This window comes from Candidatus Thermoplasmatota archaeon (assembly GCA_038884455.1).
Lineage (GTDB): Archaea > Thermoplasmatota > E2 > DHVEG-1 > DHVEG-1 > JAWABU01.
In genome coordinates this window covers 1-47309 of the sequence record JAWABU010000010.1, presented here as the reverse complement: position 1 = coordinate 47309, position 47309 = coordinate 1, and the positions used below count along the sequence as shown (strand labels likewise).

Sequence of the window (47309 nt, the reverse complement as noted above, 5' to 3'; positions counted from 1 at the left end):
CTGCGGCGTATGGGTATACTGATCCGGCGTATATCGGTCATGATTGGTATTACACGTCGGAGAGTTCTGTGATGATTGAGTTTGGGGAGCAATGTCAGCATGATCTGTACTATTGGGCCAAGGATAACGTCTGTAATGCTGGTATCATTAGGATGCACACGTTCTTTGTTGATGCAGTGATGCCGACCACAGATATCCAGTTCCCAGGTCATGGATACTACCCGATTGCTGGTGCAGCCGCTGGTTATTTGAAATGTAACACGCCGTTTGTGATTTCTGCTGCTGATACTGGTCCCTGTCAGGCAGGACTTGAATATCTCCTCTGGAGATATGAGTACAATGGTGTTGAGTATCCAACAGGATCTGGTCCTGATGTGATCACTGGTGCAGAACTTGCTGCAACGTATGGGTATACTGATCCGGCGTATATCGGTCATGATTGGTACTACGCGGTAGCATCTTCAGTGCAGGTTCAATTCGCTGAGGAATGTATGCACACGCTCTACTACTGGGCGAAGGATAATGTGTGCCATCCAAGTGTGATTACGTCGCATGTTTTCTATGTTGATAATTCAGCTCCTGCTGTTGTGTTCATCCCGCCGTCTCATGGATACTACCGGATTGATGATGCTACTGGGTATTTGAAATGCAACACTGGTTTTACTCTTTCTGCAGTTGATCTTCCATCGAATAATTGTCATGCAGGTATTGAGTATGTTCTCTGGCGGTATGTGTATAATGGAAGTGAGTATCCGTCTGGCCCAGGAGCTGGTGTGATTACAGGTGTCGAGCTTGCTGCGGCGTATGGGTATACTGATCCGGCGTATATCGGTCATGATTGGTATTACACGTCGGAGAGTTCTGTGATGATTGAGTTTGGGGAGCAATGTCAGCATGATCTGTACTATTGGGCCAAGGATAATATCTGCCATCCAAGTCAACTATACCACCACACATTTATGGTGGATAACACGCCACCAGCCACTGATCTCACCCTACCAGCCGCAGGATACTGTGAAATCAACAACACTGACGGATTCATCAGATGCGGTGTTCCCTTCACACTCTCTGCAGCTGATACTGGTCCCTGCCAAGCAGGACTCGAATACCTCCTCTGGAGATATGACTACCAAGGATACAGTTACCCGCTTGGTTCAGGTCCTGGTGTGATCACCGGTGCAGAACTTGCAGCAAAGTATGGGTATACGGATCAGAACATCATTGGTTATAACTGGTATTACACTCCAGAAACCTCACAACAAATCTTCTTCACCGAAGAATGTGTGCATACGTTGTACTACTGGGCAAAGGATAACGTGTGCAACCCCAGTGACATCAAATCACAAGTCTTCCATGTTGACAACACGCCACCCATCATCAATAAAACTGTGAGTCAGCCTCGAGTCTACGCAGGAGTCGATGAATATGGTCATGATATCTGGTGGGTAACCACCGATACACAGATCTGCGTCAGTGCAGACGATTGTCCAGAAATCCCCTGTCCCTGTTCTTCAGACATGATTACGTTTAAATATCGTATCTGGTACCGAGGAAACTGGACTGACTGGATGACAACACCTGGTTGCTTCCGTTTCAGTGAACATTGCACCCATTACGTTGAGATTATCACCTCTGACTGCGTTGGCAACTACATCCTTGATAATGAGACGTTTATTGTCCATGGTGAAATCGGTGAACATCCAACACTTGTGAGCCCACCATGTGGATCAATAATTACCGATGATACACCAACCCTTGTCTGGCATCCAGTACCATCACAGCAGAACTACCGCGTAGAATGGAGTACTGATATCTTCTTTGGAACCTTCGAGTACGTTAATGTTACCGGGACTGAGTATACCTTACCTTCACTTGCAGATGGTCTCTACTACTGGCGTGTCGCGGTTATTTACACCGCAGGAAGTCTAGGTCAATGGTCAGATGTCTGCTCATTTACCATTAATGCTGGATTGCCCTGTTTCGATGTGGTGACCCAATCTGGCTGGTACAAAGGTATCATGACGATTACAACATTGAATCCGTCAGATGATACTCAAAAGATGGTGTTTGAATTCAGTCCGGATGAAGGGGACAGCTGGTATCCGATTGCTACTGACTGGTCCGCCCCATTTGAAACTGTGTGGAATACCAGAATGGTTTCTGATGGGACCGGGTATCAAATCAAGATCACAGCGTATGATTACGGTGGAAACACCTGCAGTCAAATTCTTGAGGACATCTACATCGATAATACTGCTCCATCAATGATGTTTATATCTCCAGAATACTTTGCTACAGTCAGCGGTATCGTTGACATTGTCTTCACAGTTGATGATGGAAACGGATGTGGTGTTGATTTCATCGAGATGCGGATCGATGGTGGTCCATGGTTCAACGTCGTAAGTCCCTATACGTGGGATACAACACTGGTTGATGATGGGTTACATAGTGTTATGTTGAAATCTGCTGATGTACTTGGAAATATGCAAACTACGCTTGTTCCGCTCTTTGTCTTGGTGAAAAACCATAATATCAGCGTTCCACAGGCACCACAGGTACGCATCATACACCCGGTTGATACGATGAGTTATAGTGGAACCATATCGGTAAAAATTGATGCGCAGGATGATGTTACCATACAACCAGATCTCGTAGTAAACCTTCTGGTCTACCGTGCTGGTGATCCAACGTTTACCTACAACGTCCCCTATGATTCCAGCTCTGGATATTTCATCATTCCTCTTGACCTTTCAGAATATCAACATGGAGCACAACTCACGTTATTTGCCTATGCAACCGATGAAGCATTCAACACAGGATGTTCTCTGCCGGTGACGATTTTTGTGGACAGCACTATCGGCTATGATCAATGGATGGTTCTTGGATGGAACAGTTTGGTTATCCCACCTGGTGAAATCGGATGTGGTACCTCAGTTGAACACGTCCTTGCATCACTTGATGGAAACTTCGACTGGGTGTACTATTATGATCCAGATATCGGCGATTGGTTGAGCTGGTACAAATACTGGGATCCCGTGTTCAACGATCTTACCGAGATGCAGACCGGTGTCCAATACTGGGTCCATATGGAGGTTGCTGATCGATTCTTTACGGATACCCATCCACCGATAGTTACCATCACTTCTCCGCTCAATGGAGAATATGTCAATGAGCTCCTTCAGATATCTGGTATCGCCTCTGATCTTGAGACCGGCATCGAGAGCGTCACCCTCATGATCTATGACACAATCACAAATACATATTGGGATGGTGACAGCTGGGAGGATACATCTTCATCTCTTATCTGCGCTGGAGCAGAGAACTGGTATTATGATTCAAGTATGATCCCATGGGAGAACGAACACATCTACTCGCTCTTTGCACAAGCACGAGATCTCGCAGGATGTGGAGGAACCACGACAGTATACTTCATCTATGATGATGTACGACCAGCCGCATATATCGACCCGATCAATCCGTATGTAAACGCAGCACCTGATATCACAGGTGGATCAGACGACAATCTGATGCTTGCGTATGTTAACGTGATGATAACCTACAACGATGGTGTTGATCAGTACTGGGATTTCGATGCTCATACCTGGACAACCATGGAAACCTGGAAGCAGGTTCCTCAGACAGGGATTCATGATACCTGGGATCTCACCGCAGATCAACCAAGTATCGGAGACTACACAAATAATCAGTTGTATTATATCTACGCGAAAGCAACCGATGCTGCTGGGAACCATGAATCAACCGCAGTGACAGCATTTCTCTTTGATGATCCGGTTCTTGGAAAACCCTGGGTAGAGATCGATGATCCTGATGATGGCGAAGTAAAAATCAGTATGGATGATGCTAATATCTTTGCCTATGATGATGAATCACCGATTGCTTCAGTATGGATCCAGTTAGTCGATGAGACTACGGGTCAATACTATACTGGTGATTCATGGCAAACCGGTGATCCTCAGTGGCTACCATGTACCTTTGTTGATGGCGATGAATGGAGCTACAACACGAACGAGCTTCTCACCAATGGACATGAGTATACTATCAGCGCACTGGCGTATGATTCTGCGACGAACCCCTCTGAGATCGTCACCCATGTCTTCAGCATCTACAACCAACAACCAGGTATGACCTTTACAAAATACGTTCAAAACCAGATATACTCCAATGATGTTGAAAGCGAACAAGAAGACTGGACTGCTGATGGCCTCTGGCATATCACCAGCAACCGGAGCAGTAGCCCAGATCATAGCTGGGCGTATAACGATGAGGATACGCATACCTACAACACTGGAGATATAGCGAACTCTGGTAGTCTTATCTCACCCCTTATTGATCTCAGTACTTCAACCTCTCCGCTCCTCACCTTCATGAGCTGGGAGCAGACAGAATGCAATGGTTTCTGCGGCTGGGATGCACGACAAGTCTATATCAGCAGTGATGATGGTCAAACATGGAATAAGATATGGGAGTCAACTGGTCCTGAGAACCAATGGTATGAAGTCTTCGTAGATCTCTCAGACTATGCCGGGCAGATGATACGGATTAAGTTCTTCTTTGATACTGGAGATTCAATAGCAAATAACTTTGAAGGATGGTATGTTGACGATATCAGCATTCGCTGGGATGATGAGGCAACACAGGCACAAGTTGGAGACATCGTACGGTTCAGACTCAGTCTTCACAATACTGGCGACTGCAACCTCGAAGATGCAACATTGGTTGACACCCTCCCTGCAGGTCTATCCTATGTTGAGGGTAGTACGAGTATAACTGTGATTACACCGGATAATATTTTCATATATAGTGGTCCTGAGGTGCAACCAGTTGTCATACTCAACCCTGACGAAACAACAACACTCCAATGGATTGAAAACACTGGGGTATATTACCTTCCACCGGGTAGCTCAGTGCATCTCGACTATGATACTACAGTTACTGCCTGTCAAGAACTCTTGACCAATACCGCAGAGATAACCGTGTATCCTGCATGTGGTGATCTGTTGTATGCTACCGATTCTGCATCGGTACTCATGTCCTGTGAGCCATCACTTGCTTTTGCCAAGCAAGTCTGGTGTGATGGGGAAGTTGGATACTGGGCTGATTCTACTGAGGCTGAACTAGGAGACACCGTTGTTTTCAGAATCAGCCTTCTTAATGATGGCGGCTGCATTTATGAAAATGGATACCTTATTGATTACCTCCCCGATGAGCTCGAATATGTTGAAGGAAACTCAGTGGTAACTGTTGAATACATGGGTGAAGTCTATGTCTACGATGGTGAGGAAGCACAACCACTCGTTACCCCCCGAGAAGTCGGTACGACTCTTGAATGGGAGGATATCTATGAGGAATTCTTTGTACCAGTTGGTGCAGTTGCCTACGTGGAGTTTGAAGCAACCGTTACAGGCTGCGGTGAGCCAGTTATCAATCTTGCAGATGTCACGGTTTGGCCAGTGTGCGGTGGCGTTATAAACCTGCAAGATACCGCATCTATATATGTCACCTGTGAAGCACCAGCCTGTATCGAACTCATCGCGGAGCATGTTGATGGCAGCGACTGGATAACTATTGAAGATGGGAAGCTCTCTATGGTTCACCGCAACTATGAGCCAATCACGAGCATCAGTATCAACGGCATCTCCTATACCTTAACGCTACCAGATGGGGTTCACTACCTTATCGATGGTGCCCCCTATATTTCAGTCCCTATCAGCTATCTTGAATCATTCAAAAAGCTCTATGGACGCGGATCTGTCGAATGGGATACCACGTATGGTCCACATACTATTCTTCTCGATGATGATGGACCTATGGGCGCGGATACGTATTGTATACAGCTCTGTGTTGCGGAAAATAACCCTCCCTATGAACCATATAATCCTTACCCATCTAATGGAGCAACTGAAATTCCGTTAGGGGATGAAACTGTCCTATGGCATGGGGGTGATCCTGATAGTGGCGATACGGTAACCTATGATGTGTACTTTGGTACAGATCCCTCTCCTCCGTATCGTACTACGGTTGGACCATTTGGGTATAATACGAATCCTATTTCCGTCAACTTCGGAGTCCCGATGACACCTGATACAACCTATTACTGGAAGATTATCGCATGGGATACTCATGGCGCATCAACAGAAAGCCCTCTCTGGAGTTTCACAACAATGGGGGAATCCACCGTATTTCATCCTCCTGTTGTTGAGATTACCTACCCTGAGGATGGTGGTAGCTTCAACTATCAACAAGCTGGATACTTGCACATAACAGGGTTTGCCTATGACCTAGACACCTATGTTGATAGTGTACAAGTACAACTCACCTATGAGTATGATGGTGTAACCTACTATTACACTGGCGCGGAATGGTCTACTGATCCGTTCTTCTGGGATGCTTATGGCACAGGTGCAGGCACACTAGCTGAACCGTTCCAATGGGGACTCATGATTGAACCAGGATTCCCATTAGCTTATCATCAATACTATGTGTATGCTCAAGCTTTTGATCATGACCTGGTACCATTGATGGGTTATGATACAAACATGTTCTGGTATCCAGAACCGCCACTGGTAAATCAACCTCCTGATATGCCTCATGATCCTTCTCCAGCTGATGGAGCTGTAAATGTACCTATTTATGGTACCATTCTTCAATGGTATGGTGGTGATCCTGACGGAGCTTCAGATACTGTTTACAATACGATTTATTTTGGAACCGAGTCAGACCCTCCGTTCTATAATGAAGAAGCACCCATGTCAGGATCAATCCAGTGGCATGGGTGGACTGTTGGGATTTTAGAGGAAGGCACAACCTACTATTGGAAGATCGTTGCCAGGGATGCAGGTGGATTGGTCACGGAAGGCCCCATCTGGAGTTTTACTACCGAAGAATTACCACCTACGGGGCTAGTTCATAACCTCAATACCGATGAATATTTTGACACGATTCAAGATGCTATTGATGATGAGGATACTTTAGAGGGTCATACTATTGAAGTAAGTACAGGAACGTTTTACGAAAATGTTGATGTGTACAAACAACTCACCCTCCGTGCAGCATCAACACCTGTAATTGATGCCATGGATGGAACAGGAATCACAATTCATGCTGAAAACGTGGTCATTGACGGGTTTACCATCACGAATGCACTGTGGGGCATCGAATGTTATGCTCTGGGTTTTACCATACAACACAACACCATCACCTCCACGTATGATGGGATTGTTGTTGACGTTGACAATATAGGTACTAATCTAGATGGGTCATCCGTCTTTACGGTCGGTGAATCAATCATCACCGACAACTCTATCACCGTGCTCGCCTGGGAGTACAGTGGTATTGTGGTTGATTGCAGTGAGTGGGGATATGGTCTTTATGATAGTGCTCTCTGTGACATCGGAGCATTACGAATCACCAATAATGTGATAACTGCTGATTACGGGGTCGACGTCTCTTCCTTTGACAGCATTGGTAGGAACATGCATGGATCGTCTCAGTTCCACTTTGGAGGAATTCATCTTATCAACAATATCATCACCAGTACAGCTCAGGGGATTACTTTCTATGAAATCACCGATCTCGGTCGTGATCTGTGCGATACCTCTGTTTTCACCTGCGATGGCTTCTTTGTCAATGACAACACGATCACAAGTGAGGATGATGGTATCTACATTCATCTCATGGATAACCTTGGGTTTTCACTCAATAATTATGCAACATTCACCATGGGGAATATCGAATTTCAGCGGAATACTATAAACGCTGAGAGAGGAATTGCATTCGAACTCAGTAGCACGGTTGAAATTGGAAGCTACCTGTTCGGTCATGCAAGTGTCGCCGTGGGTGACTTCCTTATCTGTGAGAACACTATGACCTGCGTGGCATCTGGCGCTTGGTTCTACGACATGTACCTTGGCTCCTACATGTATGATCAAGCATGCTTCACGATGGGTGGCATCAAGATGAACAAGAACCAGATCATCACACCCGGGGATGGTTTGTACCTTCAAATCCATGAGAGCGCTTATAATCTCTACGGAAGCTCCACGTTCACCCTGGGTACTATCGAGATCAACGAAAACACTATCCAGGGTTCTCAATCAGCAATAGCCTTGAAAATGTATGGGTTCGGCGACTTCGTCTACGGGGACGCTGCGTTGATCGTTGGTGATATCCTCATCAACAGTAACCAGATCAGTGATGGGAGGTCACGGGCTATCGAGGTGAGTTATGCTGATAACGTTATCATCAGTCACAATACAATAATCACCCAAAATAATGGAGGAGGAATCATTTCTTTCCGCTCTACCGCGACCCGTATTGAGGAGAACACGCTTCAAGGAAATAGTCCTGGAGTTGAGCTGTATGAGTCAGATAATTGTATCGTTTATGGGAATACGATAACAGAAGGTGGAAGCGACAGCTGGGACTATGGCATCGCCGTTTATTCTAGCTATGGTAATCGTATCTATAACAATTACTTGGGGAATCCGTACAATGCTTTTGATGACAGCACGAATACGTGGAATATTGATCCACCAGTTATGGGAACCAACATTATTGGTGGAGACTGGATCGGGGGGAACTACTGGAGTGATTACACCGGTGGAGATACAAATGGTGATGGCCTTGGAGAAACACCATATTTGATTCCTGGGGGAAGTAATCAGGATACCTATCCGCTTATTACGCCAAATAATGCACCTTTGACGCCTTCAAATCCTGTTCCAGCTGATGGTGAAACCGATGTTGTGATGATGGATGACACTGTAATACTTCGATGGTATGGCGGTGATCAGGATTCCACCGACCAAGTCCGCTATCATATCTCTTTTGGAGTAGATCCAAACAATTGGCAGTATGCCGCTGCAACCAGCTGGTGGCCTGCAACCATGACCGGGCCGTTTGATGCAAATCTTGGAATACTTATCGATCCTTCGACAACGTACTACTGGAAGATTGTCGCAGAGGATAACCATGGAGCAACAACCGAAGGGCCACTGTGGAGTTTCACAACATCAGGGATGCCGACGCTTGATTTCGGTGATGCGCCAGCATCCTATGCAACATCACGAATGAATAACGGTGCACGGCACTCTGCAAGGGCACCGTATATGGGTACGGGTGTCGATAAGGAATGGAACGGGCAACCAACAACCAATGCTGATGGTGATGACAACGATGGAAACGATGATGAGGATGGGGTAACACCCAATGGATTGTGGGTTGTTGGAACAACAGCATCTGTCAACATCGATATGACTTGGTCTCCTCAGGATGGATACCTCAATGCATGGGTTGACTTCAACCAGGATGGAGACTGGGATGATCCCAATGAACAGATATTCCTTAACCAACCACTGTTCCGAGGTGGTGTACGAACGTTAGATTTCTCAGTTCCACCAGATGCAATCTCAGGATGGACGTACGCCCGGTTTAGAATCAACTCAAATGGCGGTTTAAGTTACACCGGCTACGCGTTTGATGGCGAGGTTGAAGACTACTATGTCGAGATTACCTCCCTGCCGCCTCTATAAAACCGCTGCTTGCATACATTTAAATACTACAAAGAGAGTATAAACCAATAAAAAAATGGGGAAGACAACCATGAAGAACAAAAAAACTGTACCGATTCAAGTATATGTCATAGTACTGATGGTTTTAATCGTACCTATGCAAATAACCTCAGCATTACCACCACCACCTGATTACACTGTCATTGGCTACATCTACCTCAACGGTGTCCCGGTCACACAAAACGGCGATGTCATTATTTCAAATAGTTATGGACAATACTACGTTCGCAGCATTACTCAACCAGGTGGTATTTATAAAAAAAGTTTTCCGCGAACATTCGCAACCTACGGGGAAACCATTTATTTTAACGTGAGACTTGGGTACAACTATTACACACCCGTAGTGAATCCTTCGTTTACCATTCCTGATCAACCACCAGTACTTACACCATATCAAATTGATCTGTATCTGAGTACCTCTACGAACCGTGCCCCGTACCAACCAACGAATCCTTCGCCAAGTAACGGTGCAACTGGAGTGGGTTTAAATCCGACCTTGAGTGTAACAGTCTCAGATCCTGACGGCGATCTACTTGATGTTTACTTTTACAATGCTGCTACCAATGAGCTCATCGGATTAGCAACCTATGTGGTAAGTGGGAGTACCGTATCGATCGTCTGGCCAGGACGTGCACCAAATACCCCCTACAGTTGGTATGCAGTTGCCAGCGATTCCCTACTTCAGAATACGTCATCAACGTGGAGTTTCACCACGATGAACGGAGGCAGTGGAAACAATCCACCGTACCAACCACAAACTCCAACACCGGTGAATCATGCACTCAATGTTCCAGTTACTGGCACCATATTAGGTTGGACTGGTGGTGATCCCGATGGCGATCCTGTGACTTACGATGTCTACTTTGGAACGAGCAACCCTCCGACAACCAAGGTCTCAGCGAATCAATCAGGAACCACCTGCAACCCCGGCGCTCTGGCCTATAGTACCTCATATTATTGGAAGATTATCGCATGGGATAACCATGGGTATTCTAATGTTGGTTCCGTGTGGGATTTCACCACGATATCTGCACCAAATAATCCCCCATATACTCCAGGAAATATTACTCCCGTGGATGGTGCAACCGGTCAAAGTATCAACACAGATTTGAGCTGGACCGGTGGTGATCCAGATGTTGGTGATACGGTTACCTATAGTATCTATTTCGGGGTAGCATCAAATCCCCCGTTGTACGATACCATCACAAGACCCGCAACAACACTTCAGCTTACCTATGATCTCCCCACCCTCTTGGTAGGGACTCAGTATTTCTGGAAAATCGTCGCAACTGATAATCATGGTGCTACCGTCACCAGTCCGATTTGGAGTTTTACTACTGTACCCCCTGGTGATAATGAGCCGCCATCAAATATCACTGGACTCACCGTAACCGATGCTCATGATGGAAAGTTAAACATTGCATGGAATCCTGCAACTGATAACGTTGCAGTAAGCCATTACCAAATCTATAGAGATGGCGTCTTCCTATTGAATCGTACGACAACGTCGTACCAAGATACTGGGTTAACCAATGAGCAATCCTATGCGTATCGAATCAGAGCAGTTGACACCAGTGGGAATCTTGGTCCTCTCTGCGCACCGGTAAGTGGTGTGCCAACCGCCTCAAATCCAGGAAGCGGAGGTGGTGGAAACGGTGGTGGCGGTGGCGGTTCTGGCGGAGGCTCTGGAGGCGGCGGAAGTATCAATAAACCACCTGTTGCTGATGCTGGCGGACCATATACCGGTTTTGTTGATGAACAGATAACGTTCAATGCGACTGGCAGTTATGATAACGACACAACCAATATTATTACTCGATATGACTGGAAATTCTTCGCTGATGATACATGGCATAGTAATATCGGACCAAAACCAACCTATACGTACACGCAACCAGGAACATACCTAGTAACCGTGCGTGTCACTGATGATGAAAATTCAACTGCAACTGATACTGCTCTTGTAACGATACTTACAGGAAACAATCCTCCGACACAACCAACAATAACTGGACCAGCATATGGAGAAAAAAATAAACAGTTAGAATATACTTTTGTGGCAACAGATGCAGACAATGATGCTCTTCAATATCATGTCTCTTGGGGTGATGGTGAAACAACAACGACAACGTTTTTCCCCAGTGGAACTGAGATAATCCAGATACATCAATGGGCAACTGCGGGACGATTTGTCATCACCGCAACAGCGTTTGATAATCAAACAGAGTCAGGATCATCAACATATGTTGTTCTCATCGATGCGCAGTATGTTGGAACCTATGGTTTCCTTATCGATACTGATGGTGATGGAATCTACGATCGTTTTTATAGTAATGCAACCAGTTCTGAAACAACACCTCAAAAACTTTCAAATGGTCATTATATACTAGATATTGATAACGATGGAATCTGGGATATTGACTACGACCCTCAAACCAAGACGATAACTACCTACACTGAGCAGCCGTCAGAAGCGTCAAATGCACTGCTTATCTTTGGGCTGTTACTTCTTGTTCTTGCGGTACTCGTTGGGATACTCATTCTGGTCGGTATGAAAAAAAGAACAGATCAACAACAACTGCAGCCTCAAACTGAGAAACAACCGTCAAATGAAAATAAACCAGAGACAAAAAAAGAAGACAAAACAGGAAAAAATCAAAAGAAAAAATAAACCATACGGAGAACTGAGAACAACAGGCAAAAATTATATAAACATCTAGTAAGCTTATCTATTGTGAGTCTATGGAAGAAACAATTATTGATACAACTGAAAGTAGTTGTATGTTTGTCGAAGGGAAAAAAACAGTTTCTGCTGATGAACAGTTAGCGTTATTCATGCATAAATTTAATCTTGATTGGGATACGGTTGAGGTTATGCCTGCTTTTGAACAGCATTGTAAAGCGCTTTTCTGTTCACCAAAACAAGAAAAACAATGAGCCTGTATATCATTAAAAGTTTATCAATTTTTTTACAGTTTTTCATAACGAAATCCATATAAAATATCAGAGTATACCAGGGTCAGACTCGGGGTTTTTTTTATGGATATTGACCGGTTGTATTCTGATCGAGCAGGGAAGATGAGGAAATCAGAGATTCGAGAATTGTTAAAAGTTGCTCAAGATCCTGAGGTTATTTCTTTTGCGGGGGGTCTTCCAAATCCCAAATCATTTCCCATTGATGATCTCCAGAGTATTATTCATTCTGTTCTCAAACATCATGGACATGCAGCATTGCAATATGGAACAACGAAAGGAGAAAAAATGATCCGACAGCAACTCGCGGAACGTGCGCAGAAAGATGGCATGAAAGATGTAACTGAGGAACATATTATTATCATGAGTGGCTCCCAACAAGGCTTAGATACTGTGGGAAAAATGTTTCTTAACCCTGGAGATGTTGCATTGGTCAGTCTTCCAACGTATCTTGGTGGTATAAACGCATTCCGATCGTATGAGGCAAATCTCCTAGGGATTCCTATTGATAAGGATGGAATGCGTCTTGATCTTTTGGAAGAAAAAATCAAAGAACTTCTAAAAAAGGATATTACACCAAAGTTTATTTACACGGTTCCGACGTTTCAAAATCCTGATGGAACCATTATGCCTGAACAGCATCGGAAAAAGATCCTTGATCTTGCCAATGAGCATGATCTTCTCATTGTTGAAGATGATCCTTATGGCAAACTCAGCTATGATGTTGCCCACATTAAACCAATCAAAGCATTCGATGACGAAGGACGTGTTATCTATATGTCAACGTTTTCAAAAATCCTTGCACCAGGATTCAGACTTGCATGGACCATTGCATCTGAAGAGATAACACGAAAACTTGAGATCTGCAAACAAGCATTAGATCTCTGTACGAGTACATTTAATCAATATATTGCAAGTGAATTTATCAAGAGCGGTTCTCTTGATCTTCACATCATGAAAATCTGCGAGATGTACAAACCAAAACGAGACATCATGATGAAAGCTATTAAAAAATACTTTCCTGAGGGGTGTAACTATGTGAAGCCAAAAGGTGGTATGTTTGCTTGGGTTACCCTTCCTGAAGGTATCGATACTGAACTTATGTTCCTTGATGCTATCAAAGAAAAAGTTGCCTACGTCCATGGAAAAGCATTTTGTGTTGATGGTGGTGGTGGTCGATCATTGCGACTCAACTTTTCCTATCCGACAAACGACAAAATTGAGGAAGGAATCAAACGTCTTGGAACGGTCATAGAAAAAAAACTTACAGCGGTATGTACGTGAAAAAAAACTTTTTCATCGTTGGATTCATACTCTGTTTTTTGTTTAGTATATTTTCTGGTTGTATGTTTTTTCAAACAACTGAGTTTCAGTTGCTTTCAACGCAAATGTTCGATGAAGATGGTTTTTGTTGTCTTGGGCTGTTCTTCAATACTAGTGATTTCATTGTTCTTCAACTTATGAACACTACTGGGAAACAGATTTTTTCTGAGACTTTTTACCAAGGAGAACATTACCGTTCGGTACCACTTGCAGAGTACCGACAGACGCCACAATCAGGAGTATACACACTTAACGTCTTTGATAAAAAAAATACACTCATTTTTAAAAACGAAATGAGTTTTTTCCAACGAAACGTGACGATAACACACATTGAAGATTATTGGTGGCAGCATGATACCACCTATGCGCTTGTCGGTTTCAACATCACTTTCTTTAACCCTGGTGATTTTCCGTTATATCCTTCAAAAGGAACTGTTACAATACATGAGAAAAGTACTTCATCATTACTTCTACCAGCTGTTTTAGAACCGATGCAGACAACACAGAGTTCATGGTTTGTCTTTGTTGACGTGCTTCCCTATCAGAATCTCCAAATTGATCTTGCTCTTTTCACCAATGATGATCAGCAACTCATCCATACAACGATCAACAGAATTCCTTCGAATTTTGTCCAGGATATTGCGTATTCATGGTACTACGAGGGAAACTTTGAGATACACATACCAAACATACCGTTTCTCTCTTTGTATTATCACACCAAAGATCGTATTATTCTTGAGGATTATGCAGTTTATGTTTTTGATCCGTATGATGATCCCTATATTTCACTTGTTACCAAGCAATTACAATCACTTCAAAAAACCATAGGGGAGATAGATACCATTAATTATATTGCATCATTTGTCCAACATCTTCGATATGCTGAGGATGATCCACATGATATAACTGTTGAATATCCTCGGTTTCCAATTGAGATGCTTTTTGATAAACAGGGAGATTGTGAAGACAAAGCGATTCTCACTGCTGCACTTCTTGACTCGCTTGGTTTTTCTGTTGCGTTACTCAGACTGCCAAATCATATGGCTGTTGGAGTTCAAACCATGCAACCCCTGGAGTCTCAGTCCTATTATGTTGAAAACTATTATTATCTTGAGACCACTCGGAGTCGTTGGACACTTGGTCGCATTCCAGAGGAGTATCAGAAATTAACTGACATTACTCTCTATCCAATTTCGAATCGTCCGATTCTTCTTCATCAGTGGAAAAACGCAACTCATATCACTGAAGGAAAAACTAAAGAATATGTCGTTCTTTGCATATATATTGTAAACTATGGTCGAACAACTGCAGATCAGGTCGTACTTCAAGCAGGTTTTGTCGACAATCGCAGTATCATGTATAATCCACGATCGATCGCTCTATATAAGGTGGTACCGTATTTGATACAACAAACCAAACTGATTATTGATGTTCCTCATGAGGTATCAACGGTGTTAAAAACCCGGCTCTTTTTTAATGATACTATGGTTCATGAAAAAGAATCAACAAGTCGTTTTTCATAACAACAAGAGATAGGGTGAACTTAAGACCGTTTCAACACAAACTATCTGGAGAGAAGACGTATGATTAAATCCGTAAGTTGACAGATTCACAACGAGAAGAGCAAACTATTTTATATATCTCATGTAATCTATTGTGTTTGCTGCTGGGTGTCGGTGGACGGCTGACGGTAAAACATACCTGTATGTTTTGCTGAGGAAAGTCCTCTCTCACTCTGAATCAGGAAACCATGTAAATGGTTAAAGCGAGAGCTTTAGCAGAGGTACAGAAACGACACAGTCCTTGAACTATGCGATGATTCATTGGATGATGAGGTCTTCAAGGAATTTGATGAAACGACCAATCTGCTCCTGGAGCAAGCCCAAACATCGGGATCAGTTATTCAGACTGCTCGTAGGTAGGGCGCATGAGACAAATGCCGTTAAAACAGAAAGAGGCTTACGGCCTACACCCAGCACCTTACATGTTTCCATAAATGTTTTTTCTATGACCGATGATAAAACAAGAATGACTAGTTTTTCTTTTTCAATTTCTAAAATAACTCTATAATCGCCCACGCGTAATTTATATCCAGGATCATCTACAAGTTTTGTTATATGTGCTTCTGGTCGTATTCTAATTCGTTGTAAAGATTTGATGATTCGTTCTTGATCGACTTTCTCAAGTTTTTCTAATTGTTTTTTTGCTTTATCAGTAAAAAAGATTTGGTAGGTCATAGCCCCAGCTCTTTCTTTACTTTAGCAAGAGAATGCACTTTACCAGCTTTCGCTTCAGCACGAGCAGCAGCAAGTTCCTTTTTTGTTTGTGTATTTAATTCTTCATTATCTTCAATTAAATCCCAAATGACCTCTTCGTAGGTCTCTTTATCAAAAAATTTCCTTTTTAAGAGCTCTTTCTGTAATCTTTTACTTATCTGAATTGAAGTTTCCATAGTATAATATAGTATGTTATAGAATATAAACATTTCGCTATTTTATTTTGTTACTTCGGTCACACGTATCTTCAAAAAAATTCAAATTTTTCTACTGTTGCAAAGAGGCTTACGGCTTACACCCAGCACCTTACATGTTTCCATAAATGTTTTTTCAGTGGTCACTCCGTAGAACACGAATGATTATTTTTTCTTTTTCAATTTCTAAGATCGCTCTATGATCTCTCATGTATAATTTATATTTCTTTCGAGTAATCAATTTTTCAAAACAATGAAATAGATTTTCTTGGGCGGAGTGAATTTTTTCAAAATTCTTTTTCCTCTTTAATCTTCCTGACTTTGTAAAGCAACATCACCATAAATGACTGAATGCATTCAATTAAAGCCCCGTCGATATTTTACTTCTCCTTCACTGACGAAATGAGTCCCTTTTATGTTAGTGTTTAATCTTCTAAAAAGGTTTGAATTTTCTTTGAGAGGAATACTTTTGCATTTTTTTTGGTTCGACGAACTGAAAGAATATGGTTTGAAATCAATTCACTGACAATTCGATATTTGGTCATATGGCTCAAGGTATTCTCGACCCCCATCTTTTTACATAATTGATCGGTCATTCGAATCACGCTTTCAATGCTGCGGCTTACGTTTTTGGAATGTTTGATAAATAAAATAGTAACAAGACTTGCATAGGTTGATGATTTCATCTGGTAGACCTCCCCAGAAAATCAATTATTTTTTATATCACAGGTGATACAAAGCATGATATATAAATGTATGTGAAAGATGCTTCTATGGGCAAAACATGTACGTTCGATACAATAAAAAAGCCCGGCGTAACTTATTCAAAATATGATAACGTTTTGTGGATCATTGTTCGTAATTCGTTTCCTTTCGGAGTCGTCACATAAACTTTATTTGGTTCACCGTGATGATTGATAACGACATTTTCACGAAGAATGTTTTTTTTAATCATGAAGTCAAGATACTGTTGAAGCTGTGTAAAACTCATATTACTTTGATAGAGAAGTTCGGTTTTTTTTACCCCATTTTTTGATATGTCAAGAATTTCTCCAATAATCTGTATCTCAGATCGTCGTTTCTGAACCATAACAAACACTCCTCGTAAAGCACTAACTTGGAGGTTATTCGATGAACATTATATAATATTTTTTATTAAATTAAAAAAAATATCTATGAATCGAACGACAATTACCTTTTAATACTCTGAAAACTATATTTATATGAGCGTTGTAATAAAATGTCACGGGAAAATTTCAAATCATATATACCATCAGAGGCGCTGCTTCCTGAATTAACGCTGAAAGCAATGATTGTTGGCATTTTTCTTGCAATCATTCTCGGTGCAGCAAATGCATACCTAGGACTTTATGCAGGCATGACTGTTTCAGCAATCATTCCTGGAGCAGTGATGGCACTAGCGCTTATGAAGCCATTCAAACCAAACATCCTTGAAGTTAATATTGCAACCATGGGTGCGTCTGCTGGTGAATGCATTGCAGCAGGTGTTATATTTACAATACCTGCCTTGCTCCTCCTCAACGTTTGGACTGAGGTTAACTACCTTCAAACAACTATGATTGCTCTTATCGGCGGATTCCTCGGTGTTCTTTGGATGGTACCATTGCGAAGGGCACTTGTTGTCACAACAGATCTACCATTTCCTGAAGGAATCGCAGTTGCAACAGTCCTCACCAGTACAGTTGGAGAAGAAAAACAAGATAAAGAAAAGATCAGTGGTATCTGGCTGCTCATCGGCGGTGGAACTGCAGCTTTATTCAAATTTGGACAACTCTCACTCAATATATTTAAAGATACCATCGATGGTATGATATCACTTGGAAAATATACGATAGCCGGGCGCCAGCATGATGCATGGTTTTATGGAGGTATTACTACTTCACCAGCGCTCCTTGGTGTTGGATGGATCATTGGACCAACCGTATCTTCGTATGTACTCGTCGGTGGGCTTATCGGCTGGGTTATCATTGCCCCATTGATCATTTTTGCACAGGGTTTACCGATTCCGATAGATGGATACGAAAGCCTTGGAACTCTTATCGGCGGTTTTTATACTGTATGGGGTGAACAAGTGCGATATATCGGCGTTGGAGCAATGCTTATTGGTGGGCTCTGGGCAGTTTATACTATCAGAAACAATCTCGCAAGTAGTATTAAAGAAGCAATTCTCGGGATAAAAAGCGGTGGAAAATCCATAAACAAACAACGAACTGATGATGATTTAAGCTATAAACTTGTGTTCATTGCGATTTTCGCCATGGCGGTCCCTATTTTTTTCCTCTATCAATGGCTTTCAGGTTCTCTCATCATATCCTTTTTCATGGCATTCATAACAATCTTTCTTGCATTCATTGCTAGTGCTCTTGCAGGATACCTTACAGGTCTTGTAGGATCATCAAACTGTCCAATATCAGGAGTAACTGTCATGGTACTTCTCATTGTTAGTATCATTATGCTCATTTTTGGATCAACGGGACCACAAGGTATGGCAGTCGTTATTTTTATCTCAGCAATTATTTGTATCGGTGGGTCGATTTCAGGAGATTTGCTCCAAACCATGGCATCGGGGCATATGATTGGTGCAACACCAAAAAAACTACAACTTTCCATGATTGTTGGTGTTCTTGCTATTGGAACAACCATCGGTCTAATTATCGGACTTCTTCATCAAGCATTCACGATCGGGAGCACACAACTTCCTGCACCGCAAGCATTTCTCATGAAAGGAATTGTCCAAGGAGTTCTTGGTGGCGATATGCTCTGGCCGTATATTCTTGCTGGTGCGGTACTCGCCTTAATTCTAATCCTGATCGATCTCCCGGTATTACCCGTTGCAATCGGCATTTATCTTCCATTTACACTTTCCATTCCAATTTTCGTCGGCGGAATCATCAGATATGGAACTGACAAAGTAGTGCAAAAAAAATATGGTGATGATCGTGAAGAGATCAGCGACTGGGAACTAGCTGTTAAACAAACCGATATCACCCCAAAGGAAAAAACGATACGAACAGGTCTTCTTTTTACTGCTGGTCTTGTTGCTGGGGAAGCACTCATGGGCGTTGTCGCTGCTGTCATTATCGTTCTTGGTCTTAATCTCTCCCTCATTCCTGATGCGCCATGGTATCCTGGTTTGCTTATTTGGATTTTTGTTGCAGTGTTGCTTCTCTATATACCACTACGAACAACGTTCAAAGAAACCTAACCATCCTCTGAAAAATCGAGGTTGCCTGATTTTTAAGAAATATTTCCTTCTGAACTATCAACTATATCAACCTTTTTATACTCATACGATATATCGTATTTTGATACAACTATAAAAATTGGATGGGATTATGGAAGCGACAGAATCGTTCTTAGAAAGTACTTCAGGAATGCCCAACCAAGGGATACCTGGAGAAGAAGGTAAAAAATTTATTGAACTTCAGAAAATATCTGTTATTGAAACAATTCTTACTACAGCGCTTGCTGCTATTGTTGTTGCTTCTCTTTTTTATCTAACCAATGCAGACCTCTACAGCACTATAGCACAATTCTGGTTTTATTTTGCTTTCCTTATAGTACCGGGAGGATGCTTTCTTCTTGTTGTCCATGCGTATACCCTTTTTGAAACCTACACTGCAAAAAAAAGAATCATCCCCTTTGTGTTAGATACAACCTACTTTTTATATCTGATCCCTTCATTCTTAACAATTTTTATTCTTGGCATCTTGTATACGCAGTACGGAATATCGTACAAATTATTTGCTCCAGGATGGTTTGTTGCAGTTGCATTACTTTTTGTTGAACTCGCTATCGTTTTTGAACTTTCACGAAATATCACTGTTTCATTTTTTAGGTCACGTTTTTCTCATTTGTTCCCGTCTGTTCAACAAAAAAAGGTTCAATCAATACCACAATATAAAATTGATCGATTTCAAAAGCCTAAAAGGAATATGGTTTTTTATTTGAGAAAAAAACCTGAGACCAGCCGATGGTCTGATGATGATTCGTTTGTTCGGTATCAACATCTATAAAAATCAAGCGAAAAACAAATAAAAACCTCATGTATACCTCCAACAAGATATTTTCATCGTAAGAAAGAAGAAAAGAAGGGAATTTTATGGAAGTAAATCTCTATATAAATAAATTCAAAGAAGTTCGGTTCAATTTTTACCGATGGCGATATGAACTTGGTTTTGTTGAAAAAATGATGCTTGCTCTTGGATTTGCGTGTCTTACAGGTCTTCTTGCCCAGATCAGGATTAGTCTACCTTGGACACCGGTACCAATTACAGGTCAAACCTTTGGTGTTCTCCTCGGGGCAGTAATCCTTGGAAAATGGGGTGGAATTAGTCAAGGATTCTATGTGGGAATTGGAGCAGCAGGTGTTCCTTGGTTTACCGCAGGGAATGCAGGTTTTGCGTATCTTGCTGGACCAACTGGCGGGTACCTTATTGGTTTTATTGTTGCAGCTTTCTTTGTTGGTTATCTTGTTGACCGATATGTCCAAGCGCGCAATCTTATAAGCATGTTTGGACTTATGTTGTTTGCAAATTTTGCCATCGTTTATGGTATTGGTATGATCTATCTCTATGGTTGGTTGTCACTTTCTGGTGTTTCGATTGATATTATCGGTCTTCTCATGATGGGGATGATACCGTTCATTATCGGGGATACAACAAAAATCATCCTCGCAGCGACCATAGCATATGGTATTACACCAAAGACATCCTACACTACCAACCGTGATGCTAAGGTATTATAACGGTACTATCACAAATTCATTGCTTTCTTCTTTTTTTTCATTTTCAATTTTATTAACAATTACGTTTTTGTATTCTCCTCAGACTCTAGTGATACTGAAGTAAATGATCGAAAGATCTTATATTGAAAGACAGCACCAACTATGACCTGCATATGATACGATATGAATCGAAAGAGAATAACAAAAACACCAAGGACATAACTATAATTCGAACCGAGAATCATACCATAGAGTGCAGCCATGCCTCCTTCAGTAAGACCGCTACTGCCGGGTGTTATGGGAAGCATTACTATTATTAATAGAATCATCTGAGCAGCAAACGATTCAACAATCATTGGAGGTAACCCTAATCCTACGAGCAGCAATGAAGGGATCATAAAACCAGTACACCAATACAATACAGTTAACAAACCAACCGCTACTAAAGTTTTTTTCCTATGTGAGACAAACAGGTTCATACTTGTATGAAAGTTGTCAACCTCTTGACTGATTGTTTTAACAATTTTGGTCTGTTCAGTGGTATCTTGTTTTCTTAAAATACGGAAAATTTTTTTCTCAAGTTGAATTAAAAAAGATTTTGTTTTTTCAGGATTCCGTACGGCATAAATAAAAAGAAAGATGAGCAATAAAAAAACGATGATGCCAACAAGAATACCTACTCGAATAATGTTTAACTGAATTTTATCTTGGAAAATAAAGAAAGCGAACGGTATGCAGAGAAGGATAAAAACCGCATCAATAAAACGTTCACTGAGGACAACCGCTGTAGCACATCCAAGATTCAATCCTTCTTTTTTTAATAGATAAATACGAACCGGTTCTCCTCCAACCATCGATGGAGTTATTCCTGCTAGGAACAGATTGGCAAGGACGATTTTTGTTGAGCAAAATACAGTAACAGGATGACGCGAGTCAAGTGTTCGACTCAATATAGAAATTCGTGCACCCCAGATAAACCACGCAAGAATACTGAGAAGTACAGCAACTAGAAAAAATTCATACTTAATTTTTGTTTGAGACAGATATTGAAATGTGTTAGAATCAACGGTGAACATTAGGATAAAAACAACGATCACAATACTTATAATCGCGCTAAGGAGCATGTATAGTTTCAAACGTTGTTGCTTTGTCTTATCTGCAAGCACAAGAAACGTTAATATGTCCTATCTATTATAAGTTCTTCCCTTCGAAAGACGCTATAATCCAACAGGTAAGAGATGTACAACATTGTTTAAATATCTGATCAAATAAAAAAGAATATAATGAAAAAACAGTGCATATACCTATTAACCATCGTATGTATCACTATGCTGTCTTCTATTGGTATTGCACAATGTTTTTACAATGTATCATCAACCCCTCCTGAGATTGTTATTACAATAATGCCAAAAACAGGAGAGGCACCATGTCTAATCTACTGTATTGGTACGTTGTCCCCTTCTAAGTACCAACCAGCACGTTACTACTGGGATTTCGGCGATGGAGCAACATCATGTGAACAAAATCCGGTTCATCGATATGAAACACCAGGAGAATACATCATTACCTTAACAATAACCGATACGACAAGAAAAACCTATTCATATCAAGAAAAGATCATAGTACAACCACCACAAAATATCCCTCCTGTAGTTCAAGCACATGCAGATAAAACACAAGGAACTGCACCATTAACTGTTTCCTTCACTGGCTGTGGAACAGATCCTGATGGATCAATAATTACCTATTCTTGGAATTTCGATGATGGAACCACGTCGCAAGAACAAAATCCCATCCATCAGTTTGAAAAACCAGGGACCTACTCGGTGATTTTCTCAGTTACTGATAGCGGAGGGCAACAACGATCAACAACGCTGCTCATCACAGTTCATGAAACAACCGATACCTTTACACCAACATCGTTTGTACCGTGGATTATCAATACGATTGGTCGTATCCAATTGCAGAATCGTGATCTCGGTGATCTAGAAGGATCCTACGATCTCTTGAAAAATCGAGCAGAAAAAACACAAACAATAATCAACGAAGCATTAGATGATCTCAAGCGATTTCAACTCACAGAAACATACCAAGAACTCAAACAAGAAGTACAAACCTGTCTTGAATCATTCAAGCAATATACCTATTATATTTACAAAGCAGCAGGTGCTATGCTTAAAAAAGAATATACAGATGCAGATTATTATTTTAATCTCGCAGCAACCTACAAAACTAAGGCGGTTGAAAGTATTCTCAAAATTTCACAGTTAATTGAATAGCAAAACTCATCGTATTTTTTCTACCCATTTACTACTGCCTTCCCAAAGTTTAATTGAATACACAGGAAGTTTGTTTTCTAGGCGTGAAAAAATCCATTCGGCAATACGTTCAGCAGTCGGAGTATCGATGATGTCATTAAGGTTTTGATGGTCTAGTTTTTCGATTATTTCAGATTCAACAATCTTTTTCACGATGCAGAAATCGACAACCATGCCGTCTCGCTGTACATTACCCTCAAGAACCACCTCTAATTTATAGGTATGACCATGGGGTTGTTCGCATTTCCCTTTATAATTTGGGATAAAATGTGCTGCATCAAAATAAAACTCTCGACAAAGCCGCATGCTAAACAAACCTCAAGGAAATCATTGATACGTCCTATATAAAATGGTATTATAAAAAGCTCTCTTTGTATAGTTGAACCTGTTCCGGTGCGGATAAGTTATCGTAAAGCTCTCGAATCGTCTTTTTTAGAATTGGATGTCGAAAACCAGGATTCAGATCAAGCAGTGGTTGTAAAACAAAACGACGCTCATGAAGTCTAGGATGAGGAATCGTAAGATTAACCCGATTCATACTTTTGTCGCCGTAGAATAATAGATCGATATCAATAGTTCGAGGACCATTTACTCGAGTCTCTGTTCGACCGATTTTTTTCTCAATCATCTGGAGAGATGCCAAAATAATTTCTGGATGTACATCTGTTTCAATCTCAACTGCGCAATTTAGAAACCAATCCTGCTGTTTATATCCTACCGGCTCGGTATGATACAGTTTTGAAATCTTTGTTATTGAGTAGAGTTCTCTTATGGAGCGTATTGCTTTTTGTATGTTTTTTTCCTTATCACCTATGTTTGATCCGAGTCCAAGATAAACCTGTACCATTCTCTTATACACCTCGTAGAGCATCAACAATTTGAACTGCATGCTTACACGCTGCAATATCATGCACCCGAACAATATGAGCGCCATGCATACATGCAATAACAACAGCTGCGATTGTTCCTTCTAACCGTTGTTCTACGGGTAAACCTGTAATTGTTCCAATAAACGATTTACGGGAAGGACCAACAAGAATAGGGAATCCAAGATCTTGAAATTCTTGTAGTCTTTTGAGAATATTAAGATTATGAGTAACAGTTTTTCCAAAACCAATCCCGGGATCAAGTATAATTTTCTGTATTCCTGAACTCTGCGCTTTTTCAATTTGTTTCATAAAAAATAATTTAATTTCAGCAACAACGTCAGTATACACTGGGTTTTGCTGCATATTTTTCGGAGTTCCCTGCATATGCATAAGAACTACTGGAACGTCATATTGAGCAACAACCTTTCTCATGTCACTATTTGTCAATCCAGTGATGTCATTAATTATGTGAGCACCTACTTTTAGGCAAGATTCAGCGACTTTTGGTTTATACGTGTCAACTGAAATGGGAACAGAACATTCTTCAACAAGTCTTTTAACGACGGGAATAATGCGAGATAATTCTTCGTCAACTGATATTGGGTCAGAACCAGGTCGTGTACTTTCGGCACCGACATCGATGATATCAGCTCCTTCCTGTATCATTTTCTGTGCATATGCTACTGCCTCCTCAATTGATTGTGTTCTGGTAGCATGATAAAAAGAATCAGGAGTTACATTGATGATGCCCATAAGTACCGTTTTTTTGAAATCAAGAATATATGATCCACATTGAATCGTATTGCGCATAGCTGTTAAAGAAGGTATATGCTTTTTTCTATTAATAGATACTTGTCCTAACATATGAAGGAAAATAAATGATTTTTATCGTTTTTAATCCGATAAAATATTTTATCGTCTCCGAGACGATATAATAGCAAATTATATAAACAAGCAAAACAACATATTTTTATATAAAAAACAAAATAAATTGGTGCACAGGGATGCTGCGGTCAAAGAGTCTTATCGATAAAACTACAGAACTTGCAGTCTTTGAGTTATTAAAATCTAGAGCAGAAGCACGTATCTATATTTTTTTATTGAAAAAAAATGGTGCATTAAGTGAGGAAATTATCAAAGGAACTAAACTTCATCCAAGTACTGTCCGAGAATTACTATCGAAAATGTATAATAAAAAAATGATAACCCGAACAAAAATTAAAAACGACTCAATCGGAAAAAATCCGTACTTTTACCAGCCAATACCGCCTCGACGGCTGCTTCAACGACGAATTAAAGAACTCGAACAACGATTAAATAAAATATATCGCATTGATAGATGCGCAGAAAAATCAGCTTACGTCCAAATACAAATTATAACTAATAAAGTTGAATAAATATGATAGCACGAAAACTTGCAACTCTCATCGTTAAACGGCCGAAAACAGTTCTCTTAGTGTATACCATTATTGTTATTGCTATAGGATATAATATTCAAAATGTCTATATGCAATCAGATCTCGTCTCCTTTTTACCAGAAAACGATCCAACTGTACAACTTCTCTTAAAGATATACGACGAATTTCAAATTGGATCAACGATCATTATCTATGTAGAGGCAGATGATATACGAGATCCATTTGTCCTCAAAGAGATAGATCGCGTTATTACAAAAATTAACAAATACGATCTCGATCGCGGGGAGCAAGATGGAATTTTTTCGGTAAACAGTATTACTACATTAATTAAAGACGAAAATGCAAAACCAAATCTACCGGGGGATCTCGGAGGAACTGGAAAGAAAGAAATTCCTGATGACCCAACCCTCATCTCTCGATATATGGCACGTCCATTGCTCCAAGAAACAAAGGGAATCCTTTATACTGATACCTACAACGTGACGGTCATTATATTCCAACTTGCCGACAGGGCAGATTATACCCAGGTTCTCAACCATATAAAATCTGTAATCCAACGGGAAGCACGATATTCAGATATGACGATAACCGGCACAATTGCAATGCAGGAAGCAATGCGACGTCAAACCCTCCAATCATTACAAATTGTTTTTCCTCTCGCAGCATTATTTGTCAGTATCAACCTTTTTATTTTTCACCGAACATTGAAAGGTTTAATTATTGGTTTCCTTCCACTAGCATATGCTCTTCTCCTAACCTTTGGTATCCTTGGTTTGATTCAACCCCAATTGACGATTTTGTCAATCGCTGTTGCCGCTTTACTCCTAGGATTAGGAATTGATTATGCAATATATCTTGCAAACAGATTCGCGGAGGAACATCGTATAACAGAAAAAATTGATCGTGTTGAACGAACTCTAAGCCAAACCGGCAAAGCGGTGTTCATGTGTGCATTCACCACGATGATTGGTTTCGGTTCATTAATGACCTCATCGATACCACCGATGGTTACCTTTGGATTTACCTGTGCGATCGGAATTCTCTTTTGCCTTGTTTCATCAGTCATTCTTGTACCTTGTCTGTGCCTTATCTTAAAGTTTGAACATCAGGAAAAAAGCTATCGATGGAAACGGTTCTCCTCGTTTGTCGTAGAGTATCGAAGACGTCTTTTTGTCGTTGCTTGTTTCTTTGCTGTAATTTCCTTAATAATTTTACCTCAGGTCACCACCGATGTAAATTATTTTGACATGGCACCAAAAGGAATACCTGAAGTCGAAAAACTTCTTGAATATTCTCGAAATTTTGGTGGGGGGACAAACTTTAATGCGTTGCTTATCCAAACGGATCCAGATGGCTTGACAGATCCACAAACACTTGAAGCAATATACCAGATGGAAAATGAAATAAGAAAAACGGGTGCAACAGCTTATTCGATAGCTGACGAAATAAAAAAAATAAGCGAGATCCTTGATCGCAATATCATTATTGAAAAACTTGCAAATATCACAAATCTGTATGAAATTATTGTTGACAAAGTAGCAAAAAAAGGATTTGTTGATGAACGTTATTCAAAAACAATAGTTCTAGTTACATTTCCAGTTGGACTCAGTGTAGAACAACTTGAAAAATATGTTGATGAAGTCAACCAGATAGCAGCACAAACAACACTACCCTATAATGGAAAGGTTTCACCAATCACTGGCCAAGACGTTGTTAACGTCCAACTAAACCGGCAGCTTGCAGGATCGCAAATACAATCACTATTTACCGCACTCCTGTTTGTCTTAGCAGCGCTGATCATCGCATATAACTCATCTGTACTTGGATTTATTGCACTTCTTCCCGTTCTTTTTATTTTATCCTGGGAGCCGGCAGCACTGGTCATTCTTGATATACCTCTTTCGGTGGTAAACATCACGATTGCATCGATTATGATTGGTACAGGGATTGATTATAGCATCCAAACAGTCAACAGGGTTCGAGAAGAACTTTCAAAGGGTTTGAGCAAATCAATGGCAGTGCAAACAACACTTGAAACTACAGGTTTGTCATTACTTGGTGCAGGAACAACCACGATTTCCGCGCTTCTTTCAACCTTTTTTGTTAATATTCCTGTTCTCCATCAATTTAGTATTGTTGTTATTGTATTAATACTGTTATCATTAGCAGCAAGTCTCTGTATCTTACCAACGCTTCTAACATCACAACTTACTAAAGAAAAATAGGACGAGAAATATCTAGATATCTTTTAAAAATTTTTATTTAGCCTCATTTGTATGAAGTTGAGTTTTTTTCCTCGACAACATGATCAGAAAAGAAAAAATCTCAACACGACCAAGAATCATAAGAACAATAAAAAGCCATTTCAACTCTGAAGCAAGAGTAGGACCAACAATTCCAACACTCAAACCAGTTGTTGCAACAGCAGAAGTTGTTTCAAACAATGAATCAACGACAGAAAAACCATACCCACTAACGAGAATCGCAGAGCAAACAACGGTGACACCCATTAATAGAATTATCACAAGGGACTGTATAATATCCTTGTTTGAATATTCTTTACCGAATACCATAAGCGTAGTATCTTTTTTTGTGATACTCTCTGCAACTGTTTTTCGTAAAACCTTAAAAAAGAGAACGATTCTAAAAATTTTGATACCCCCTGCAGTAGAAAGACTTGTACCGCCAATAAACATGAGAACAACAAGAAAGAGTTTGAAACTCTCTGAAAAATTAGAAATAGAAAGATAACTAAAACCGGTAGTTGTCATCACACTCATAATATGAAATGCTGAGTCAGACAATGACAATTTGAAAAACAATGAAGTAATAATAATACAGCTTATAATTAACAGTAAATAAAAACTAACTTCTGATTTAAAAAATTTTTTTACTTGTTTTTTAAAAAGACCTGCAACAACTAAGAAATTAGCTGCTCCTAAAAACATACTTACTATTAAAATTCCATAGAGTGGTGAGTTGGTTATAACTTCGGTGATATCATTCAGCGGTGCAAAACCCCCGGTACTTAATGCAGAAAAGATAAATGAGATCAGAGTTATGAGATCATGGACCCCAAAAATAACGCCCAGACCAATCATGACTAAACAATAGGAGATATAAAATATAAGAATGACTAAAAATGTTTTTTTAATTTTCTGATTCTTTGTAAAACCAAGACTACGAGCGAAATCATGAAGCTTTGCATCAGGATAAAAAAAGGCTAGCAAGATAAGAACAATACCAATACCGCCAATAAATTGGGTCAATGCCCGATAAAAAATAAGTGATTTTGGTAATGCCGATAGGTCAGAAATAATTGAAAAACCTGTTGTGGTAAAACCAGATGCTGACTCAAAAATGCTATCAGTAATATTTTGAGCAATAGTTCCACTTGATATATTTACATACATATATGGTATCGATCCGATGAGTGATAGAAAAACAAACGCAAGAACGATAAGGCTTGATGATTCTTGAAACGATAACTCTTTTCGTTCACATAACGCATTCAGCAGAAAACCTAATGAAAGAAAAGTAATCGCAGCGATAAATAATGCAATGGTCGAAGTTAATTCATTATAAATAAAAGAAACAAGAATCGGCAGAATAATAAAAATCCCAGCCATCTGATTTAAAAAACCAAGATTTGCCAACAGCTGCTTCATTAGTAATGGATATCAAACATGTTCTTTTTATAAATTCTGTTTTGAAAAAGGAATACGCTTCATATTTCGAATCCGCAATGAAAGACAACAAGGTCTAGCAACGGTTTTTTTCTTTTGTATGTTTTTCTTCATATGTCTAATATAATGCGGAATCAAACTTCTTTTCAGAATAACTGGTGTTAAAAAAGTACTTACAATGATTAAAAGGAGAGTTGCTAACAAAATTTGCTGAGCGAGAGGACCACTGGGACTTCCAAAAAAACCACGATCAACTTCAGTTGTTACTAATATCAGAACAATTCCTAAACGCGGCATCATACCAATACCGACGAGTTTTGAATCTGTTCTGTTAAAACCTGCAAAACGAGCACCAATATAACTCCCAATAAATTTACTTATCAAACCAAAAAAGACAATTGAGCTGATAAACAACCATACCATCAAATCCTTTTCAAAATAATAAAAGAAATAGATAAAATTTAAACTCGCACCAACCCAAACAAAGTACAATGGTGTGAAAAAGGTATGGCCAATCATTTCAATCTGATCAATGATCATCCTTACTTGCGGTGTTCTCCGTAAAATCAAACCTGCAAAAAAAGCACCGATTATACCCGCGATACCCATGTTTTCAGCAAAAGCAGCGAACAAGAAGCAGACAATAAGACTGACTGTTAGAATTAGGATTGGTGAACGGCGGGATGTATTTCTTTTTGCAGCAAAATGAATAATTAAGAATCCTGCACATAATGTTATTACAAAAAATATTGTAATTTTTAATAGGAATACCACAGAATTACCTTCTCCCATTAATAATGATAAAAAGAAAATGACAATAATATCATTGAGGATATCAGCGGTGTGAACTGCGAATCCAACTCGTGAGGAGAGGAGTTGTAACTCAGAAAACAGACGGATTGTTAGAGTAATTGATGTCGCTATAAAAATTACAGCAATTGCAATACTTTGGAGCAGATTTTGAGTAAACGCCATGCCAACAATATATCCAAAAATAAACGAGATTAAGAGACTGAAAATAGCAATATATATCCCTGCTTTTCCGTTCTTTTTTAACTCTCTTGTATCTGTTTGTAATCCAACAATAAACAACAAAAAAATGATGCCGATAAATGCTAATTCTTTAAACTCCGGTGATGTAATCTGCAAACCAAACGTATAAATTTTAGTTCCAAATAATTCAACACTTACCCCTGTTAGAGCTCCAAAGAGGCATGGACCAAGAATAATTCCTGCAATAATTTCTCCGAGAACTCCAGGCTGTTTGATCTTTTCAAAAAGCAAGCTAAATAATTTTGCAACAATAAGCACGATTGCTATTTCAAACAGCATTCTTCAGTCCTCGCAGAGTTTTTTACTTTTATACTACTTCAGAATTAGGATACACAGGGTGAGCATGAGAATATTTTGAACTTCTATGAGTTACCACCTGCATCCCACTCCTTAAAGATAAGGGACAAATGTTATGTCATCGTACCATAAATAGCTTTATGGTATGTAGATATGCACAAGCATATACACGACATAATGTAGAAATACGAAATATGTTGTTTTGTTAGTCGAACATTCACAGGTTCTTGTTTAAAAAACTTAAAATGCTTAATTGAATTAGCGGATCTATATGTTGTTGTGTTTCCCAGAGGTTATTCATGAACTTAGAAGAGTTCTATTCTATCGATAGCCACAAAGCAATTCAAAAATTAAATTCATCAGGCGAGGGGTTATCTCAAGATGAAGTAAAACAGCGGCAGTTCCAATACGGCTTAAATGAAATACCTGAAAAACAAAAAGAGACAATCCTAGAAAAAATAATCAAAGCATTGCTTGAACCAATGGCACTCATCCTTCTCATTGCTTCAGGTTTATCTTTTCTCATCGGAGATTATCTTGAAGCTGTAGCAATACTCGGTGTCGTTGGGATTAATACTATTATCAGTCTTTATCAAGACAAAAAAGCTGAAAAAGAGGTTGACGCGTTAAAAAAAATGTTATCACCGCAATCCAAAGTACTTCGAGACGGAAAAATTGAACTCATTGCTTCTCGTTTCATTGTTCCAGGGGATATTGTTATTTTGGATGCAGGAGATATTGTTCCTGCTGATGGACGAATTATCCAAGCTCATAACCTTCTTGTCAATGAAGCACATCTTACCGGTGAAAGTGAGCCCATCAGAAAAAATGCAGAAGAACTTAATTCTTTAGGGTTAAAACATTATGAGATGAAAAATATTGTTTTTGCTGGAAGTAAGATTCTTGATGGAACCGGAAAAGTATTGATAGTCAACACAGGACACTCAACAGAAATTGGAAAAATTGCTGAAAAAATACAAGAAGATGATCTTGAGAAAACACCATTGCAAAAAAAACTTAAACAAGAAATTAAATTTCTTGTTGCTTTGGCGTTTCTTTCAGCATTCCTCGTTATCATCATTAATATACTACGACTCGGTAACATTGATCAACTTTCTCAACAGACTGTAGTTCCGATCATTCTTGTTGGAGTTAGCATTATGGTTGCTGTTTTTCCAGAAGGTTTACCTGCTTCAATCACGATTGCATTATCACTTGCAGTTGAACGCCTCGCAAAGAATTCAGTCATAATTAAAAAGTTATCTTCTGTTGAAACTCTTGGAAATGTAGATTATATCTGCACGGATAAAACAGGGACAATAACACAGCATAATATGACGGTAAAAGAATACTATATCAATACTCAATTTTATACTACTAGTGACATATTTAAACTAATAACTGAAGGGCAATCAGACGTTTTTCATGATATCTTTCTCATATCGGTAAAATGTTCAACCGCCCAAGTAGTAGAAAAAGATGGAACTATCGAACAAGAAATTGGTGATCCTACAGAAACAGCACTTATCAAAGCTGGAATCATAGCTGGTTTTAAACCAAGCTATTTCGATTCCTATCAAGTCGAACAGTGTGTACCGTTTTCATCTGATTTAATGTTTTCACTTTCAGTGATAACACTTTCAAAACAAAAAAAAGAGATCTATATTAAAGGAGCACCAGAAAAAATTCTCTCCTTCAGCGATTCATTGTATCTAAACGGAGAAAAATCCCCTCTCACTTCTGATCTTCGAACTACGATACACAAGCATCTTACAACGCGCTCTGAAAAAGGTTTTAGATTGATTGCCTTTGCAAAAAAAACTTTAACGAATACTGAGTCAATTGACATTCACAACCTCAAAGGCTTTACCTTTTTAGGAGTACTTATTATCTATGATCCACCAAAAGATGAGGTAAAAAAAACCATTGAAGAAGCAAAACGTGCTCATATTAACGTTGTTATGATTACCGGAGACAGTAAAAAAACTGGTTTTTCCATCGCAGAACATGTTGGAATAGCAGAAGATTTTTATCAGGTGATTGACGGAAATGAGCTTGAACAAATGACCGAAGAACAATTTTCAGAAACCGTCGAAAATATACGAGTATACTGTCGGGTAAGTCCGCTTGATAAACTTAGAATTGTTCAAAAACTAAAAGAAAAAAACCATATTGTTGCTATGACTGGTGATGGTGTTAATGATGCCCCTGCATTGAAAAAAGCAGATGTCGGGATTGCAATGGGACGGGCAGGATCACAAGTCGCTCAAGAAGCTTCAGATGCAATTCTAACTGATGATGATTTTTCGACAATTTTAAAGGGCATCCAAGAAGGGAGAACAGTGTATCGAAATCTCAAAAAACTTGTTCGTTATCTTCTTACGAATAACCTTGGCAAAGTTACAGGACTTTTGCTCAATCCGATACTTGGATTCAATACTCCTCTTTTAGCATTACAGATATTATGGTCAAATGTTGTCATGGAAAGTATACCTGCTGTTGCTATCAGCACAGATCAAACAAGCGGAGACATCATGAAACAAAAACCATCAAAACTCTCTGAACCAATATTTTCTATCTCTGATCGTGTGCATATGATTCTTGATGGGATTATTTTTGGTATTGCAATATGTCTAGGATACATACTTATATTTACCCTAACAGGTGATGATATCCTTGCGAGAACTGGTTCATTTGTCATTACACTTATTTCACCCCAAATTTATATCTTCTTTCTACGCGATGGTTCGATACGAGAAAAATTCAGATCCTCAAATAAACTTCTAAAACTGTTTTTTGTTGTCACGTTGATCATGATTGTGGCGATAGTTTATGTGCCCTGGTTTAATATTCTTTTTAATACACAACCCTTCTATGATATTACGTTATGGTGTATTGTCATGATCTTTTCTCTTATAACTTCCCTATTCAGATTAGCTGTTGATACTCTAGTTAAGCTTCAGAAAAGTAAAATGAGAGTATCAGACATTCGTTAAATCTTGAGGAACTAGCACTTCATTTTTAAAATACTATTCTTACCAAACCGTTATAGATTTTTCAAAAATATAATTAAAAACATAGTGCCCGAAGTTTCAAGCGAGCTCAACGTTATTCCACTGATAAAAATTCATATGTACCGCCTAATTTTGATATACTATTGTTTTTTCTTGAAATAAGACTTATGCATCAAAATATTTACGTTTTTGTATGATTTTATATGTTTTTACGTAAGCATAAAAATAGAATCTGGCCTCTGAGATTGATCTGTTTTATCAGTCTTGTTTATACGTACTTTCTGATGCGTAATATATTTAAAAAATATCTATTTTTTCAATAAATAATCTGTAATAAGTTATTTTATATCCGAGAATCAAAACTACAAATTTATAAATAAGAAACGGTTTAATTACCCTTCAAAAAAGACGTTAAAATTTACAAAAAGATGGAAGTATGGAAGAGACAGCAGGGTTATCTTATTTTTTCAATAAACTAAAGAGAAAAATACTAGGATATCCTCGCAATCTTCGTGATCCAAACATCTTTCATAAAATATCGTTAATAGCTCTACTCTCGTGGATAGGACTTGGTGCAGATGGCCTTTCATCATCGTCCTACGGACCAGAAGAAGCATACCGCGTGCTGATAACTGAGCAAGCAGTGTATCTAGCAGTTTTTCTAGCGCTTGTAACTGCCCTCACTGTTTTTATTATTTCGTATACATATTCAAAAATTATCGAACGATTTCCTCATGGTGGTGGTGGATATGTTGTTGCGACACATACCTTGGGGAAAAACGCTGGAGTGATTTCTGGTTCTGCTCTGCTTGTAGATTATGTACTTACGATTACGGTTTCAATTGCAGCGTGTGGCGATGCAATTTTTAGTTTTTTACCCCCTGAACTTCAATCCTATCGATTACTGTTTAAAATAATCCTCATTCTTATTTTAATACTTCTCAATATTCGAGGAATAAAAGAATCGATAACAATTCTCGCTCCCATCTTCATTCTTTTTATTATGACACATATTCTTCTCTTGGGCTATGGGATATTGAGTAATGTACATATTGTCGGAACGCATCTAACGACGATAAATACTGAACTTCAGCAAAGTGTTGCGACGATTGGTTTTCTTGGGGTTTTCGCGATTTTTTTACGAGCGTTTTCTTTTGGAAGTGGAACGTATACCGGAATTGAGGCTGTATCTAACGGTATTCCAATCATGCGTGAACCAAAAGTAAAGACCGCTAAAAGAACTATGATGTATATGGCTTTATCACTAGCAATTGTCGCAGGTTCATTATTGTTATGTTATTATTTCTTAAATATCCAGCCACGGGAAGGTCAAACATTAAATGCTGTCCTTGCAACAACCTTATTTAGAAGTTGGCCGTATGGAGATATTATTGCATTTATCATTATTTTTTCAGAAGGATTACTTCTTCTTGTTGCATCACAAACTGGTTTTATTGGTGGCCCTCGTGTTATGGCGAATATGGCGACCGACTCGTGGCTTCCCAGAAAATTTGCTGCACTTTCCGAACAGTTGACAATGAGGAATGGTGTACTTGTTATGGGTGGTGCGGCGTTGCTTCTCATGATTTTTACTGATGGACAGATTGACAAACTTGTGATCATGTATTCAATCAATGTATTTCTCACGTTTTCATTATCGCAGTTGGGTATGACAAAACTTTCATATAAAGAACGGAAAAAAAAGAAAAATTGGAAACGGCATTTCTTTATTTTTCTTGTTGGATTTATTGTATGTTTTACCATTCTCATGACCACCATGTATGAAAAAACATCCTATGAAACAGAACGGTTTGACATCCATGATCGCCTCCTTGCGCCGTTTACGTTGGCAATTACGTCTTGTGTTATTATCATCTGTTACTTCATCCGCCGGCATTATGACAAAATCCAGAAAGCGATGAAGAAATTTGATGATGTGCTTGTATTATCAAATCTTCATCTGGTCGGTACACCAACAAAAAAACAGATCAATCCAAAAAAAAGAACGGCGGTATTATTTGTAAATGGCTATACAGGGTTTGGAGTAAACACCTTTTTATCCTTAATTAGAAACTTTCCAAATCTCTATAAAAATATCATTTTTGTTTCAGTTGCAGAGATAAATTCAGGTACGTTTAAGGGAATAGAAGAGCTTGAAGCACTTCAAGAATCAGTACAAATATCATTGCAAAAATATGTCAATCTTGCACGAAAACTTGGGTATCCTGCTGATTACCGTATGGATGTCGGAACCGATGTTGTCGAGACAGCCAGCAAACTCTGTGAAGAAATAGCAAAAGAATTTCCTTCTGCAACATTTTTTTCAAGCAAATTAGTATTCCGCCATGAAACCATTCTGCATAAGTTATTCCACAATGAGACCGCATTTGCAATCCAGCGTCGTCTCCAGTGGAAAGGTCTTACGACAGTTATCATACCGATACGTATCGATATCTAGAAAAGAGTTCTATTTTGTTACTTTAACTTCAAAAAGATTACCGGAAAAATCACGGACAAACAGGTATTCTTTACCGTCCTTTTGAACAGTAAACGGCGTTAAATGATGCTGTTCACACCGTCGAATAAACGTAGCACGATCACTGACAGTAATACACACATGTGTAAAATCATTCGGTTGTCGTTGATTTTCTATAAAAAAAACTTCAATAGATAGTACGTCATTACCATAAACGTCAACTTCAACAGGTTTTGCAATACCAAAAATCATATCAGAAAGTTCAGGCGATAAATTAAAATGTTTCACCTTTCGCAGATTGAGGATCTCTATGAAAAAGATATCTGCTTGTGAGCGATTTGAATATTGTAGGGCGATATGATGTAGTGATGTAGCTATTGGCATAGTATTCTACAAAGCATGTAGATATGGGAGTTCTACATATAAAACCAACTGGTGAGAATGATAACGAGTAATAAATGATAAAAGTAAAAAGAGATCGCTTGTTACGTAATTTGAGATGCAAGGAGTTGAATGGTTTCAAAAAAGTACTATTTATCATATCCTTATTGATCGGTTTGCAGGATATCACTCACCGGAACATGCACACCAACCTGTCTTTATTGGTGGCACTCTACAGGGCATTGTTAAAAAGTTAGATTATTTAGAAAATCTTGGTGTCAACACTGTGTGGATTTCACCGTTTTATAAAACCTCAGCGTACCATGGCTATCATATTACAGATTTTTATCAGGTTGACTCCCATTTCGGAACTCTTGAGGATATCAAACAATTAATTCGAGAAATTCACAATCGACATATGTATATTATCGCTGATTTTGTTCCAAACCACTGTTCCCGAGAACATCCTTTTTTTCAGCATGCATACATACATAAGAACAGTGAATATCAAGACTGGTTCTATTTCTCCAAATGGCCTGATGAATATCTCTGTTTTTTAAGCATTCAAGATCTTCCGAAGTTGAACCTAGATAATCCGCAAGCAAAGAAACATGTCATTGATGCTGCAGTATATTGGTTGCGATGTGGATTTGATGGTTTTCGTTTGGATCACGTCATCGGGCCTGCTCGTTCTTTTTGGAAAGAATTCAGAGGCACAATCAAACAACAGTTTCCTGCAGCTGTTCTTATCGGTGAGGCATGGATGATGGGTATTCGTAGAAAGGAGTTGAAAACACTTCGTGTACGCAATAGATATATGAAATGGTTTTTAGGATCAGCATCTGATAGTTTGTTCCAAGAATATGTCGACGTTCTTGACGGGGTTCTCGATTTTCGTTTTCAAGAATTAACCAAACATTTTTTTACCGGTCAGATACCCAAAAAATATTTTATTAAAAGACTACAACGTCATTATCAACAATTCCCAAAAAATTTTTACTTACCAACATTTCTTGATAATCATGATATGGACCGGTTTCTTTTTACCGTTGGCAACGACAAAGAAAAATTGAAACAAGCATTTGAATTTCAATGTTCACTTGGTCAGCCGATAATTGTCTATTATGGATCAGAAATAGGTATGTCTCAACAGAGATCAATTTGGGATATACCAATCCATGGTGATCTTCAGGCACGTCAGCCAATGCAATGGCATGCAATTGATACAGAGTTATTCAACTTTTATAAAAAAAATATTGCTAAACGAAATCGTAATGAATAAGAATAAAAAGTGTTGTAAATTTTTTTTAAGGTATTTTTAACTAGTATATAAAAAAATAAATCATTTTCATTACAATGATTTATATACTATATGATGATTCATAGATATAAAGAAAGTTTTAAAGAGGGAGGAAAAAATGAAAAAAATCCTTGTAGTAGTAATAATGGGTATGCTGTTTTGTGCAGTAGTATATCCTGTTTTTGGAAACCGAACAATTCAGATAAAACCGCAACTTCAGCCAACTCTCAAATATCCTGATGAAGTTGATCAAAAACAAGAAACCTATATCCCTGGTGTTCTGGTACCAGTTGGAACATTATCCCTAGGCGAGGTATCCTTTAATGTTCAAGTTGCGCAGTCATTTATCCCTCAGAAAGAGATACTCACTCGAGTAGAGCTATATATCGGAAAAAATACGACGACGACCTACCCCTACCACGTTGCTATTCGAGATGCACTTTCAGGAGAAAATCTAGCTGAATCGAACGTTAATGCTGTTGATATACCAACCCAAAATTTCTCTTGGGTCGAATTTGACATCCCTGATCTCTGGGTAAACATCAGTAGAACATATTATATTGTCTGTTCAACACAGAATACTTCTGATAACTGGTATATTTGGGCGGCTAATAACGATTCGGCATCATACCAACAAGGTTGCGCATGGGTATCGCTTGATGGAAATAATTGGAGTAATCAGTCAGCAGCATTTGACCTTCAAAAAGAAAATTTTTATACTCCAATTAACAGCGATGATATCACCTGGGATATGTGTTTTAGAACCTATGGACTCCAAGCTACATCCCTACACATGAGTCTCCATGGAATTATATTCCCAACGTTAACTATTCAAAATATTGGCACGGTTCCTGCTTATGACGTTACATGGAACGTTGATGTCCAAAGCATGTTTTCTCCGGTAAAACACTATGAGGGAAGTATTGCTGAATTATCTCCGGGCGATAGTATTCACACACGATTGCTGCTCATTGGTCTTGGGAAGGTAATCATCCATGCAACCGCTGAAGCAGCAAACGCTCCTCAGGTAACACTCGACGTCGAAGGACTTTTAATCCTGATTTTCTTTATACAAAAATAATACAACCCTTCTTTTTTTCTTTTTGTTCTGCTGAAACTACGAAGAAGTAGAATTTAAGTTATTGTATACAAGAACGACGTTGCACCGAAGAGTAGAATTGTTTTTCGAATTGTCGGATGAAAGAAACCTTTCTAAAATCAGGAAGCTCAGCTCGTTCAATATTCAAATCGATGTCGCTTTGAATTCTCCGAAAATTATCGTAATCTCTTTCAGTTAGCAACGTGATAGCAGATCCATAAGCACCGGCGCGTGCAGTCCTCCCGATACGATGGACGTACTCTGTTGCAGTTTTTGGAACATCATAATTATAGATGTGCGTCACGTTTTTGATGTCCAGACCTCGGGCGGCCACGTCTGTTGCAACAAGAACATCAACGTTTTCATTTTTTAGAGCTGTGAGGGATTGCAACCGTTTTTGTTGGCCCATACCACCATGAATTTTTGAAACTTTAATTCCATGATGACGAAGGTTTTTTGCAACGACATCGGATTCACGGCGAGTACTACAAAAAACGATTGCAAGACCAGAAGTATTATTTTTTAACAAATGAACAAGTAATGAAAATTTGTTATTCTGTGGATAAATGTCATAATAAATCTGCTTCAACTTACGATGGTCGACGTATGACCGTGTTCTGACAATACATGGATGTTGAAGATGCTGATGAATAATTCTTTGTATTTCAGAGGAAAGTGTTGCACTGAACATGAGTGTTTGGTGATGATTCGGAATCCATTTAATAATCTCTTCAACATCGTCAATGAATCCCATTTCGAACATTTTATCGGTTTCATCAAGAACAAGAATATTTATTTTTGAGAGGTCAATCGTTTTTCTGCGGACATGATCAAGGATTCTTCCAGGTGTTCCAACAACGATTTCAGAAGTTCTGAGATTTTGAATTTGCGGGCCGATATTCACGCCACCAAAAATGCTTGTAATGTGTATATCCATTTTTTTCCCAAACTCTGCAAGAACAGTACTTACTTGGACACAAAGCTCTCTTGTCGGGGTGAGAATTAATGCTTGTATTCCTTGTCGAATTCGTATATTATTAAGTATGGGGAGGCTAAAAGCTAACGTCTTTCCAGAACCGGTTTCAGCTTGACCAACAAGGTCTCGCCCTCGCAGAATTTCTGGGATGCATTTTTCTTGAATTGCTGTCAGTTCTTCGAAGCCTTGTTTTTTCATTTGTTGGATGAGTATTTCTGAGAGTTGTGTTTCTTCACAATTCATTTTTTTCACCAAGTTATTGTTAATTGTTTTTGTTTGAATAGATATCAGTTTAACCACAAAGAATGTTTATGATTAGGTAGAGAACAAAAATAAAAATTTCAAAAAACGTGGTGAGCAGCAATCTGAAATTCTTAAGATTATTCCTTGATTGATATCGTACTAGAATTATAAGTTTAACTATTTATATAGTTTTGCTTCGATTTTTCGCCTGAATGGACAACGTTAACTATCTTTTTTTGGAAATAGTTACTTTGTAAAATTGCATGATGGTGGTTTTTGGGAAATAAAAAATATATGAAGATGGTGTACATCCGTCATATATGAGGTACGTAGATATACCACTTGAAAAATAACTGAGCTATGACAACTTTGAACTCTTGTTTCTATTAAATAGTTACACGTTGTAAACGAATACGAATACTTTGAATAAAAGTTTTTATTTTTGACATAATTTTTGACGGCAGTCGTGATGAATACTGGTTAATTTTCTCCTGATATCCAAAAGAATTTTTTGAATTTTGCTCAGGTAAAGTTGATTTTGGTTCGCCATAATAGGTACAATGCATCATAGTAACAGATTCGCAAGTTTCTGGTTCTTTATCAAAAGTACATGCGGAGATCATTGTATTGAATGATCGAATAATCTTTAGATTGCTTTGTTTAAAACTACATGATATGATTTCACAATAAGATGAACCTGAGAGATAGATACCAAATACAGGATTTTCGGTGAAGATACATTGGTTGATTGTTATTTTAGAATTTCCTGTACCAATACAATCGATACCTGCATGAGTGTTCATCAAAAAGCTACATGTTGATATATATGTATTGAATGAATGTTGGAGTTCAATGCCATCGCAATTATTGATAAAAACACAATTTAGTATCTGATTATTGGTAACAGGCTGAATGTTACTTCCGAGAAGAGCTATTCCTTCATCTGAGCAATTTTGAAACGAACAGGATCTGATAATATTATCTGAACTCCACAAAGCTATTCCGATAGGTGTGTTATAGAAAGAGCAATGTTCAAGAAGTGTATGTGAACCTGTTATTTTGATTCCAGTGGCATACAGTCCGGTTCCTTGGTTTGTTATAGAAAGTTGATTAATCACGACAGTGTTAGCTGTTACCTGCAAGGCATAGGAATTTTTTTCTGATGTTGAAGCAAGAATGGTATTATCTTTGTTTTCTCCAATAATTGTAAGTGGCTTCGTAATCATTAGTGCTTCATTGTAGATTCCTGAGGAGATGTAAATCGTTGATCCTGGTGGTGCATAGTTGATTGCATCTTGGATGCTCTGATACAGATATTCTGAAGTTTTGCCAACGACTACTCTAGTTGTAGTATTTTTTTCTGCTTGAGCATAGATTGTTATTTCTATACTTACTCCAAGGATAATCAAGAATAGTGCAAAGCCAAGATACTTTCGTTTCATTGCATTTCACGACCACATATCGTGATAAATGTTAACTAGATACATTCTATGGTTATCTGTATATAAAGCTATCCTGACAAAATATCAAAATGAGAAAAAATCATAACTAAAAGGATTCTGAAACATCTCGTAAAAATTCAAGGTAGTAGCAGAATAATGGCAAATTGGTATCCATCATAAACTCATTCTTCTATCTTCTGAAAATGTGTACTGAGAACATATTAACCAAATTAAAAAATTCTAAAAATTAAAAAAAAGAAAAAAAGAAATAATTGATTTTTGATTATTTCTTTTTTAAGTATGGAAGACCTGTTCTTTTGTTAACACCAACAGCGTATCCATTTGGTAAATCGCAGGGCTTACCACTTTTTGGTGATTTTTTGCTAAAGAAATAGATTGTTTGTCGTCGTCCGCCTTTCAAATTCACATCTCGTGTATATAATGTCCATCCTTGATGGTTATAGGCCATTTAACATACCTCCACCAGGTAATACACATCCTATAATTTAAATCTTCTCCTAATTTGCTAGATGAAACACAGTAGAAGAGAGCCCATTAGGAATTTTTCAAGTGAAATTAATTTTTACAAAATGATAATTAAAATAATGTTAAGTAGCATTATAGAACCTATGTACCTGATAACAAAAGTAATATGCGTTAACTATAAATAATAAGTAACATATGTACTACAACGTTTTAAGGGGGTATGAGAAATACTGAAAAAAAATAATTTAAAGATAATAGCGATAGCTAGTTTGGTATTTTTTTTGGTTTCTACTATGCAACCAGTCCAATCTAGTATAAAGCAAGAAAAAACAACAACGCCTAATCCTTTTCAACTAACATTCACAATAACCTTTTCTGAAAAAGATCTGCAGATTAGCAAAATTATGGACTACGACATTATAACATTAAGCGATGCTACTTTTTTTACAGAAATTGGAAAACCACTGCTACCTGCAAAAGAGATAAAAGTAGCGTTACCTGCAGGTATGCTTGCTACCGACGTACACATTATTGATACTTCCTGTGTAGACCTTAAAGGAGCATACACTATTTTTCCAGCACAACCTCCACGACGAACTGACGGTTCTTGTGATACATCGGCATTTGTTGAACCAGATCAGACGGTGTACAAATCAAATCAACCGTATCCATCACAGATAGTTAGTTTTATTGATCAAACAGATCTCGCTGGCCAGGGAATCGCAGTTATTGATTTGCATCCGTTGCAGTATATCCCTGCTAAAAAGAAACTCACATTGTATACTTCTCTAACATTTTCAATTAGCGGTTTTGATGGATACATTTGTGACTCTTACCTGTCGAGAAGTGTCTCTGAAAATGGCAGGAAAACTTATGAAAACATGATTAAAGATATGGTGATTAATCCTGAAGATGTTAAATTACAAGAAGCACCACTGGGTCATCCTCAAACCCAGGCATTGCCATCTGGTGGACCATATGCGCATGTGATCATCACTTCGAATGCGCAAGCTTCGTATTGGGTTCCGCTTGCCGAATGGCATACAAAGCGGGGGCTCAAAGACATCATCGTTACGACTGAGAGTATTTATGCAAATTATACTGGATCAACCAATCAGCAGAAGATCCGCAACTTTGTCATTGATGCGTATAACACCTGGGGAACCATGTATTTTCTGATGGCAGGACAGCCTTCTACAGTTCCTATGCAATACCAAACTTGGTATTCCGATCCGTCATATCCTCAATATGCGAGTACACCCAGTGATCAGTACTATTCAGATTTTAATGATAACTGGGTTCATGACGTTTTTGTCGGTAGAGTCACCGCTGAGGGATCAACCAGCGTCAATCGGTTCATCAATAAAATCTTATTCTATGAAAAGACTCCACCAATGACCGATTATATTCTTAAGGTCGGTCTCTTCGGCTTTGATGTTGATTCTCAGACCCATTGTGAATCTTTAATGGAGACAATCGCTGGATATATCCCAGCACAGTTTACAAAAAACAAAGTGTATGATAGCTACACTGGGAATCATCAAACCGCAGTAACAGACTACCTTAATGCAGGTCAGCATCTTGTCGCCCATGCAGATCACGGGAATGATGGCTGGTGGGGTACTGGGTATACCAATCATGGATGGGGACTATATAGTTCTAATATTGATGCACTCACGAACACGAATAAGATGTCGATTGTCTCCACTCTTGCCTGTCTTGTCAACTACGTGGATTATACTGATTGTTTCTCAGAACATTGGGTAACGTATAACACTATGAAAGCAGGGCTTGCATTCAATGGAAATACTCGCCTTGGGTATTATTACCAAGGACAGCCGGCAGCGTTATCAGGACAACTTGTTCGAGATTGGTACTACGGGCTTTTCTCTCAAAATAAATATATTCTCGGTGAAACAATCATTTATGCAAAACACCAATTCTCAACCTCTAGCCCAGATCAGAACGTGAAACGGCATTGCGAATGGGAGTTCAACCTGTTAGGAGAACCAGCGATGCCGATATGGACTGCAACGCCGTCATCCATTACTGTCTCTCATCCAAGTACCTTACCAACAGGAACATCCACGTTTCTTGTAGATACCAACGTTCCCTCTGCATACATCTGTCTCTGGAAGGGAAATGAGGTGTACATGACTGCAACCGCGGATTCAAATGGGGATTACACCTTTGCTCCAAATCCCAGCACACCCGGAACTATGTATGTCACCGTGACCAAACAAAACTATCTCCCCTATGAAGGAACTGCCACGGTTGTACAAGCGGACACGTCTCCACCGACACCAAATCCATTGACCTGGGCTTCTCCACCCGCGCCACTCAGCACCTCTGCAATAACCATGACTGCAACCACAGCAACCGATGGTACACCTCCGGTGCAATACTTCTTTGATTTTGTTTCAGGAGGCTCTGGTGGCACCGATAGCAGCTGGCAAACGAGCACGACGTATACTGATACCGGTCTTGTGGCAAACACTGCATATACGTATCAAACAAAAGCTCGTGACAGTGCTAGCCAACCCAATGAGGGCAGCTTCTCAACCCCGGCAACGACGGCAACGTATATTGAAACACCTGCCGGGATCAGTTTTAGAACAGTCACCAGCAACTCAATCGCTCTTATGGCAACAGGAACTCTAACAAATTTAAATGTCGGATCTTCTGGAGTGTTTTTTGACTCCACCACTCCTGGTGGTGATGGGGGGATCAATGAATGGATACAAACAACGACAGATACTGCACTTGGGCTAGCTCCAAACACACTCTACGAATTCCGGGTGAAAGCACGGAATCAAAACGCAATAGAAACAGCATATAGTCCAACAACTGGTAAGGTAACCTTGGCAAATGTTCCTGCTGCCCCGATTCTTAGTGATGTAACGTCTCATACGGTAAAACTTGATGTGATTCCCAATGCCAATCCGATTCAAACTCAATTTGCTATTCAATGTTCATCGCTGTCTGATCCATTCTGGAATGGGAAATATGTTGATGCCCTAGGGAACCCAAGTACTTTCGCGGTCTGGAGAACCGATGAAGAATGGGGGATACTAACACTCCAGAATTTAAAAGAACTTACGAATTACTGTTATTCAGTAAAAGCACGAAATATGGACTCTATCGAGACTTCATTTGGACCACCAAGCTGTGTACAAACACTAGATCAAACCATTACTATCCACGGATACGTCTTTAAACGTGATGGAACCACCCCACAACAAAACCCTGTGCTCTTCATTCGGAATTTAAATACCACTACAGAATGGACGCCAACCATTGGAGGTCTTAATAACAACGAATATACGCTTATTCTCAATATGGGATTGGCTACTGATGTAGCTAGTGGAGATACACTTCGATTTATCTGTAAGGATTCAGTTCATTGGATAAATGTAACCGAGCACACGATCATTCAAAGTGAAATCGATGCTGGTATCGTCAGCGTTGATCTCATCCTCAATGAATTTTATCTTGATATAAAAGAATATCCGATGTACCAAGCAGAAGGACCTGATTTTAATAAAATGTGCGGGCCGGCAGTTGCCCAAATGACCCTTAATTACATGTGGTGGAACCAAACAGAGAACCCTAGTGAACCACCATTAACATTTTCAGATCAACAATGGCTCTATACCATAGGACACGCAAACAACACTGACCAAACTACACCCTACCTTGACGCCAATGCAGTATGGAAACTCCTCCAAACCTACCGCCCCCTCCCCTACACCACCTATGGATACAACTTCAACAAATACGCAAATAATGATCAAAACATCATGCTCAAACAAATCTGCACTTGGATCAACTACACTATCGGCACCTACGGCGGCTCAAAACCAGGACATCCACTGCATGTCCCAGCTCTGGTACCAGCATATGGAGATTATCGCAACTGGATGGCAGTTCGGGGTATTCATACCGATCGATATACCTATCCTCTCCCAAGTGAACTTACCATTTATGGATTCTGGGTGAATGATCCTCTGCCGACAGGCATCGGAGCAAATACCTATAAAACTATAAACGAATGGATCCAGACGTATTATCTTCCAGTATCTTCGAACGATACCTATCATGGAAAATACGTCGCCATCTGCGAACCACCACTTGATGATCAGTCAATGGTTCTTCACTTGACTGAGTCACCGAAACGATTTACAGCTGAACAACAAAGATTTCTTGCTGTTCTGCAGGGAAAACAGCAAAATAAACTACCGGATTTTATTAAACGAGTAGCAAATGACTGGGTTGTCCGAGCAGCACTTCTCGGAGTATCTGAACAACTACTTCCCTATGATCAAGAATTTGCACAGATCTTCCAACAAACAAAACCAGGATCGCCTCTGTATATTCATAGTACACAGGGAAATGCGTATTATGCAGTTCCATTTATTAAAGAGATAACATATGCTAAAGAAAATCGCGAATCCAAAAAGCAGTACTCTACAAACGACGCAACCATGGTCGTTATCCTGATTGATGCAGTTGATGGCCACTTCAAAGAAGCAACATGGACTAGCCAGCTAATGACGTATCTTCCCATCAACGAATTTGATGCACGTATGCGAGCGTATCACTTTTTAGAAGAAAATGGTTTTGATCCAGAACCAACACGTTTATCTATAAAACTAAAGTATCTGGGTAACTCTCCATATTATCCTGACTGGGAGATAACTTATGGAGATATGATATTTTATATCAAACAGGATGGAACGACCTACTTTTTATCCTAAATCTTATTCTATTTTCTCCTTTTTTGATTAGCTGCTCCTCCTTATAAGAGGTGTATCTTTTCAAAAATATAGAATATTAATTTCAGAATAAAAATATTTATATAGTAATATACATATTTATTTTTGTTAAGATGGGGAATATACAAGCGTTAACTGCGATAAAAAAGTTTCTTCAAAAAAACAAGAGAAGTGCTATGTCAGAACAACAGATAGAGAATCCTTGGTTTTTCTGCCAGCTTTGTACAAAATTTTTATATTTTAATGATCTCATAGATGGGGCTACATCCCGAAATGAATCCATAAATTCAGCATAACGTCTCATTTTGCTGTGAGAATCACGCACAGCAAACAGAAAAAATCATAATTCAACAAGCTTTTTTACAGATTTTTT

General features: G+C 39.2%; 29 protein-coding genes, 1 other RNA gene and 1 pseudogene. 17 read left to right on the top strand and 14 right to left on the bottom strand.

The features are described from left to right. The first annotated feature begins 71 nt into the window (after positions 1–71). From QXL17_03115 to rnpB, 6 genes are all read left to right on the top strand, one after another. The gene (locus QXL17_03115; GenBank protein MEM4258125.1) at positions 72–9551 is read left to right on the top strand and encodes a NosD domain-containing protein; all 9480 of its coding nucleotides are present in this window, start codon (positions 72–74) and stop codon (positions 9549–9551) included. A gap of 70 nt (positions 9552–9621) precedes the next feature. Further along, a complete protein-coding gene (locus tag QXL17_03110; protein MEM4258124.1) occupies positions 9622–12261 on the top strand; it encodes a PKD domain-containing protein in 2640 nt (879 codons plus the stop codon). A 71-nt stretch (positions 12262–12332) separates the two neighbouring features. Continuing rightward, positions 12333–12527 carry a hypothetical protein gene (locus QXL17_03105; GenBank protein MEM4258123.1) on the top strand — a complete coding sequence of 65 codons (195 nt, stop codon included), beginning with the start codon at positions 12333–12335 and terminating at the stop codon, positions 12525–12527. A gap of 102 nt (positions 12528–12629) precedes the next feature. After that, positions 12630–13847 carry a PLP-dependent aminotransferase family protein gene (locus QXL17_03100; protein ID MEM4258122.1) on the top strand — a complete coding sequence of 406 codons (1218 nt, stop codon included), beginning with the start codon at positions 12630–12632 and terminating at the stop codon, positions 13845–13847. Between the two features lie 62 nt (positions 13848–13909). After that, positions 13910–15409, top strand: coding sequence for a hypothetical protein (locus QXL17_03095; protein MEM4258121.1), 1500 nt, complete (start codon positions 13910–13912; stop codon positions 15407–15409). A gap of 145 nt (positions 15410–15554) precedes the next feature. Then, positions 15555–15860, top strand: an RNA gene (rnpB, locus tag QXL17_03090) — RNase P RNA component. 104 nt (positions 15861–15964) lie between these two features. On the opposite strand, the pseudogene QXL17_03085 reads toward rnpB, so the two are convergent. The 4 genes and pseudogenes from QXL17_03085 to QXL17_03070 all read right to left on the bottom strand — a co-directional run bounded on the left by QXL17_03085 (position 15965) and on the right by QXL17_03070 (position 17446). After that, positions 15965–16123 (bottom strand): annotated as a pseudogene (locus tag QXL17_03085) (type II toxin-antitoxin system RelE/ParE family toxin). Continuing rightward, entirely contained in the window at positions 16120–16338 is a 219-nt protein-coding gene (locus tag QXL17_03080) for a hypothetical protein (GenBank protein MEM4258120.1), read from the bottom strand. Before QXL17_03080 ends, QXL17_03085 begins: the two are co-directional and overlap by 4 nt. A gap of 443 nt (positions 16339–16781) precedes the next feature. Continuing rightward, positions 16782–17042 carry a hypothetical protein gene (locus QXL17_03075; GenBank protein MEM4258119.1) on the bottom strand — a complete coding sequence of 87 codons (261 nt, stop codon included), beginning with the start codon at positions 17040–17042 and terminating at the stop codon, positions 16782–16784. 134 nt (positions 17043–17176) lie between these two features. Then, the gene (locus tag QXL17_03070; GenBank protein MEM4258118.1) at positions 17177–17446 is read right to left on the bottom strand and encodes a winged helix-turn-helix domain-containing protein; all 270 of its coding nucleotides are present in this window, start codon (positions 17444–17446) and stop codon (positions 17177–17179) included. Between the two features lie 150 nt (positions 17447–17596). On the opposite strand from QXL17_03070, the gene QXL17_03065 reads away from it, so the two are divergent. From QXL17_03065 to QXL17_03055, 3 genes are all read left to right on the top strand, one after another. Continuing rightward, complete coding sequence (locus QXL17_03065; protein ID MEM4258117.1) at positions 17597–19582, top strand: oligopeptide transporter, OPT family; 1986 nt, start codon at positions 17597–17599, stop codon at positions 19580–19582. A 130-nt stretch (positions 19583–19712) separates the two neighbouring features. Then, positions 19713–20393 (top strand): hypothetical protein, encoded by a 681-nt coding sequence (locus tag QXL17_03060; protein MEM4258116.1) that lies wholly within the window; start codon positions 19713–19715, stop codon positions 20391–20393. A gap of 86 nt (positions 20394–20479) precedes the next feature. Further along, the gene (locus tag QXL17_03055) at positions 20480–21124 is read left to right on the top strand and encodes a biotin transporter BioY (protein MEM4258115.1); all 645 of its coding nucleotides are present in this window, start codon (positions 20480–20482) and stop codon (positions 21122–21124) included. A 59-nt stretch (positions 21125–21183) separates the two neighbouring features. On the opposite strand, the gene QXL17_03050 is transcribed toward QXL17_03055, so the two are convergent. Beyond that, on the bottom strand, positions 21184–22227 hold the full coding sequence (locus QXL17_03050; protein MEM4258114.1) for a flippase-like domain-containing protein: 1044 nt from the start codon (positions 22225–22227) through the stop codon (positions 21184–21186). A gap of 204 nt (positions 22228–22431) precedes the next feature. On the opposite strand from QXL17_03050, the gene QXL17_03045 reads away from it, so the two are divergent. After that, positions 22432–23382: a PKD domain-containing protein gene (locus QXL17_03045; GenBank protein MEM4258113.1), complete on the top strand. Its 951-nt coding sequence runs from the start codon at positions 22432–22434 to the stop codon at positions 23380–23382. A 6-nt stretch (positions 23383–23388) separates the two neighbouring features. On the opposite strand, the gene queD is transcribed toward QXL17_03045, so the two are convergent. Genes queD through folP form a run of 3 tightly spaced genes read right to left on the bottom strand, consistent with a single transcriptional unit; the run spans position 23389 to position 25100 of the window. After that, entirely contained in the window at positions 23389–23727 is a 339-nt protein-coding gene (queD, locus tag QXL17_03040) for a 6-carboxytetrahydropterin synthase QueD (GenBank protein ID MEM4258112.1), read from the bottom strand. 49 nt (positions 23728–23776) lie between these two features. Next, complete coding sequence (folK, locus tag QXL17_03035; protein MEM4258111.1) at positions 23777–24268, bottom strand: 2-amino-4-hydroxy-6-hydroxymethyldihydropteridine diphosphokinase; 492 nt, start codon at positions 24266–24268, stop codon at positions 23777–23779. A gap of 4 nt (positions 24269–24272) precedes the next feature. Beyond that, positions 24273–25100, bottom strand: a complete 828-nt coding sequence (gene folP / locus QXL17_03030; GenBank protein MEM4258110.1) for a dihydropteroate synthase — start codon at positions 25098–25100, stop codon at positions 24273–24275. Between the two features lie 194 nt (positions 25101–25294). Here folP and QXL17_03025 point away from each other — a divergent pair, with 194 nt between their 5' ends. After that, positions 25295–25687 (top strand): helix-turn-helix domain-containing protein, encoded by a 393-nt coding sequence (locus tag QXL17_03025; GenBank protein ID MEM4258109.1) that lies wholly within the window; start codon positions 25295–25297, stop codon positions 25685–25687. A 2-nt stretch (positions 25688–25689) separates the two neighbouring features. Beyond that, positions 25690–27933, top strand: a complete 2244-nt coding sequence (locus tag QXL17_03020; protein MEM4258108.1) for an MMPL family transporter — start codon at positions 25690–25692, stop codon at positions 27931–27933. 33 nt (positions 27934–27966) lie between these two features. Here QXL17_03020 and QXL17_03015 read toward each other — a convergent pair whose 3' ends face one another. Both QXL17_03015 and QXL17_03010 read right to left on the bottom strand, forming a co-directional pair. Then, positions 27967–29376: a potassium transporter TrkG gene (locus QXL17_03015; GenBank protein MEM4258107.1), complete on the bottom strand. Its 1410-nt coding sequence runs from the start codon at positions 29374–29376 to the stop codon at positions 27967–27969. Between the two features lie 27 nt (positions 29377–29403). Beyond that, positions 29404–30726 (bottom strand): cation:proton antiporter, encoded by a 1323-nt coding sequence (locus tag QXL17_03010; GenBank protein MEM4258106.1) that lies wholly within the window; start codon positions 30724–30726, stop codon positions 29404–29406. Between the two features lie 317 nt (positions 30727–31043). On the opposite strand from QXL17_03010, the gene QXL17_03005 reads away from it, so the two are divergent. Both QXL17_03005 and QXL17_03000 read left to right on the top strand, forming a co-directional pair. After that, complete coding sequence (locus QXL17_03005) at positions 31044–33740, top strand: cation-translocating P-type ATPase (protein ID MEM4258105.1); 2697 nt, start codon at positions 31044–31046, stop codon at positions 33738–33740. A gap of 454 nt (positions 33741–34194) precedes the next feature. After that, positions 34195–36216: an APC family permease gene (locus QXL17_03000; protein ID MEM4258104.1), complete on the top strand. Its 2022-nt coding sequence runs from the start codon at positions 34195–34197 to the stop codon at positions 36214–36216. Positions 36217–36225: 9 nt separating this feature from the next. Here QXL17_03000 and QXL17_02995 read toward each other — a convergent pair whose 3' ends face one another. Further along, positions 36226–36618 (bottom strand): hypothetical protein, encoded by a 393-nt coding sequence (locus QXL17_02995; protein ID MEM4258103.1) that lies wholly within the window; start codon positions 36616–36618, stop codon positions 36226–36228. 115 nt (positions 36619–36733) lie between these two features. Here QXL17_02995 and QXL17_02990 point away from each other — a divergent pair, with 115 nt between their 5' ends. Continuing rightward, positions 36734–37897: an alpha-amylase family glycosyl hydrolase gene (locus QXL17_02990; GenBank protein ID MEM4258102.1), complete on the top strand. Its 1164-nt coding sequence runs from the start codon at positions 36734–36736 to the stop codon at positions 37895–37897. 136 nt (positions 37898–38033) lie between these two features. After that, a complete protein-coding gene (locus QXL17_02985) occupies positions 38034–38996 on the top strand; it encodes a hypothetical protein (GenBank protein ID MEM4258101.1) in 963 nt (320 codons plus the stop codon). A gap of 58 nt (positions 38997–39054) precedes the next feature. Here QXL17_02985 and QXL17_02980 read toward each other — a convergent pair whose 3' ends face one another. The 3 genes from QXL17_02980 to QXL17_02970 form a co-directional block, all read right to left on the bottom strand. Continuing rightward, complete coding sequence (locus tag QXL17_02980; protein ID MEM4258100.1) at positions 39055–40233, bottom strand: DEAD/DEAH box helicase; 1179 nt, start codon at positions 40231–40233, stop codon at positions 39055–39057. A gap of 386 nt (positions 40234–40619) precedes the next feature. After that, complete coding sequence (locus tag QXL17_02975; GenBank protein ID MEM4258099.1) at positions 40620–41675, bottom strand: right-handed parallel beta-helix repeat-containing protein; 1056 nt, start codon at positions 41673–41675, stop codon at positions 40620–40622. A gap of 283 nt (positions 41676–41958) precedes the next feature. Further along, positions 41959–42144 (bottom strand): hypothetical protein, encoded by a 186-nt coding sequence (locus QXL17_02970; GenBank protein ID MEM4258098.1) that lies wholly within the window; start codon positions 42142–42144, stop codon positions 41959–41961. 421 nt (positions 42145–42565) lie between these two features. On the opposite strand from QXL17_02970, the gene QXL17_02965 reads away from it, so the two are divergent. Further along, complete coding sequence (locus tag QXL17_02965; protein MEM4258097.1) at positions 42566–46918, top strand: C25 family cysteine peptidase; 4353 nt, start codon at positions 42566–42568, stop codon at positions 46916–46918. The last annotated feature ends 391 nt before the right edge of the window (positions 46919–47309 follow it).

Bases quoted from the DNA above. Each gene is read 5' to 3' on its own strand.
- QXL17_03110 (MEM4258124.1), top strand. From the start codon at position 9,622: ATGAAGAACAAAAAAACTGTACCGATTCAAGTATATGTCATAGTACTG.
- QXL17_02975 (MEM4258099.1), bottom strand. From the start codon at position 41,675: ATGAAACGAAAGTATCTTGGCTTTGCACTATTCTTGATTATCCTTGGA.
- QXL17_03095 (MEM4258121.1), top strand. From the start codon at position 13,910: ATGTTTTTTCAAACAACTGAGTTTCAGTTGCTTTCAACGCAAATGTTC.
- QXL17_03100 (MEM4258122.1), top strand. From the start codon at position 12,630: ATGGATATTGACCGGTTGTATTCTGATCGAGCAGGGAAGATGAGGAAA.
- QXL17_03050 (MEM4258114.1), bottom strand. From the start codon at position 22,227: ATGCTCCTTAGCGCGATTATAAGTATTGTGATCGTTGTTTTTATCCTA.
- QXL17_03010 (MEM4258106.1), bottom strand. From the start codon at position 30,726: ATGCTGTTTGAAATAGCAATCGTGCTTATTGTTGCAAAATTATTTAGC.
- folP (MEM4258110.1), bottom strand. From the start codon at position 25,100: ATGCGCAATACGATTCAATGTGGATCATATATTCTTGATTTCAAAAAA.
- QXL17_03080 (MEM4258120.1), bottom strand. From the start codon at position 16,338: ATGGAAACTTCAATTCAGATAAGTAAAAGATTACAGAAAGAGCTCTTA.
- QXL17_03070 (MEM4258118.1), bottom strand. From the start codon at position 17,446: ATGGTTCAGAAACGACGATCTGAGATACAGATTATTGGAGAAATTCTT.
- queD (MEM4258112.1), bottom strand. From the start codon at position 23,727: ATGCGGCTTTGTCGAGAGTTTTATTTTGATGCAGCACATTTTATCCCA.
- QXL17_03115 (MEM4258125.1), top strand. From the start codon at position 72: ATGATTGAGTTTGGGGAGCAATGTCAGCATGATCTGTACTATTGGGCC.
- QXL17_02970 (MEM4258098.1), bottom strand. From the start codon at position 42,144: ATGGCCTATAACCATCAAGGATGGACATTATATACACGAGATGTGAAT.
- QXL17_03000 (MEM4258104.1), top strand. From the start codon at position 34,195: ATGGAAGAGACAGCAGGGTTATCTTATTTTTTCAATAAACTAAAGAGA.
- QXL17_03045 (MEM4258113.1), top strand. From the start codon at position 22,432: ATGCTGTCTTCTATTGGTATTGCACAATGTTTTTACAATGTATCATCA.
- QXL17_03015 (MEM4258107.1), bottom strand. From the start codon at position 29,376: ATGAAGCAGCTGTTGGCAAATCTTGGTTTTTTAAATCAGATGGCTGGG.
- QXL17_03075 (MEM4258119.1), bottom strand. From the start codon at position 17,042: ATGAAATCATCAACCTATGCAAGTCTTGTTACTATTTTATTTATCAAA.
- QXL17_02980 (MEM4258100.1), bottom strand. From the start codon at position 40,233: ATGAATTGTGAAGAAACACAACTCTCAGAAATACTCATCCAACAAATG.
- QXL17_03055 (MEM4258115.1), top strand. From the start codon at position 20,480: ATGGAAGTAAATCTCTATATAAATAAATTCAAAGAAGTTCGGTTCAAT.
- QXL17_03005 (MEM4258105.1), top strand. From the start codon at position 31,044: ATGAACTTAGAAGAGTTCTATTCTATCGATAGCCACAAAGCAATTCAA.
- QXL17_03020 (MEM4258108.1), top strand. From the start codon at position 25,690: ATGATAGCACGAAAACTTGCAACTCTCATCGTTAAACGGCCGAAAACA.
- QXL17_03105 (MEM4258123.1), top strand. From the start codon at position 12,333: ATGGAAGAAACAATTATTGATACAACTGAAAGTAGTTGTATGTTTGTC.
- QXL17_03025 (MEM4258109.1), top strand. From the start codon at position 25,295: ATGCTGCGGTCAAAGAGTCTTATCGATAAAACTACAGAACTTGCAGTC.
- QXL17_03060 (MEM4258116.1), top strand. From the start codon at position 19,713: ATGGAAGCGACAGAATCGTTCTTAGAAAGTACTTCAGGAATGCCCAAC.
- QXL17_02965 (MEM4258097.1), top strand. From the start codon at position 42,566: ATGGACTACGACATTATAACATTAAGCGATGCTACTTTTTTTACAGAA.
- QXL17_02995 (MEM4258103.1), bottom strand. From the start codon at position 36,618: ATGCCAATAGCTACATCACTACATCATATCGCCCTACAATATTCAAAT.
- QXL17_02985 (MEM4258101.1), top strand. From the start codon at position 38,034: ATGAAAAAAATCCTTGTAGTAGTAATAATGGGTATGCTGTTTTGTGCA.
- folK (MEM4258111.1), bottom strand. From the start codon at position 24,268: ATGGTACAGGTTTATCTTGGACTCGGATCAAACATAGGTGATAAGGAA.
- QXL17_03065 (MEM4258117.1), top strand. From the start codon at position 17,597: ATGTCACGGGAAAATTTCAAATCATATATACCATCAGAGGCGCTGCTT.
- QXL17_02990 (MEM4258102.1), top strand. From the start codon at position 36,734: ATGCAAGGAGTTGAATGGTTTCAAAAAAGTACTATTTATCATATCCTT.